Origin of the sequence: Bradyrhizobium centrosematis, assembly GCF_045571495.1 — a bacterium.
GTDB classification, from domain to species: Bacteria; Pseudomonadota; Alphaproteobacteria; order Rhizobiales; family Xanthobacteraceae; genus Bradyrhizobium; species Bradyrhizobium centrosematis.
Genome location: NZ_CP120703.1, coordinates 7330158 through 7386731, shown reverse-complemented (window position 1 = coordinate 7386731; position 56574 = coordinate 7330158). Strand labels below are relative to the sequence as shown.

Sequence of the window (56574 nt, the reverse complement as noted above, 5' to 3'; positions counted from 1 at the left end):
GCGGTGGCCTATGCGCTGCCCTATCAGAAGATCATCGATGCCGTGATGTTCGGCCTCGCCAACCCCATGTTCGGCGCGGCAAAGGACAAGCCGACCGAGGTCGCCTGGCCGCAGCCGCACAAATACAACACCGACATGGAGAAGGCGAGGGCGCTGCTGGCGGAAGCCGGCTACGCCGGCGGCTTCGAGACCACGATCTCATTCGATCTCAACTTCGCCGGCGTCAACGAGCCGCTCTGCGTGCTGGTGCAGGAGAGCCTCGCGCAGATCGGCATCAAGACCACTATCAACAAGGTGCCAGGCGCCAACTGGCGCACCGAATTGAACAAGAAGGAGATGCCGCTCTTCACCAACGTGTTCTCGGGCTGGCTCGATTACCCCGAGTATTTCTTCTACTGGTGCTATCACGGCAACAATTCCGTCTTCAACACCATGAGCTACAAGTCGGCGGAGATGGACAAGCTGATCGACGGCGCGCGCACCGCCGCCGCAACCGGCGACAAGGCAGCCTACGACGCCGACGTGAAGGGCTTTGTCGATCTCGCCTTCGCCGACATCCCGCGCATCCCGCTGTACCAGCCCTTCGTCAACGTCGCGATGCAGAAGAACGTCACCGGCTACCAATACTGGTTCCACCGCCGGCTGGACTATCGCGCGCTGGCGAAGGGGTGAGGTGTCATGCTGATCGTCGGCGACGCATCGGCATCTGGTGAGTGTTTCAACTTGAGTGAGGTGGGCAACGCCCTCTCATTCCCTCCCCCCTTGTGGGGGAGGGGCAGGGAGGGGGGTAGCCACGAACTCCGACCTCGCTTGGGGCCACCCCCCTCCCTAGCCCTCCCCCACAAGGGGGGAGGGAACGCAGCGAGGCGCGTCGCTGGCTGCACGGGCAACAGGCGCAGGAGCATCCCATGCTGACCATGATCGGCAAGCGCCTGATGTTCGCGATTCCGTCGCTGATCGGCGTCGTCATCGTCACCTTCCTGCTGACGCGCGCGCTGCCCGGCGATCCCGCCGCCTACTTTGCCGGCCCGGCCGCGACCAAGGAGGCGGTCGAGCAGATCCGCAAGAAGCTCGGCCTCGACAAGCCGCTGATCGAGCAGTTCTTCCGCTACACCAATAACCTCGCCCATGGCGATTTCGGCAACTCGCTCACGACAGGCCAGCCGGTCGCGACCGAGATCCGCAATCGCCTGCCGGCCTCCGCCGAGCTGACGCTGCTCGGACTCGTCGTGTCCATTGCGATCGCCATTCCGCTCGGCGTCTTGGCGGCGACGCGGCCGGGATCGTGGATCGATCACCTCTGCCGCGTCACGACGACGGCCGGGGTATCGCTGCCGGTGTTCTTCACCGGCCTGGTGCTGGTCTATGTCTTCTATTTCCGCCTGGGCTGGTCACCCGCGCCGCTCGGCCGGCTCGACGTGTTCTACAGCGCGCCGCCGACCGTGACCGGCTTCTATCTGATCGACACCCTGATCGCGCGTGACTTCGAAGCGTTTCGTTCGGCACTGAGCCAGCTCATCCTGCCCGCGACGACGCTTGCGATCTTTTCGCTGGCGCCGATCGCGCGCGTGACGCGCGCCTCGATGCTGGCGGTGCTCGCGTCCGAATTCGTCCGCACCGCGCGCGCCAGCGGCCTCTCGCCGTCGACCGTGATCGTCACCTATGCGTTCCGCAACGCGATGTTGCCCGTCATCACCACGCTCAGCATGGTGTTCTCGTTCCTGCTCGGCGCCAACGTGCTGGTCGAGAAAGTGTTCGCCTGGCCCGGCATCGGCTCCTACGCGGTGGAAGCACTGATCTCGTCGGATTTCGCGCCCGTGCAGGGCTTCGTGCTGACCATGGCCGTCATGTACGTGCTGCTCAACCTCGTGATCGACATTCTTTACGGTGTGATCGATCCGCGCGTGCGGTTGGAGGGCTAGATCATGAGCTCCGTTGCGCCTGCTGTTGAACCTGTCGGCCCCGCGCGGACCTCGGGGCTATCGGCGATCCTCGAACAGACGCGCTATGTCCTCAGCGAGAACAAGGTCACCGGCTTTGCCTTCGCATTGCTGGTCCTGATCCTCGCCGCCGCCATCTTCGGCCCCTATGTCGTGCCCTACGATCCGCTCGCCTCCGACACCGCCGCGGCGTTGAAACCGCCGTCGGCGGCGCACTGGTTCGGCACCGATCAGCTCGGCCGCGACATCTTCAGCCGCGTCGTCGTGGCGACGCGGCTCGACACCTTCATCGCGGTCGCCTCCGTTGCGCTGGTGTTCCTGATGGGCGGCCTCGCCGGCATCGCGGCCGGCTATTTCGGCGGCTGGACCGACCGCATCGTCGGCCGCGTCGCCGACACCATCATGGCCTTCCCGCTGTTCGTGCTCGCCATGGGCATCGTCGCCGCGCTTGGCAACACCGTGCAGAACATCATCCTCGCCACGGCGATCGTGAACTTCCCGCTCTATGCCCGCGTCGCGCGCGCCGAGGCCAATGTCCGCCGCAATGCTGGCTTCGTGCAGGCTGCGCGGCTGTCGGGCAACGGCGAATTCCGCATCCTGCTGGTGCAGATCCTGCCGAACATCATGCCGATCATGATCGTGCAGATGTCGCTGACCATGGGCTACGCCATCCTCAACGCCGCGGGCCTGTCCTTCATCGGCCTCGGCGTCCGTCCACCGACGGCCGAATGGGGCATCATGGTCGCCGAAGGCGCCGGCTTCATGGTGTCAGGGGAATGGTGGATCGCGCTCTTCCCCGGCCTTGCGCTGATGATCGCCGTGTTCTGCTTCAACCTCCTCGGCGATGGCCTGCGCGACATCGTCGACCCCCAGCGGAGGACGTGATGGTTCTCTCCACGCCCGCGGCTGCGCTGCCTCCCCCCTTGTGGGGGAGGGTTGGGGAGGGGGGTGGCCCCAGGCGAGGTCTGAGTTCGTGGCTACCCCCCTCCCTGCCCCTCCCCCACAAGGGGGGAGGGAATGAGAGAGCAGTACCCGTCTCACGCGCAAGTTTAGCGCAAAAATTCCTCAATGATTCCAAACCCATTTCTACTGTGCATGGGGTTGTTTTCGCAGTTTTGAGTGACGGCAGCTGTTCATGACCGCCCAGCCCCTGCTCGACGTCCAGGACCTCACCGTCGAATTCTCCACCCGCCGCGGCATCGTCAAGGCGGTGCAGCACGTCAACATCTCCGTCGCAAAGGGCGAGACGCTCGCCATCGTCGGCGAGTCCGGCTCGGGCAAATCGGTGACGTCCTACGCGGTGATGCGCATCCTCGACCGCGCCGGCAAGATCGCCGAGGGCTCGGTGATGTTCTCGGGCATCGACGTCAAGGCCGCGACCGAAGACCAGATGCGCGATCTGCGCGGCCGCGAAGTCTCGATGATCTTCCAGAACCCGCGCGCCGCGCTCAACCCGATCCGCAAAGTCGGCGACCAGATCGAGGACGTGCTGCGCACCCATGTGCAGCAGGCCCAGGTGGCCGATCATGGCGAGAAGGCGATCGAGGCGCTGGAGCAGGTCAAGATCGCCCGCCCGCGCGAGCGCTATCACGCCCATCCGTTCGAGCTTTCGGGGGGCATGTGTCAGCGCGTCGTCATCGCACTCGCGCTCGCCTGCAATCCGCAGCTCCTGATTGCGGACGAGCCGACCACCGGCCTCGACGTCACTACGCAGAAGGCGGTGATGGACCTGATCGTCGAACTGACGAAGCGCCGCGCGATGTCGACCATCCTGATCACCCACGACCTCGGCCTTGCGGCAGCTTATTGCGACCGCGTCGTGGTGATGGAGAAGGGCCGCGTCGTCGAGACCGCCAAGGCCGCCGACATCTTCGCCAGCCCGCAGCACCCCTACACCAAGAAGCTGATGCGCGCGACGCCGCGGCTCGGTGTGAGCTTGCGGGATCTGCTGCCGGAGGAGGACGGCTCAGCGCAGCCTTCGGCTGTCATGGCCGGGCTTGACCCGGCCATCCATCCCGCTTCGCAAGACACATCTCAGGCGATGGACCCCGGGGTCGAGCCCGGGGGTGACGGCAATCCGAAACCCCTCCTCCTCGTCGACAAGCTCGTCAAGGAATACCCCCGCCAGGGCGCGACCGCCGTGCTTGGAAAGCTGTTCGGCCGCAAGCCTCCGGTCGAGCCAGACGTGTTCCGCGCCGTCGACGGCATCAGCTTTGCGATCGGCCATGGCGAGAGCGTCGGCCTCGTCGGCGAATCCGGCTGCGGCAAATCGACCACGTCGATGATGGTGATGCGACTGCTCGACCAAACCGCCGGCCTGATCCGGTTCGACGGCGAGGACATCTCGGGCATCGCACCATCGGCCTTCGCCCGGATGCCGCAGCGCAGCCGCATCCAGATGGTGTTTCAGGATCCGACCGACAGCCTCAACCCGCGCTTCACCGCCGCGCGCGCCATCGCTGACCCGATCATGCAATTGGGCGATATCAAGGGCCGCGACGCGCTGCGCGCCCGCTGCGAGGAGCTGGCGACCATGGTCGGGCTGCCGCACAATCTGCTCGACCGCTTCCCGCACCAATTGTCCGGCGGTCAGAAGGCCCGCGTCGGCATCGCCCGCGCCATCGCCCTGCATCCGAAGCTCGTCATTCTGGACGAGCCTACGGCAGCGCTGGACGTATCGGTGCAGGCGGTCGTCCTGAACCTGCTTCAGGACCTGAAGGCGCGGCTAGGCATGAGCTATCTGTTCGTCTCGCATGATTTGAATGTGGTGCGCTTGTTGTGCGATCGTGTCATTGTGATGCGGACCGGTCGAATCGTCGAGGAAGGCTCTTCCGAGCAAGTCCTCAGCGATCCCCAGGACGACTACACCAAGGAACTGCTGACGGCGATCCCGCATCCGCCGTCGCCGACACACTGAGCGTGCACTGATTGTTTGGGAGCGTGATGGCCGAACCGCTGGACGACTATATCGACGCCGTATCGAAAGCGCTGGCGCTGCCGGTGGAAGAGGCCTGGAGGCCCGCGGTGCGCGCCAACCTCGAGGTCTCGCTGCGGCTTGGCCGCATGGTCGACGAATTCGCGCTGCCGGACGAGACCGAGCCGGCACCGATCTTCACCGCCTGACGCCGCCATGACCAGCAAGCCAGAGACGGCCGCCGACATCGCGAGCGCGGTTGTGGGCCGCAGGATGTCCGCCCTCGATGCCACCGAAGCTGCGCTCGCGCGCATCAAGCAGCACGACGGCGTCCTCAATTCCTTCACCGACGTTACCACCGACCGTGCCCGTGCCCGGGCGCGCGCCGTCGATGCGGACATCGCCGCCGGCAAATCGGTCGGTCCGCTCGCCGGCGTGCCCTTTGCGGTCAAGAACCTCTTCGACGTCGCCGGGCTGCCGACGCGCGCCGGCTCGAAGATCAACCGCGACCTCGCGCCTGCCAGGCGCGATGCGACCCTGATCGAGCGCATGGAGGTGGCCGGCGCCGTTCTCGTCGGCGCCCTCAACATGGGCGAATACGCCTATGACTTCACCGGCGAGAACGTCCATGACGGCCCCTCCCGCAATCCGCATGACACCACGCGGATGACCGGCGGCTCCTCAGGCGGCTCCGGCAGCGCCGTCGGCGGCGCGCTGGTGCCGATCGCGCTCGGCTCGGACACCAACGGTTCGATCCGCGTGCCGTCCTCGTTCTGCGGCATCTTCGGTCTGAAGCCGACCTATGGCCGGCTGTCGCGCGCGCGCTCGTTTCCGTTCGTCGCGAGTCTCGATCATCTCGGCCCGTTCGCACGCTCCGTCACCGATCTTGCGCTCGCCTATGACGTGATGCAGGGTCCGGACGCGGAGGACAGCGCCTGCACGACGCGTGGGCTGGAGCCGACGCTGCCCCTGCTCGCCAATCCGATCTCGGATCTGCGTATCGGCATCGCCGGCGGCCATTTCCAGAAGAACGTGTTTCCGGAAGCCGTCGAAGCCGTCAGCCGCGTCGCCAAGGCGCTTGGCGCAACGCAGGTCGTCGACGTGCCGGAGGCCTCGCGCGCCCGCGCGGCGGCCTACGTCATCACCACCACCGAAGGTGCTTCCCTCCATCTCGATCGCCTGCGCAAGCGTCCGAACGATTTCGATCCCGCCGTGCGCGACCGGCTGATCGCAGGCGCCATGGTGCCCGCGCCGCTGGTGGATCGCGCCCAGAAATTCCGCCGCTGGTATCGCGCCCAGCTCGCCGAGATCTTCAAGACCGTCGACGTGCTGCTGGCGCCGGCGACGCCCTGTACGGCGCCGAAGCTCGGCCAGGTCAACTTCCATCTCGATGGCGTCGAGCTGCCGGTGCGCGCCAATATCGGAATCCACACCCAGCCGATCTCCTTCATCGGCCTGCCCGTCGTTGCGGTGCCGGTTCCGCTCGAGCCGCTGCCGATCGGCGTGCAGATCATCGCCGCACCCTGGCGCGAGGACATCGCGCTCCGCGTTGCCCACACATTGGAAAAGATGGGCGTGGCCGCCGCGCCCGCGCCACGAGGACTTTGAGCGGGCTTTAAGAGGAATTTGAGATGGAGATCGATCTCCCCGAGGTGATCGCAGAAGTCAAAGCCGCGTTCGATCGCTATGAGCAGGCCCTCGTCAGCAACGACGTCGCCGTGCTCGGCGAGCTCTTCCGCAACGATCCCCGCACGCTGCGCTATGGCATCGGCGAGAACCTCTATGGCTATCAGGCGATCAGCGGCTTCCGCGCCGCGCGCTCGCCGGTCGGCCTCAACCGTCGCACCGCCAGGACGGTGATCTCGAGCTATGGCCGCGACACGGCCGTGGCTTCCACCCTGTTCTATCGCGACACGGCGCCCGGCAAGGTCGGCCGGCAGATGCAGACGTGGATTCGCTTTCCGGAGGGCTGGCGCGTCGTCGCCGCCCATGTCAGCATCATCGACGAGCCGAAAGAGACCTGATCGCATGACGCTTGACGATCTTCCCCTTGGGACGCTGCCGGTGGTGCCGCGGGTCGACCGGGCGCAGCCCAGCGTGCACAAGGTCACGCGCGCCGAGGAGCTACGGCTTCAGCTCGCCGACGAGATCGTGCGTGGGACCCTCGCCCCCGGGGCGCCGCTGGATGAGACCGACATTGCGCGGCGCTTCAGCGTGTCGCGGACCCCGGTGCGCGAAGCGCTGCGGCAATTGGTGGCGAGCGGTCTGGTCGAGGCGCGGCCCCATCGCGGTGCCGTGGTGGCGCAGCCGTCGATCGAGCGGCTCAAGAGCATGTTCGAGGCGATGGCCGAGCTCGAGGCGCTGTGCGCTGGGCTCGCTGCCGAGCGCATGGCAGCGAGCGAGCGACACGGTCTCGAAGCGATCCACGAAGAGCTGCGGGTGCTGAGCTATGCCGGCAACCCCGAGCGCTTCCACGAGGTCAATGAGCGCTTTCACAACGCGATCTATGCCGGTTCGCAGAATGGCTATATCGCCGAGATCACGCTGGCGACGCGCGTGCGCGTGCAGCCGTTCCGCCGTGCCCAGTTCCGCAACCTCGGCCGTCTGGCCAAGTCGCAGGCCGAGCACGACCGTGTCGTCGTCGCGATCATGCGCGGCGACAAGCAGGGCGCAGCGGCGGCGATGCGCGCGCATATCGAGCTGGTGCGCGGGGAGTACGAGATCTACGCGGTCTCGGTGTAGCCGCATACACGGTGCCGCGGGCAAAGGTGCAAAGCGCCATGCCCACGATCTTCTTCATGATGGACGGAATGGCGGGCACGCATCCGCCGTCGCTCTTCGAGCTATGGCGGACAAGTCGCTTTGCTCCCGCTACGAGATCTACGCTGTTGCGGCTTGCTTCATGAAGGCGCGCCAGCCGCCATACGCCGTGATATCCCGTGCCTCGCCGAGCACTTCCGGCTCGACGAGAAAGCCCTTGACGCTGCGACCATCGGCGAGGCGAACCGTGCCGATCGCCATCGGCGCGGGAATCGCGTCGACGAACTTGCCGAAGGCGGACGGCGACAGTGACCAGATCTCCAGCTCGATCGACGCGCCCTTGCCGGCCTCGACGCGCAGCATGCCCGGCTTCGGCGGTGTGGTCGTCAGCGCATAAAGCTTGTAGTCCGGCGCAGTCTTCGTCGCCTCGATCAGCTTTCCGCTCAGCGCCGTCAACTCACCGTTCAATGCCATGCCGGAGAGATGCGCACCGACGACCGCGATCGGAATCTCATCGCCCGTCTTTGCCGGCAGCGGCGCGAGCGGAGCTTGCGCTGCGACCTTTGCGCCAAGGCTGAGCTTGGTCTCCGCATGGAAGACCCGGCCGATGCTGGCAAGCATCGCATCGCGTCCCGCGGGCGCCAGCAGCGTGATCCCGAATGGAATGCCGTCGGCGCGCATCGACGCCGGCAGTGCCAGGCCGCAGAGGTCGAGCAGATTGACGAAATTGGTATAGGTGCCGAGCCGGCTGTTGAGCTCGATCGGATTGGCGAGCACCTGCGCGGTCGTATAGGCCGTCGGCGCGGTCGGCAGCACCAGCGCGTCGATATTGGCAAAGGTGCGCTCGGCGATCTTGCGCAGGCCCTGCAGGCGATAGAGTGCGGAGAAGGTGTCCGCTGCGGTCAGCCGCGCGCCGGCCGCGGTGATCTCGCGTGTCACGGGATGAATCGAATCGGGCGCCGACGCCAGCAGATCCTTGATCACGAGATAGCGCTCGGCGACCCACGGGCCCTCATAGAGCAGCCGCGCCGTCTCGTAGAACGGCTCGAGGTCGAACTCGATCAGCTTGGCGCCGAGCGCGGTCCAGCGCTTCAGTGCGTCGGCGTAGGCAGCTTCCGCCTTCTTGTCGCCGAAGAAGATCAGCTGTCCGTCGCGCGGCACGCCGAGGCGCAGATTTGCGGGAGTCTGCGCGAGCGGCTGAAGCGGCCGGTCGCGCGAGAACGGATCAGCCTGATCCGGCCCCGCCATCACGGACAGCGCCAGCGCGGCATCATCGACCGTCAGGGCGAAGACCGAGATGCAGTCGAGCGTGCGGCAGGCCGGCACGAGCCCTGCGGTCGAGATCATGCCGAGGCTCGGCTTCAGCCCGACGATGTTGTTGAGCATCGCCGGCACGCGGCCCGAGCCGGCCGTGTCGGTCCCCAGCGTCAGCGGCACGAGCCCCGCGCCGACGGCGACTGCGGAGCCCGAGCTCGATCCACCGGGAATGAGATCCTCGCGGATCGAATTTTTGGGGATGCCGTAGGGCGAGCGCACGCCGACGAGGCCGGTTGCAAACTGGTCGAGATTGGTCTTGCCGATGATGATGGCGCCGGCCGCACGCAGCCGCGCCACCGCAGTCGAGTCGTGCGTCGGATTGTAGGAGAAGGCCGGGCAGGCCGCCGTGGTCGGAAAGCCGAGCGCGTCGATATTGTCCTTCACCGCGACCGGCACGCCGTAGAGCGGCAGGCTGGCGGCGTCCGCACGCGCGGCAAGCTTTTCAGCCTCCGCGACCGCGTCCGTCTCGTCGCGCAGGCTGATGAAAATGGCGGGATCGTTGTGGTCGCGAATGCGCTGATAGGTCCGCGCGACCGTCTGTGCCGGCGTCAGCATGCCCGCGCGATGCGCGGCCACAATCGCGGCGATCGTTTCAGGCTGCTCAGCCCCCATTTCAGCCCTCATGGCGACAAACTCCGGCAATCGTCTTCGCTAGGAGTGAAGCAAGCGATGTGCCATTGTGTACATTATCCGGGCAGGGCGATTGCTGCGGATATTACCGCGTAATCAGTGGCTTGGAAGGTATTGCGACGAGCCGGCAGGCGATTATGTCGGCGCCCTGCGACGGGCATCTGCCCAAATCATGGGCAGCCGAGATCAGGTGAAGCCAGCCAGGATCCGGAGCAGCTGCGCCCGGTTGTCCTTGCCGATCTTCGCCTCGACATGCCGCTCATGCTCGGCGGCGAGCCGCTTGAACTTCGCCAGCGCCGTCTCGCCCTGCGTGGTGAGGTGGAGCGCATGCGAGCGCCTGTCCGCCTTCGACTTGACCCGCTTCACGAGCCTGCGCTGCTCGAGGCTGTCGAGCAGATGCACCAGCCGGGCGCGCTCGATGCCGAGGCGCTTCGCCACCGCCATCTGCGACAGGCCCGGATTGGCGCCGATCACCGTCAGCACCGAATATTGCGTCGGCTTGATGTCGACCTCGCCGAGCGTCTTGATGAAGTCCTGGAAAATCCAGATCTGGAAGCGCCGCACCGCGTAGCCGGCATGCCCGACCAGGACGTCGAGGCCGATCTCGTCGGCGAGATCGCGAGGCGCCGCGCCGTTGCCGGCACGCTTGCGTGGGCGAAGTTCGGCTCGGGTTGCGTTGGTCGTCACATCATATCTCCTGCTAGGGACCCTAGCGGCTCCCAAGCCTCGGTGGAAGATTGTTGTTGACGACAACAATTGCCGTGCCAACATTATCACCAAAGCAGCCCGCAGCGAGGTTGCAGCCGGTCGCGGAGCCGGGCGGAGGGAGGAAACACATGACAGTCGCCCCACGCGGTGACGTTGCAGGCCTGTTCGCAACGCCAAGGACCGTCGCGGAGCACCGCGCCGACGGCAGCATCGTGCTGCGCTCGCACGATCCACTGCGCGACGGCGCGCGCTGCGTCGGCGACTGGCTGGAGCAATGGGCGCGGCAAACGCCGGACGCGATCTTCCTTGCCGAACGCGGCAATGCCGACGCGCCGTGGACCACGGTCACCTATGCGCAGGCGCTGCGCCAGGTGCGCGCGGCGGCGTCCTGGATCCTGGCGCAGGGCCTCAGCGCCGAGCGGCCGCTCGCAATCCTTTCCGACAACAGCATCGACCACGCGCTGCTCGCGCTCGCTGCCCAGCATGTCGGCGTGCCCTCGGCCGCGATCTCGCCGGCCTATTCGCTGATGTCCCGGGATTTCGAGAAGCTCAGGAGCATGATCGCGCTGCTCGAGCCGGGCGCGATCTACGTCTCTGCGACCAGGCCCTTCGCGGCAGCGCTGGCGGCCATCGCGCCGCTGCACCGGGCACGGATCATCAGCGGCAATGCGGATGACGCCGGCGCGCTCGCTTTCGGCACGATCGCGGCAACGCCCGAGAGCAACGACGTCGCAAGGGCGTTCGCCGCGGTGACGCCGGACACGATCGCAAAGTTGCTGTTCACCTCGGGTTCGACCGGCACGCCGAAAGCGGTCATCAACACCCAGCGCATGCTGACCTCGAGCCAGCAGGCCAAGGCGCAGACCTGGACCTTCCTGCAGCCGGGCCGCGGCGATCTCGTCATTCTCGACTGGCTGCCCTGGAGTCACACCTTCGGCGCCAACCACAATTTCAACCTCGTGCTGCGCAACGGCGGCTCGCTCTATATCGATGGCGGCAAACCTGCGCCCGGTCTGTTTGCGACGTCGCTCGCCAATTTGAAAAGCGTGCTGCCGACGGTCTATTTCAACGTGCCGCGCGGCTTCGACATGTTGATCGCGGCGCTACGCGGCGACGAGGAATTGCGCCGCCGCTTCTTCAGCGAAGTGAAATTCGCTTTCTATGCCGGCGCGGCGCTGCCGCAGAATCTCTGGGACGCTATCGAGGAGCTCTCGATCAAGACCGTCGGCCGTGCACTGCCGATGGTGTCGGCCTGGGGGTCGACGGAGACCTCGCCGCTGGCGACCGACTGCCATTTTCTCGCCGAGCGCTCCGGCAATATCGGCGTGCCCATTCCCGGCACCGAATTGAAGCTCGTCGCCTCCGGCGACAAGCTGGAGGTGCGTGTGCGCGGTCCGAACGTCACGCCGGGCTATTGGAAGGCGCCGGAGCTGACCAGGCAGGCCTTCGACGAGGAGGGCTTCTATCGGATCGGCGATGCCGTCAAATTTGCTGACAGCGCGCGGCCGGAGCGTGGCCTGTTCTTCGACGGCCGCGTCGCCGAGGACTTCAAGCTCAATTCCGGCACCTGGGTCAGCGTCGGCACGCTGCGCGTTGCCGGCATCGCCGCGCTGGCGCCGCTGGCGCAGGACATCGTCGTGGCGGGACACGGCGGGGACGAGGTGCGCTTCCTCGTGTTTCCGAATATCGCGGCCTGCCGCGCTCACGCGGGGCTGCCCGAGACTGCCGATCTGAACGACGTGCTGGCACATGACAAGGTCAGGGGCACGGTCGCGCAGGGGCTGTCGAGGCTGAAACAGCAAAGCGGCAACTCCTCCGGCCATGCCACGCGCGCGCTGCTGCTCGCAGAGCCGCCGTCGGTCGACGGCGGCGAGATCACCGACAAGGGTTACGTCAACCAGCGCGCCGTGCTGACGCGTCGCGCAGAGGCGGTGGCGCGGCTGAATGATGATGCGTCGCGAGAGTGGATTGGAGTCTCGTCCCTGGGGTGACGAAGCTGCAGAAGTAAGCGCGTAGTTATCTCACCGTCGGGCGCGCGTCGTGCGAACCCGGAGTGACGCGCGAGGCAATTGCTGAACTGAATAGGCCAGCAGCTCTGTCGCAATATTTTGCCGATTCTTTTGTTGCCTAAGCAACTAATTTATGCGAACCGTTCCAGGGAGAGATGACGGCGGACAAACCGCTGCATCCGCTTATGGAGGAAACTATGCGCGGCAAAACGGGTGCCGTCGGCAAGCGCCGGCGCATGCCTGGACGTGACGGCTCGTGGCGCCTGAGGCACGACCCGTCAGGCTTCGATGCCGCCGGTGACCGCGCCGAGATTTTCGTGCAGGCGGCGCAGCAGGCCGATCAGCGCCTCCCGCTCGTCCTTGCTGAGGCAAGACAACAGCCGCCGCTCGCGTTCGAGCGCCGCAACGATCACCTTGTCATGAGTGGCGCGGCCCCTGGCGGTGAGCGCGATCGAATGGGTGCGGCCGTCATTCGGGTCGGTGCGGATCGAGACAAGTCCGCGCTTCTCGAGGCCCGCCAGCGTCCGGCTCACGGGCCCCTTGTCGAAGCCGATCACGTGGCAGATGCGCGAGGCCGGAATGCCCGGTTCGATCGCCAGCAGCGACATGATCCGCCACTCGGTGACGTTGACCCCGAACTCGCGCTGATAGAACGCGGTCGCGCTGTTCGAGAGCTTGTTGGCGATGAAGGTGATGAAGGCCGGGACGTAGCGATCGAGATCGAGCGTCGGCCCCGCCTCATTTGGCGTGGGCTTTTGGCGGGCTCTGGTCGAAGACGGCGGCATAGCGGGGTTCTGACTCGCGGCGGGCTCGAAGACCTAAGGGCATGCGCCGCTCTTTCACAAGATCAAAATGAGGGAGATCTGCCATGACCGCATCCGGCACCCCGGTGTCGACGGGCACCACGTCTGTCCCGCATCTCGACGTCGATCCCTTCGACATGAAGTTTTTTGCCGATCCTTATCCCGCGCATGAGCGGCTGCGGGAGGCGGGGCCGGTTGTCTATCTCGACAAATGGAATGTCTATGGCGTGGCGCGCTACGCCGAGGTCCATGCGGTGCTGAACGATCCCGCGACTTTCTGTTCCAGTCGCGGCGTCGGCCTGTCCGACTTCAAGAAGGAGACGCCCTGGCGGCCGCCGAGCCTGATCCTGGAGGCCGATCCGCCCGCGCATACCCGCACCCGCGCCGTGCTGTCGAAAGTGCTGTCGCCGACCGCGATGAAGCAGGTTCGCGACCGCTTTGCCGCCGCAGCGGAGCAACGGGTGGACGCGCTGATCGAGATGCGCAGTTTCGATGCGATCAGCGACCTCGCCGAAGCCTATCCGCTGTCGATCTTTCCGGATGCGCTGGGCTTGAAGCCCGAGGGCCGGGAACATCTGATCCCCTATGCGAGCGTCGTGTTCAACGCATTCGGGCCGCCGAACGAGCTGCGTCAGGAGGCGATCGCACGCTCGGCACCGCATCAGGCCTATGTCGCCGAGCAATGCCAGCGTGACAACCTCGCGCCCGGAGGCTTCGGTGCCTGCATCCACGCCCGCGTCGACGACGGCGAGATCACCGCCACCGAGGCGCCGCTGCTGGTGCGCTCGCTCCTGTCTGCCGGCCTCGATACGACGGTCAATGGCATCGGCGCTGCGGTCTATTGCCTCGCGCGCTTTCCCGACCAATGGCAGCACCTGCGCGATGATCCGACGCTCGCGCGCAACGCTTTCGAAGAGGCCGTTCGCTTCGAGAGCCCGGTGCAGACTTTCTTCCGCACCACCACGCGAGAGGTCGAGCTGTCAGGCGTAGGGATCGGCGAGGGCGAGAAAGTGCTGATGTTCCTCGCCGCCGCCAATCGCGATCCCAGACGCTGGGACACGCCCGACAGCTACGACATCACCCGCCGTACCTCCGGCCATGTCGGCTTCGGCTCCGGCATTCATATGTGCGTCGGCCAGCTCGTCGCCCGCCTGGAAGGCGAGGTGATGCTGACGGCGCTGGCACGCCGCATTGCGAAGATCGAGATCACGGGCGAACCGAAGCGCCGCTTCAACAACACGCTGCGCGGGCTCGACAGCCTGCCTGTCACGATCACCCCGGCCTGACGAGGAGTCTTGATGCCCGCCATCACCTTCATTCATCCCGACGGCAAGTCCGACCGCATCGAGACTTCGGACGGCGAGAGCGCCATGCAGGCGGCGACCCGTCACGGCCTCGACGGCATCCTGGCGGAATGCGGCGGTAACGCCATGTGCGCGACCTGCCACGTCTATGTCGACGAGAGCTGGCTCGCCCGCCTGCCGGTCATGGCCGACGACGAGGACGCGCTGCTCGACGGCACCGCCGCCGAGCGCCGACCGACCAGCCGGCTGTCCTGCCAGATCAAGGTCACGCCCGAGCTCGACGGGCTCATCGTGAAGCTGCCGGAGCGTCAGGTCTGACTTCAATATGCCGGCAGAGATCGGCGCCTAAAGATATCAATCAGGGGAGAGGATTATGAAACATCTGGGGTGGACGCTTGCGCTGGCCGCAAGCCTGGTCACCGGCGCGGCGAGCGCGGACATATCGGACAATGTCGTGCGTATCGGTGTGCTCAACGATATCTCCGGCATTTTCCAGGATACCAACGGCATGGGCTCGGTCGAGGCCGCGCGCATGGCGGCGGAGGACTTCAACGGCGGCGGCAAGAACATCAAGGTCGAGATCGTCTATGCCGACCATCAGAACAAGGCCGATGTCGGCAATGCCATCGCGCGCAAATGGCTTGATGTCGAAGGCGTCGATGCCATCGTCGACGTGCCGAACTCGGCGGTCGGTCTTTCCATCAACGCGCTGCTGCGCGATAGCCGCATGACGTTCCTGGCCTCCTCGACCGCAAGCTCGGATCTCACCGGCAAGGCTTGCTCGCCCAACACCATCCAGTGGGTCAACGACACCTGGGCAACCGGCAACACCACGGCAGCCGCGATGATGTCGCGTGGCGGCAAGGACTGGTATTTCCTGACGGTGGACTATGCTCTTGGCAAAGGTATCGAGGCGGAGGCGCAGAAATATATCGAAGGACATGGCGGCAAGGTGCTGGGCTCCTCCAAGCATCCGCTCGGCACCTCAGATTTCGCCTCCTTCCTGTTGCAGGCGCAGAGCTCGAAGGCGCAGGTGATCGGACTTGCCAATGCCGGCGGCGACACCATCAACGCGGTGAAGCAGGCCGCCGAGTTCGGCATCCAGCAGAACGGCCAGAAGCTCGTCGCCTTCCTGCTCTTCATCAATGATATCCACGGCATGGGCATCAAGGTCGCGCAGGGCTTGCAACTCATGGAAGCGTTCTATTGGGACATGAACGACGACACCCGCGCCTTTGCCAAGCGGTTCGCCGCGAGACCCGGCATGAACGGCAAGATGCCGAGCGGCAACCAGGCCGGCGTCTATGCCTCGACGCTCGCTTACCTCAACGCGGTCGCGGCGACCGGCAGCGACAATGCCAAGGACGCCGTGCCCGAGATGAAGAAGTTCAGAGGCAAGGACAGACTGTTCGGTGACACCACCATCCGCCAGGACGGCCGCGTCGTGCATCCGATGTATCTGTTCGAGGTGAAGAAGCCCGAGGACTCGAAGTATCCCTATGACTATTACAAGCTGGTCTCGACCATTCCGGCGGACCAGGCGTTCCGCCCGCTGACGGAAGGCGGGTGCGAGCTGGTGAAGTAGGCGGCTCTTCGCCTCTCCCCGCGCGCGGGGAGAGGTCGACGCGCGCAGCGCGGCGGGTGAGGGGACTCTCCGCAAGCTAAATGTCTGCGGGGACTGCGATCTCTCAACACGTCATTGCGAGCGCAGCGAACCAATCCAGAATCCCACCGCGGAGAGACTCTGGATTGCTTCGCTGCGCTCGCAATGACGATGGGGAAACAGTAACGGATCCAACTCTCACCGTCGCCGCGGCAACGCCCCCTCACCCCCAGGGCAATCGCATATGGATTTCGCGACGACCGCGGGCTTGCTCCGCCTCTCCCGCTTGCGGGAGAGGCCGACGCGCTCGCAGAGCGCGGCGGGTGAGGGTTTTCGCCACTCGCGGGCATCTTCCGCTATTTCTAGCAATCCCAATGCGGAGATAGCCCCCACCCCAGCCCTCCCCCGCAAGCGGGAGAGGGAGCCGACTGCCACTGCCGCCGCATCGTGCTCACCATATGCGATTGCCCTGCCCTCACCCCGACCCTCTCTCCCGCAAGCGGGGAGAGGGAGAAGCTACACCACCTTGCTACTCCCCTGCGTAATCAACCGCGCCGCGCGCTGGTCGCGCGCATAGATCCAGAGCCAGCTCAAGGCGACGCTGAGGCGGTGGCGGAGCCCGATCAGGAAGTAGATGTGGGCGATGCCCCAGATCCACCATGCGATGGCGCCGCGCAGCTTGAAGCGGCCGAAGTCGATGACCGCGAGCCGCTTGCCGATTTGGGCGAGGCTGCCGGCGTGCTTGTAGCGGAATGGGCCTGTCGCAGCTCCGCGCAGGCGGGCCTTGATGGTTGCGGCGACGTATTTCCCTTGCTGCTTCGCCGCGGGCGCAATGCCCGGCACCGGCTTGCCCTCCCAGGCGTTGATGCTGACGGTATCGCCGATCGCGAAGATCTCGGGATGGCCTGGAATGGTGAGGTCAGCCTCGACCTGCACGCGCCCGGCGCGGTCGCTCGGGGCACCCAGCCATTCGGCGGCGGGCGAGGCGCGGACGCCGGCGGCCCAGATTCGCGTCTTGGCTTCGAGCAGCTTGCCGCCGAACACCACGCCCTCGCGATTGATCTCGGTCACGGCCTGTCCCAGCACGACCTCCACCCCGATCTTTTCCAGCGAGGCCTGGGCATAGGCCGAGAGATCGTCCGGGAAGCCTGCGAGCACACGCGGACCCGCTTCGATCAACACGACGCGCGCCTTGTGAGTGTCGATGTTGCGGAAGTCGCCGGGCAAAGTGTGATGCGCCATCTCGGCGATGGTGCCGGCGAGCTCGACGCCGGTCGGACCGGCGCCGACAATGACGAAGGTCAGCCGCGCCGCGCGCCTTGCCGGATCGGTCTCGCGCTCGGCGCGCTCGAATGCCACCAGGATGTGCCGGCGCAAAGTGGTCGCATCCTCCAGCGTCTTCAGGCCCGGCGCCCATGTCTCCCATTCATCGTGACCGAAATAGGCGTGACGTGCGCCGGTCGCGAGCACCAACGTGTCGTAGGACACCTCGCTGCCGTCGTCGATCAGCACGCAGCGACGTGCCGCGTCGACCCCGTTGACCGTGGCAAACAGCGTCGTCACCTCGGGCCGGTCGCGCATGAGGTGGCGGATCGGCCAGGCGATCTCGCTGGTGGCGAGCGAGGCGGTCGCGACCTGGTAGAGCAGCGGCTGAAACAGATGGTGGTTGCGGCGGTCGATCAGCGTGATCTCGACCGGGGCGCCGGCGAGCCGGTAAGTCGTCTCCAGCCCGCCGAAGCCGGCGCCGACAATGACGACGCGATGGGGATGTGCGGCCATGATACGTCCTCGAATCTCGCTGCTGCTTTGTCCTCATTTAAGTGCGGATGGGGCGTCGCGGTCCAATAGAGGTCATCAATCGCGGCATAGAGCGGATGTATCGATCCGGCGCGAAAAAGCGCCGCAGCCTCGGTCGCAGCGAGTAGAATTATATTTCTTGCCATCCTCGACGGGGGCGAAATATGGTGCAGCGGCAGGCGCTGAGCCATTGGCGGCTCGACAGATTTTGCGTTCAATAGTGACTGGCCTGGAGCGGCGATCACCCCGTTTCCGGGACCAATAATAAGGAGGGGAGTGGTTATGAGGACGGCATTCTGGCTGGCGGGCGCAGCGGCGCTGGTGCTGGCGGGTCCGGCATCCGCCGGCGACACCATCAAGATCGGTTTCGTTTCGACCTTCAGCGGCCCGACCGCCGTGATCGGCAACGACATGCGCAACTCCTTTGAGCTCGCGCTGGATCACATGGGCCGGAAGATGGAAGGCAAGCCGGTCGAGGTCATCTACGAGGATGACGGGCAGAAGCCCGATGTCGGCAAGCAGAAGACCGAAAAGCTGGTGCAGTCGGACAAGGTCGATTTCATCGTCGGCTACATCTGGTCGAACGTGCTCCTGGCCTCGCTGAAGACGGCCGTGGACTCGCAGACCTTCCTGATCTCCGCCAATGCCGGCCCGTCGCAGCTCGCCGGCGAGCTCTGCTCACCTTACGTGTTCTCGACCTCCTGGCAGAATGACCAGACGCCCGCGGCGATGGGCCTCTACATGAACCAGAAGGGCGTCAAGAGCGTGTTCCTGATTGGCCCGAACTATGCTGCCGGCAAGGACATGCTGGCGGGCCTCAAGAGCACGTTCAAGGGCGAGATCAAGGGCGAGGAATACACGGTGTGGCCAAGCCAGCTCGACTTCTCCGCCGAACTCTCCAAGGCGCGCGCCTCGGGCGCGGAGTCGATCTTCGTGTTCTATCCGGGCGCTGCCGGCGTGCAGTTCCTCAATCAATATGCGCAGGCGGGGCTGAAGAGCACGATGCCGCTCTACACCGCCTTCACGGTCGACGAGCTGTCGCTGCCGCTGCAGAAGGAGAATGCGCTCGGCGTTCCCGGCGCGCAGGAGTGGGTGAACGACCTGCCCAACGAGCAGAACAAGCGCTTCGTCGCCGATTACCGCAAGAAATATCCCGGCCTGCGCCCGACCTATTACGGCGCGCAATCCTATGACGCGGCTCAGCTCATCAACAGTGCGGTGGCCGCCGTGAAGGGCGACACCAGCAAGAAGGACGCGATGAAGGCCGAGATGGAGAGGGCCAATTTCAAGTCGCTGCGCGGCGCGTTCAAATATGGCAACAACCATATCCCGGTGCAGAGCTTCTATCTCCAGGACGTGGTCAAGGACGCCGAAGGCCAGCTCGCCCTGAATACCGTCGCCACCATCGTCGAGAACGACCAGGATCGCTTCCACGACAAGTGCAAGATGAAGTGAGGCTGATGCTCTTCCCTCTCCCCGCTTGCGGGGAGAGGGTCAGGGGTGAGGGGGAGTCTCCGCGGAGGCGGTAGACGTTGAGTTCGCAACTACTCACCAGATCGTCATTGCGAGCTGCGCTCGCAATGACGTGTTGAGGGAGCGTTGCTCCCGATTGCGATGCGACTCGCGGAGACTCCGCCGCGCTGCGCGCGTCGGCGCTCTCCCCGTATCCGCCCTCGCTAAAACTTCGGCGGACAAGCGCGGGGAGAGGGAAGAAAGCTACACCCTTGGCATGCTCGCGGGGCGCACCTCGCGGGCCTGGGCGGCCAGCCTGATGCCGGCATTGGCCGCCCCAAATCCCTGATAGTTCCTGCGCTCGACGATCTCGAAGAAAAAGCGCTCGTCGAAGATGTGGGTGTAGACCTGGAAGAACTCGCCGTCGCCCTCGCGGTCGTAAAGGATGTGGTTGGCGCGCAGCTGCGCCATCAGCTCGGGCGCGAGGTCGTATTTGGCTTCGATGTCGTCGTAATAATTGGCGGGGATATCGAGGAAATCCGCGCCGCGCTTGCGCATCTCCGCGACCGTCGCGAAGATGTCGCGGCAAGAGAACGCGACGTGCTGCACGCCCGAGCCGAAAAACTCCGAGATGAAGCGTGCCGGCAGCGTGCGGTTGGCCGAGGAGCCGTTGAGCACGAAGCGCAGGCTGCGGTCGGCGTTGATGACGGCCTGGCTCTGCACGAGACCCCTGGGATCGGCGATCTCCATCTGCGGCAGCCGCGTCAGATCCAGGATGCCGGTGTAGAACAGCAGCCACGACAGCATCTCGTCATAAGGCATCGACTGCGCGATGTGGTCGACGGCGAGCAGCGCGTCCGCGCCACTGTCGCTCGCAACCGGCGCGAAATCGGTGTCCCAGTTCTTGCCGGCCTGATCCAGGAAATAGAGCAGGCTGCCGCCGACGCCGTGAATCGCTGGAATTTCGAGCTCGCCCGGCCCGACCGGCTGGTAGAAGGTGCGCGCCTTGAGCGCCTCGGCGCGCTGCATCGCAAGGCCGGCATTGTCGACATCGAGCGCGATCGCGCAAACGCCGGGGCCGTGCGTGACATAGTGGGAATGGGCGAAGCCGTCGGTCTCGCTGTTGATGACGAGCTCGACCTTGCCCTGCGACCAGCGCTCCACCGCCTTGCTGCGATGCGCGCCGGTCTTGCGGAAGCCGAGCTGCGAAAACAGCCGGGCGAGATCGCCGGCCTTGCTCTCGTTGACCGCAAACTCGACGAAGCCGGTGCCCCGGCTCTTCGCTTTCGGTGCCAGCGGCTCGGCCGCGAAGCGTGGCCAGTCCGGCGCAAGCTGGTCCTCCAGCAGGATCAGCGAGCGCAGGCCGTCGAGCGCGGTTTGCGCGGCCGAGCCGGCGCGGAACTGGTCGTTGAAGATCTCCAGCGACAGCGGCCCGGCATAGCCGGTCGCCGCGACCGCCGTCATGAACTCACCGACCGGAAGGTCGCCCTGGCCGGGGAAGGAACGGAAGTGCCGGCTCCAGGACAGGATGTCGAGCTCGAGCTTCGGCGCGTCCGCGAGCTGCACCAGAAAGATCTTGTCGCCGGGGATCGAGGCGATCGCGCGCGTCGGAAAGCCCGGCGCCAGCGCGTGAAAGCTGTCGAGGATGATGCCGATCGCAGGGTGATCGGCACGCCGCACGATCTCCCAGGCGTCGCGATAGTCGTTGACATGACGGCCCCAGGCCAGCGCCTCGTAGCCGACGCGCAAGCCGCGCCCGGCTGCGCGCTCGCCGAGCTCACGAAAATCGTCGGCGGCGCGATCGATGCCGCCGAGCGAGGCCGGCGAGACGTTGGAGCAGATCAGAAGCAGGTCCGTGCCGAGCTCCTGCATCAGGTCGAACTTGCGCATGGCGCGGGAAAAATTGCGCGCGCGCTGCGGCTCCGGCATGCCCTCGAAGTCGCGGAACGGCTGGAACGCGCAGATCTTCAGGTTGAGATCGCCGCAGAGCTTGGCGATGTCGCGCGGGCCTGCGCCGAACGATAGCAGGTCGTTCTCGAAGATCTCGACCTCGTCGAAGCCGGCGGCCGCGATGGCACGGAGCTTTTCGTCCAGCGCCCCCGAGAGAGAGACGGTCGCGATCGAGCGCTTGTTCATTCTGCCTGCTCCATGATCCGCCCCGGTGAGATCGTCTGGCCCGTGCGCGCGGCCTTGCTGACGGCTTCGACGACGGCGAGCGTACCCATCGCGTCCCTGGCCGTGATCAACGGCTGTTCGTGGCCCCTGATGACCGCGCAGAAATGCCGGAGCTGCTCGACCAGCGGGTCGAAAGCGGGCGGCAGAGCGGTCGCGCGCGACAGCGGTGCGTACCAGCCGGGCTCTCGCGCATAGGACCACAGCTCCATATTCGGCACGGACAACGATCCCTTGGTGCCGGCCAGGATGTAGCAGGGCTGATCCTGCTTGGGATAAGCAGGGTTCTCGCCCGAGGAGAGCTCCCAGCTCCACGGTGCCGGCGTCGCATCCGACACGGTCACCGTCCCCAGCGCGCCACTCGCAAAGCGCAGCAGCAGCGCCGCAGTGTCCTCGACGGTGAAGCCACGCACCTTGTTCGAGGTCAGCGCCTGCACCTCGATGATCTCGCCGCAGATGAAGCGCAGGTTGTCGATGTCGTGGATGGAGTTGATGAGCAGCGGCCCACCGCCGTGCTCGCGCCGCCACTCTACCTCGAAATAGTCGTCGGGCTTTTTCAGCAGCCACAGCCCGACCACGGCGGTGAGCTGGCCGAGCCTGCCGGTCGCGACGGCCTCGCGTGCGGCTTTGATGATCGGATTGTGCCGGCGGTGATGGCCGACCAGCATCGGCACGCCGGTGCGCTTGACCGCAGCGCAGAGGCGCTGCGCGGCAGCAACGGTCTCCGTCACCGGCTTTTCGATCAGCGCCGGCACGCCGGCGGCCGCGCAATCGAGCGCCATCGGCAAATGCAGTGTGTTGGGCGAAGCGATGACGAGGCCGTCGGGCTTGTCCTGCTCCAGCAGCGCGCGATGGTCCGCATGCCACGGCACATCGTATCCCTCCGCGAGATCCTTCGCGGCAGGCGAGGGATCGGCAATGCCGGCGAGCTCGCAGTCCTCTGATGCCGAAATCAACTCGATATGGCGGCGGCCGATCAGGCCGGCGCCAGCCACGGCGATCCGCATCTTTGCGCTCATGCCGCGGTTTCCTCCATCGCGCCGCCGAGGAAGAGCTGGCCGATGCGGGGATCGCCCAGGATGCGTTTCGCGTCGTCGACCATGCGGGTCTGGCCGAGCTCAAGCACGATGCCGATGTCGGAGATCTCCAGCGCCGAGCGCGCGTTCTGCTCGATCATCAGGATGGTGACGCCGCGGTCGCGCAAGGATTTCAGGATGTCGAAGGTCTGCTGCACCATCAGCGGCGACAGGCCGATCGAGGGTTCGTCGATCAGAACCAGCTTCGGTTCGAGCAGCAGCGAGCGCGCGATCTCGAGCTGCTTCTGCTCGCCGCCCGAGAGCGTGGAGGCCTGCTGCGCGGATTTGCGCCGCAGCGCCGGAAACAGGTCGAGCGCCGCCTCGATCCGTTTGGGCAGGTCGAGGCCCTTCTCGGCGGCGACGCCGCCGAGCTCGATGTTGTGGCGCACCGACAGCTCGGGAAAGATGTTGCGGCCCTGCGGCACGTAGCAGATGCCGGCACTGAGCAGCGCGCGCTGGCTCAAATTGGTGACGTCGCGGCCGGCAAAGCTGATCTTGCCCTCGCGCAGCTTGAGCAGCCCGAAGATCGCCTTGAACACGGTGGACTTGCCGGCGCCGTTCGGGCCGATGATGGTGGTGATCGTGGCTGGAGGAACGGCAAAGGTGGTGCCGTTCAGGATCGTCATCTTGCCGTAGCCGCCGACGAGGTTGTGAACCGAGAGAATCGGGTCGCTCATGATCGCTCCTCAATGTCCGAGATAGGCTTCGATCACGGCGGGGTTCTTGCGCACCTCGTCGGGGCGCCCCATCGCCAGCACCTTGCCCTCCGCCATCACCATCACGCGCGAGCACAGCGACATCACGAACTCCATATTGTGCTCGATCACGACGAAGGTCGCGTTCTTCTCGCGGTTGATCGCGACCAGGCGGTCCTTGAGGTCCGCCAGCATCGACGGATTGACGCCGCCGGCGGGCTCGTCGAGCAGCACGAGGCGCGGTCCGCCCATGAAGGCCATGGCGGCGTCGAGTAGCTTCTGCTGGCCATAGGAGAGGCCGCCGGCGGGCTCGTCGGCAAGATGGTCGAGCTTGAAGAAGCCGATCATCTGGTTGGCGGCGTCGGTCAGTCCTGCGTCGGAGCGCCCGACCAGGCGCGAGGCCATGTTGCCCCGGTGCTCTTGACCGGCGAGGATCAGGTTCTCCCGCACCGAAAGCTTCGGGAACACCTGCAGCAGCTGGAAGGTGCGGCTGACCCCGAGCTTGTTGAGCTCGGACGGACGCAGGCCCGTGACCACCTGCCCGTCGAGCCTGACCTCGCCGCCTGACGGCGTGAGCTGGCCGAGGATGCAGTTGAACAGCGTCGACTTGCCGCAGCCGTTCGGGCCGATCAGGCCGAGGATCTCGCCCTCGCGCACGTCGAACGAGACGCCGTCGACGGCGCTGATGCCGCCGAAGTTTTTCTTGATATTGGTGACTTCGAGGACCGCGCTCATTGCACCGTCTCCAGACGCGACTTGGCGACGGCGCGCAGCGCCGAGGCCGCCTTGGTCCGCCGCGCGGCCATGTAACGATCGAGAATGCCGAGAATGCCCGTCGGCGACCAGATCAGCAGCAGCATCACCGCCACCGCGTACAGCATCAGATAATAGCCCTCGGTGAAACGCAGCCATTCCGGCAGCAGCACCGCGATCATGGCCCCCAAGAAGGGGCCGAAATAGAACCCGGCGCCGCCGACGATCACCATCATCAGGAGGTCGAGCGAGAGCGACAGGTTGAAGGGAACGGGATCGATATATTGCGTTAGCGGCGCATATAGCGCGCCGGCGACGCCGCCGAGCGCTGAGCCGATCGCGAACGCCATCAGCGTGTAGCGGCGGGTGTCGATGCCGAGCGATTGCGCGCGCAACGGGTTCTCGCGCAGCGCCATGAAGGCGCGGCCCCAGGGCGAGCGGATCAGCCACCACACCGCCAGCGACACGATGGCGAGCGAACCGACGCAGACATAGTAGAACGGCAGCGGCTTGTTGGTCGCGATGCCGAAGATGTGCGGGCGCGGAATGTTGGAGATGCCGTAGATGCCGCCGGTGAGCCAGCTCTCGTTGCGGAACACCAGGAAGGCGAGGGTGGAGAAGGCCAGCGTGACGAAGGCGAGGTAATGGTGCTGCACGCGCAGGGCGGGATAGCCGAGCACCCAGCCGACCGCGAAGCTGAGCACGATCGCAACCAGGATCGCCGCCGGCAGCGGCCAGCCATGGGTGGTCATGATCGCCGCGGCATAGGCGCCGATGCCGACGAAGGCGCCCTGCGCCAGCGAGACCTGGCCGGCATAGCCCAGCGTGAGGTTGAGCCCCATCGCGGCGATGCTCATCACCGCCCATTGGCTGAGGATGAAGAGGCCGTAGCGGTTGAAGTTCATGGGAACGATGATCAGTGCGGCGATGACGGCAAGGCCGAGCACGATCTTCAACGGTTTGGTAAAGCCGCTCATACCGTGCGCTCCTCGGTGCGGCCGAGCAGTCCTTGCGGTCGGAACAGGATGACAGCGATCAGGAAGATCATCGGCACGGCGGCACGATATTGCGTCGAGACATAGGCAGCCGCGAGATTGTCGAGCACGCCGATCAGGAGACCGCCGGCGATCGCGCCGCGCACCTGGTTGAAGCCGCCGACGATCGCGGCGATGAAGGCGGCCTGGCCCAGCACCTCGCCGGACGAGAACTTTGCAAGGTAGATCGGCGTGATCAGCAGCGAGGCCAGCGCGACCAGGAAGGCGTTGATCACGAAGGTCAGGAGGATCATGCGCTCGACCGGCACGCCGATGATGCGCGCCACGGTCGGGTTCTGCGCCGCAGCCTGCATCTGGTGGCCGAGCGAGGTGCGATTGAGCAGCGTCGTCAGCCCGAGCACGGCGAGGATGGCGACGGCGAGCACGCCGATGCTCTGCAGCGAGACGGCGTGGCCGAGGATGGAGACGTCGCCGGTCGGCACGATCGAGGGGAAGGGCGACGCCTCGGCGCTGAAGAACTGCTTCACGGCTTCCTTGATACCGATCGCAAGCGCCATCGTCGCGATCGCCAGCGGCAGCACGCCGTGGCGCATCATCGGGTCGACCAGCAGCATCTTGAAGGCGAGGCCGAGCAGGATCATCGAGAGCAGGATGCCGAGAATGATCGCGAGCCAGAACGGCGCGCCCGCATGCATCGCCGCCAGCATCAGGAACGCCGGCAGCATCACGAACTCGCCTTGCGCAAAATTGATGGTCTGCGAGGTCTGCCACAGCAACGTGAAGCCGACCGCGACCAGCGCATAGATCGCACCGGTGGCGAGCCCCGCAACCAGAAGATCGAATAGGTTGGACATATTCCCCTCTTTCAGTCCCGCTTTTCGCCTGCGGCAAGCAACCGCTCTCGCGACAGCGTCCTCGTGACGTATCCTTCGAGACGCCCGCCTTTGGCGGGCCCTCAGGATGAGGGCGGAGCGCGCGGCTGCAGGACCATGCGCTCCGCAGCGAGTTCAGCTTCATCCTGAGGAGACCGCTGAAAGCGGTCGTCTCGAAGGACGAGGCGCTTGCTCTTCTCTATCTCACTTCACCTTCGGCAGCACCTGCTTCACCACCTGCTTGCCTTCGACCACCTCGACCAGGAAGCTCTGGCGGTCGATGTCGCCGGTGTCGCTGAAGGTGACGTCCATCAAAATGCCCGGCTCGTCCGCGGCCTTGATGGTGAGGCCGTGCAGCGTGTCGGCGAACTTCTTCGGGTCGACCTTGCCCATCTTCTCGGTGGTGGCTTTCACCATGTAGACGGCGAGGTAGCCCTTCAGGCCGTTATGATCAGGGACGTAATTGTACTTCTTGGAAAATTTTTCGCGGAACGCCTTTATCAGGTCGACCGGCGCATCCGTGGTGAGGCCGACATGGCCGCGCGCGCCGTTGGCGGCATCGCCGGCGAGCTCGATCACCTTCTGGCCGATCAGCGTGGTCTCGCCCATCAGCGGCGCGGTGACGCCCTGGCGCTTCAGCTCTTTCAGGATGCGCGCGCTCTCTTCCTCGTTGAGGTAGACGAACACGGCGTCGGGATTGGCAGCCTTGATCTTGCCGACGTCGGCGGCGAAATCGGCTTGTCCTGCTTCGGTGGAGAGATCAGCGACGACCTTGGAGCCGAGCCGGTCAAGCTCCTTGACGATGACGTCGCGTCCGCCGCGGCCGAAGTCGTTGTTGACCCAGACCACCGCGACGGTCTTCGCCTTCATCTCGTCGTGGATGTATTTGGCGACCTTCGGCATCGAGGATTGCTGGCCGAAGGAGGTGCGGAACAGGAATTTGTTTCCTGCCTGCGTCAGCTCGGCGGCTTCGCCGCCCATGATCTGCGCGATGCCGGCTTCGGCGGCGAGAGGGGCGGTGACCTTCACCGAGCCGGAATAGCCGGGTCCGAGCAGCACATAGGGCTCGGCATCGAGCGCCTTCTGCACCTGGGCGCGGGCAACGCCGGGGTTGGACTGTGAGTCCGCATGGGTCACTTCCAGCTTGCGACCGAGCACGCCGCCCTTGGCGTTGATCTCCTCGATCGCGAGGTCGATGCCGTTCTTCCAGTTGGTGCCGACGGTGGCGCCGCCGCCCGAGAGCTCGGCGACGTCGGCGAGCTTGATCGCCTGGGCGTGGACACTTGTTGCAGTCGCGAAGGCAAGCAGGGCGCCTGCCAGCAGGGTCGTTTTCATGGTTCTCCTCCCGTTTTGTCGTCGATGTCTTCGGCGGCCTTATGTGTGGCCGCTTCGGTCAGGCTGCGTGATAGGCCGAGCTTCGTGCCGCCATCGCCTCGTCGAATGCCTCTCCCATGACCTCGATCGATGGGGCAAGGCCCGTGAACAGTTCGAAAGCGTCGGCGGCCTGGTAGATCGCGAGCTCCCGCCCAGTCATGATCTTCGCGCCGCGCTCCCGTGCCGCCGCCAGCAACGGTGTGATCAGCGGTGTATAGACGGCATCAGCAACCCAGAGTCTCTCATGCAGCAGCGCGGCGGGCACGGGCATGCCGCGGTTCGGCAGCATGCCGACCGGCGTGCCGTTGACGAGGCCGGTAGCGCCATCAAGCGCGTCCTCGACGCTTGCTGCTACTCTGGCGCCGGCCTGCCTGGCAAGCAGCGCAGCGAGCTTCTCGGCGCGCGCCGGCTCGCTGTCGAAAATGCGGATGTCCGTGACATCAAGGCTCGCCAGTGCAAAAGCGATCGCCTTGCCGACGCCGCCGGCGCCGATCAGGGCGATCGCGTTGCCTGATGGCGCCAGCAGCGGCGCCACCGCGCGCGCAAAGCCCGTGGTGTCGGTGTTGTGGCCGGTCAGGCGGCCGTCCTTGACCACGACGGTGTTGACTGCGCCCATGCTGGCGGCGCCCGGCGCCAGTGCGTCGAGCAGCGGGACGATTGCTTCCTTGTAGGGGTAGGTGACATTGACGCCGGCGAAGCCGAGCCGCCGCACGCCCTCGAGCATCATGCTGAGCCCGGTCGCATCGGCACCGGCGACCTCGATCAGCTGGTAATGGCCGCGCAGGCCGAGCGCCTCGGCAGCGCGTTCATGCATGGCAGGGGACGCGGAATGCGCGATCGGCGCGCCGATCAGGCCGGTGAGAAGCTTCTTGCTGGCGGCGTATCCGCGCGTGGACATGGTTTGCTGTCGTCTCGTTGGGAGCCTTCGGTCCCGGTCATTAACGGAGAAACCTTCGCAATTCCAAGCGCGACGATAGCCTTTCCCTCGCCTAACACAATTACCCTTTTATCCGACAAACCTAACATCATGTTATTTCTTCCGACCGCGTCCCGAAACGGCCTTGCCGGTGCCGCGGGACGGCTCCACCGCGCGCATCTCGGCCCGCAGGGCCTCGATGAAGTATTCGACATGGAGCGACAGCGGCGCGCCGCGCTTGACCGCGATAAAGGTGTCGAACCGCGTCGGCTCGGCGATCTTCAAGAGCTCGATGCCGGGATAGCCGCCATGGGCCACCGTGAACTGGTCGATGATGGCGATGCCAAGGCCCGCCTTCACCAGCGCGCAGACCGTGGTGCCGAAGCGCGCGCGGATGGTGATGTTGTAATCGAGCCGGTTGCGGGCGAAGATCTCGGCCATGATCCGACCGTAGGGATCGTTGGGGTCGATGCCGATCAGCGGATAGCGGGTGATCTCGGCGGCGGAGACCTGCTTGCGGCCGGAGAGCTCGTGGCCCGGCGGCACGATGCAATAGAGCTCGCCCGAGGCGAGCGGCATGAAATCGAGCCCCGAATGCTCCAGCCGATAGCTCATCGCCACGCACTCGCCGCGCCCGAGCATCAAATAGTCGATGGCCTCCTCGAGCTTGAGGATGTTGATGTCGATGCCGAGGTCCGGATAGCGGCGGCGGACGCGTTCGATCGCGCGCGGCACCATCACCTGCGAGATGCTCGGCACCGAGCCGATGCGCAATTCCGAGAGGCCGCCGCGGCCGATCTTGGAAATGATCTCGGAGAGGTCGTCGACCTTCTTGTAGACGCCGTTGATCTGCTCGAAAATGTTCTCGGCTTCCGGCGTCGGGAAATAGCGCCCGTTCTGGCGCTGGAAGAAGCGTATGCCGAGCGAGCGCTCGGTGTATTTGACGAGGCGACTGATTCCCGGCGCCGAGACGTTGAGCAGCTTCGCCGCACCGCCGATGGTGCCCGTCACCATCACGGCGCGGATCACTTCAACCTGGCGCAGCGTCATCATGTCATGGGCATCCGGAAAATGATCGTAGCAGCTATCATCTCACGAGAGCCGCAATGTCATCCAGCGCCAAGTGGCTGACAATGCACGCACGGGAGTGCTTACCCTCCCCTGGAGGGCGGGGCTGTCGCATATGGCTTTGTGGCGGGGCCCGAGCAAGCGCCTCTCCTTCGAGACGCCCGCTTCGCGGTCTCCTCAGGATGAGGCTGAACTGTATCGGTGTCCGTTGAAAGCGCCGCCGCGCACTCCGTCCTCATCCTGAGGGCCCGCCAAGGGCGGGCGTCTCGAAGGATGCGCCACAGGCAACCCCACTCATATGCGATAGCCATGCCCTCCAGGGGAGCGTCGATCGCGTATCGTCCTTTGCGCGAGCTGAGCGCGCGCCTCGTCCTTCGAGACGACCACTTCGCGGTCTCCTCAGGATGAGGCTAATGGGCGCCAGCGCCCGTTGAAACTGCAGCCACGTACTCAGTCCTCATCCTGAGGAGCCCGCCTAAAGCGGGCGTCTCGAAGGATGGCCGCAGGAGAAAGCTCTCAAATGCGATAGCCCAGCCCTCCAGGGGAGGGTAAGAGCGCACCTGACACCTGGCTGTTGATGGCGGAGTAACCTCCAGAATGTCTCGACTAAAGTCGGCGCGTTCGAATGGAAGGGCGTCGTCGCGCGATCTGTTGCTTCGGCGTCGTCTGTTGCAACGCGTTCTAGCTCGTCGGCCCTTCCGGCGACGCGCTCTCGGCCAGCTCCGCGCGCTCGTCTTGCAGCACCTCGCGCGCGAACTCGATGATCTTCTGCTTGTTTGCCGTTTCGCGGACGGCGAAAAACACGCGGTTCAATTCCAGGCCGAGCACGCTGTTGAGGGCGATGTCCTCGTCTTCCATCGTGGGGTTCCCGCTTCAAACGCGCTGAGGTGTATCGTGAGGTCAATTCTGCCACAAGTAGTTTAATTCTTCAGGCCAGATCGGCACCGGTAAACTACGGTCGCAGCGCGTTTGAGACAGCGCCCGAATACGTGTTATACGGGCCGGCGTGGGTCAGGAAATGCACCGATGTCCGCCGTAGATTATGGCCGGGAGGCGCTCGACTTCATCGAAGGGCTTGGAGCCTATACCAAGGTTCCAGACGCCATGGACGCACTCGAAACGGCGTTCGGTCGCTTCGGCTTCGAGACCATCATTGTGACGGGATTGCCGAATCCCGAGCAGCGGTTCGCACAGATGGTGCTTGCCAAGCGCTGGCCGGCCGGATGGTTCAGCCTCTACACCCAGAACAATTACGACCGAGTCGATCCCGTCGTGCGGCTGTGCCGGCAATCGGTCAATCCGTTCGAATGGTCGGAAGCGCCCTACGACGCCGAGCTCGAGCCGAACGCGGCCGAGGTGATGAATCGTGCCAGCGAGTTTCGCATGTCGCGCGGCTTCATCGTGCCGATCCACGGGCTGACCGGCTATGAAGCTGCGGTGTCGCTCGGCGGCGTCCATCTCGATCTCAATGCGCGCAGCAAGCCGGCGCTGCATCTGATGGCGATGTATGGCTTCGACCACATTCGCCGTCTGCTCGAGCCGACGCCTTGTTCCTCGACGCGCCTCACCGCGCGCGAGCGCGAGGTGATCTCCTGGGCCTCGCAGGGCAAGTCGGCCTGGGAAATCGGCGAGATCCTGCACATCACGCAGCGCACGGCCGAAGAGCATCTTGCAACTGCCGCGCGCAAGCTTGGTGCCGTCAACCGCACGCATGCAGTGGCACTGGCGATTCGGAACAAGATCATCGCCCCTTAAGCGCCGTACTGGGAAATTTCCCAATATCGAACCTGCGTCTTTTCGCAGATTCTTCTCCCATTGAGGATGAATGGGGGATTTCATGATTCACGCAATTTCCGCGGTAAATCGCCACCTTTATGAAGACGTGATCGAGCAGCACTTCCGGCTGCGTCACGACATCTTCGTCGAGGAGCGTTGCTGGGAAACCTTACGCAGGTCCGACGGCCGCGAGATCGATTCCTATGACGACGAAGACACCGTCTATCTGCTGGCGCTCGAGGGGCGCCGCGTCATCGGCGGCCACCGGCTCTACCCGACCACCAAGCCCACGATGATGAGCGAGGTGTTCCCGCATCTGGCGTCGGTCCGGGGCTGCCCTGCGGATCCCCTGACGTGGGAATGGTCGCGCTACTTCGTCGTGCGCGATCGCCGCGACGGCGCGCTCAACCTGCAGCTCATGGCGGCGGTGCAGGAGTTCTGCCTCGATCAGGGGATCGCGCAGGTCAGCGCGATCATGGAAACCTGGTGGCTGCCGCGCTTCCACGAGGCCGGCTTCGTCGTGACGCCGCTCGGCCTGCCGGCGCTGGTGGAGAATGCATGGACCATGGCGGCGACCATCGACATTCGACGCGAGACGCTCGATGTCCTGCATGACCGCATCGGCATGACTTCGGTCGTGCGCCAGGACGGCCCGCATCTGGATGCCGTCGCCCGTGCTAACCTCTGCGGCGCTGCCGCCGCGCAACGAAAGAGTGCCTGAGATGTCGAACATGATGCGTGATAGCCAGATCATGGCGCAGACCAGGGACGAGGATCTCGGCTACATGTCCGACATGGCGCTCGAGCTGGCGCAGATGGCGGAAGACACCGGATTGGCGACGCTCGCCTATCTGTTTCGGATGGCGGCGCTGGAGGCCTCGACGGTCGATGTGCTCGCCGAACCGGATGGCCTTTCCCAGCAGATGACGTCGCACTAGACGCATCCCCTCGACTTCACGGATGTCACACCCTCCCCCCGGCAAACGGGGGGAGGGCGATCGTTTGGGTGCGGCAGGTTGCCCCAGTCGGCACGGCAGCTTTCTTGCAAGTCATTTTGATCGCATGCACCGGCATGCAACAAAGTGCATGTTTGGTGTCGAATCGCTCTTGCCTCGGAACGATACTGCCATTACCCATTTTTCGGCCTTGAAGAGGCAGGGGGAGCTCTTTCACTGATGGCGACATTGTTCGAACATCGGCGCGACGCCGCGTGCGCCTGAAAGAGTTTTGATGCTGCTCGTCGTCGAACAGTTCTTGAACGGATTGCAGTTCGGCCTGCTGCTCTTCCTGCTCGCCGCCGGCCTGACGCTGGTGTTCGGGATCATGGATCTCGTCAACCTCGCGCACGGCTCGCTCTACATGATGGGCGCCTATTTCGCCGCGACCTTCGCGGCCTGGACCGGCAGCTTCTTAGCTGGCACGCTGATGGCGCTCGGGGCCACGCTGGTGCTCGGTATCGTGCTGGAAGTGACGGCGCTGCGGCATCTCTACGGCCGCGACCATCTCGACCATGTGCTCGCGACCTTCGGGCTGATCCTGTTCTTCAACGAGGCGGTGCGGCTGATCTGGGGCCCCGCGGGCCTGGCGCTGCCGCTGCCGGCCTGGCTCACTGTGCCGGTTCCGATCCTGCCCGGCATTCACTATCCTGCCTATCGCCTCGCCATCATCATCGTGGCGTTGCTGGTCGCGCTCCTGCTCTATCTCGGCGTGATGCGGACCCGCATCGGCATGCTGATCCGCGCCGGTGCCTCCAACCGCGAGATGATCGGCGCGCTCGGCATCAACATCAAGCTGCTCTACACGCTGGTGTTCGGCCTGGGCGCCGCGCTCGCGGGCCTTGCCGGGCTGATGCAGGCGCCGATCCTCACCGTGCAGATCGGCATGGGCGAGAACATCCTGATCCTCGCCTTCGTCATCATCGTGATCGGCGGTATCGGCTCGATCCGCGGCGCGTTCCTCGCCGCGATCTTCGTCGGCATGATCGACACGCTCGGCCGCGCCTTCCTGCCGAACCTGCTCCGCCAGGTGCTGAGCGGCGCCGCCGCATCCACCGCCGCACCCGCGCTGTCCTCCATGCTGATCTACCTGCTGATGGCGATCGTGCTGGTGGTGCGGCCGGAGGGGCTGTTTCCGGCCAATCGTCGATGAAGAGTCTCACCGTGAGCAAGGCCGTCACGGCCCTGATGCTGGCCGGCCTCGTGCTGCTGCCGCTCTATTCGCACCTGACCGGCAACATCTTCATCCTGACGCTGTTCACCCGCATCATCATCCTGGCGCTGGCCGCGGCGAGCCTCAACCTCATCATGGGCTTTGGTGGCATGATGAGCTTCGGCCACGCCGCCTATCTCGGCATCGGCGGCTATGCCGTGGGCATGCTGGCGCAGGAAGGGGTAGGCTCCGGCTTCATCCAGTTTCCGGTCGCGCTCGCCGCCTCCGCGGCCTACGCGCTGGTGATCGGCGCGCTCTCCCTGCGCACCCGCGGCGTCTATTTCATCATGATCACGCTCGCCTTCGCCCAGATGGCCTATTACGTCGCTTCGGGACTGGCGCGTTACGGCGGCGATGACGGCCTCACCATCTACAAGCGCAGCGACTTCGCCGGGCTGATCGATCTCGGCAACCGCACGCAGTTCTACTATCTCTGCCTCGCCTGCCTGCTCGGCATGGTGTTCCTGATCTGGCGCATCGTCAATTCGCGCTTCGGCCTCGTCGTGCAGGGCCTGCGCTCCAACGAGCAGCGCATGCAGGCGATCGGCTTTCCCGCAAAACGCTACCAGCTGGTCTGCTTCGTCATCTCAGGCACCATGTGCGGCCTTGCCGGCGCGCTGCTCGCCAACAACACCGATTTCGTCAGCCCGGCCGTGATGTACTGGACGCGTTCCGGCGATCTCATGGTGATGGTGATCTTAGGCGGCATGGGCACGCTGTTCGGCCCGATCATGGGGGCCGTGGTGTTCCTGCTGCTCGAAGAGTTCCTGTCGCAGATCACCGAATATTGGGCGCTGATCATGGGCCCGTTGCTGCTGCTGATCGTGCTGTTCGGCCGCGGCGGCATCATGGGTTTGCTCGGGAGGGCTGGCCGTGGCTGAACCCTTGCTCCGCGTCGAGAAGCTGGTGCGCCGCTTCGGCGGCATCCTCGCCACCGACAACGTCTCGCTCGACGTTGCCAGCGGCGAGCTGCACGCCATCATCGGCCCCAACGGCGCCGGCAAGACCACGCTGATCAGCCAGCTCACCGGGCATCTCGAGCCGCATTCCGGCAGCATCTCGCTGGCGGGGCGCGACATCACATACTTGCCGGCCTATCGCCGCTGCGCGCTGGGACTTGCACGTTCGTTCCAGATCACCTCGCTGCTGCTCGACTTCACCGCCGCCGACAATGTCGCCCTGGCGGCGCAGGCGCATGCCGGAACCTCGTTCCGCTTCTTCGCCGATGCGCGCAAGGAGCGACCCTTGCGCGATGCCGCACACGCCGCGCTCGATCGTGTCGGCCTGTCGCATCGGGCCGATGTCGTGGTGAACAGGCTCAGCCATGGCGAACGCCGCGAGCTCGAGCTCGCGGTTGCGCTCGCGAGCAAGCCGAAATTGCTGCTGCTGGACGAACCGATGGCAGGCCTCGGCGTGACTGAATCGCAGCGCATGGTGAAGCTGCTCCAGGAGCTGCGCAAAGAGGTCTCGATCGTGCTGGTCGAGCACGACATGCCCGCGGTGTTCGCGCTCGCCGACCGCATCTCGGTGCTGGTCTATGGCCGCGTCATCGCCTCCGGCGATCCGGCCGCGATCCGGGCCAACGAAGATGTCAAGCGCGCCTATCTCGGCGACCAGCACGTGGTGACGCATCATGGCTGATACGCTGCTCGACGTCGACGGCATCGAGACCTGCTATGGTCTCTCCCAGGTGCTGTTCGGCATGTCGCTGTCGATCAAGCCGGGCGAGATGGTCTCGCTGATGGGCCGTAACGGCATGGGCAAGACCACGACGATTCGCTCCATCATGGGGCTGACGCCCGCACGCGCAGGCGCGATCCGGTTTGCGGGCGCGGATGTGCGTCAGCTTCCATCCTACAGGATCGCGAAGCTCGGCATCGGGCTCGTTCCCGAGGGACGCCAGATCTTCCCAAACCTCACCGTGCGCGAAAACCTGGTTGCGGCCGCTGCCGATCGCTTCGGCAGCCCCAATCCCTGGACACTGGCGGCGATTTACGTGCTGTTCCCGCGTCTCGCCGAGCGCGCCACCAATATGGGCAACCAGCTCTCCGGCGGCGAGCAGCAGATGCTCGCGATCGGCCGCGCGTTGATGACCAATCCGAAGCTGCTGATTCTGGACGAAGCGACCGAGGGTCTCGCGCCGCTGATCCGCGAAGAAATCTGGAGCTGCCTGTCGCTGCTCAAGAACCGGGGCCAGTCGATCCTGGTCGTCGACAAGAACGTCGATCACCTCGCCCGCATCTGCGACCGCCACTACATCATCGAGCGCGGCAAGACGGTGTGGAGCGGCACCTCCGACGAGCTGATGGCCGAGCCGGATCTACAGCATAAATATCTCGGGATTTGAACTCCCGCTCTCTCCTCGTCATTGCGAGGAGCCTTTGCGACGAAGCAATCCGGAGTCTTTCCGCGGAGGGAGTCTGGATTGCTTCGCTGCGCTCGCAATGACGGAGGAGAGAGCGCGTCGCAGTCACCGGAGCGACGTCGACGCCGCTCAAAACACTTCGAAATATTCGCGGTGCTCCCAATCGGTCACCTCCGAGAGGAAGCGATCGATCTCGGCGTTCTTGATGTGGGTGTAGTAGTCGACGAACTCCGCACCTAGCTTCTCGCGGAAGAACGGATCGTCCTTGAGCGCTGAGACCGCATCGCGCAAGCTCTTCGGCAGCAGCGGCGCCTTGGTCTCATAGGGCGTGTCGGCCGAGGGTCCGGGATCGAGCTTGCGATCGACGCCGTCGAGGCCGGAGAGGATTTGCGAGGCCATGTAGAGATAGGGATTGGCGGCGGGCTCACCGATGCGGTTCTCAAGGCGCGTGGCGGCATCACCCGCGCCGCCGAGCACGCGGATCATCACGCCGCGATTGTCGCGGCCCCAGATCGCGCGATCCGGCGCCAGCGAGTAGGACCGATAGCGCTTGTAGCCGTTGATGGTCGGGGTGGTGAACACAGTGGAGGCGCGGGCGTGGTCGAGCAGGCCGGCGAGATACGCTTTGCCGAACGCGCTGAGCGGCTCGCCGACGTCCTTCGCCGTTTCCTTGGCCATGAACAAATTGTCGCCGCTCGTGCGCGAGACGATCGACTGATGCAGATGCCAGCCGCTTGCGAACACGTTCGGCAGTTTCGGCCGGCACATGAAGGTGGCGTGATAGCCGTGGCGGCGCGCGATCTGCTTCACCGCGGAGCGGAACAGCACCATGTTGTCGGCAGGCTCGAGCCCCTTCCGTGGTGCAAAGGTGAATTCGCACTGGCTCGGACCGAACTCGACCTCGACCGAGCGCAGGGGCAGTCCGAGCGCGACGATGTCGCGGCGCAGGATCTCCAGCACCGGCTCCATTTGATCGAAGCGCTGCTCGGTCAGGTATTGATAGCCGTGGCTGAGCAGGCTCACCGACGGCGGCGTGCCGGGCTGGCCGGCATCCTCCGCACGCATATGCGGATCGTCGAGCCTGAAGATGTGGAATTCGACCTCGAGGCCGGCGACGAAATCGTGGCCGCGCCCCGCGAGCTCGTCAAGCACCTTGCGATAGAGCGAGCGCGTTGCGAACGGCACCGGGCGGCCGTCGTTGAAATAGAGGTCGCACAGCACCCAGCCCGTCGAGGGCGCCCAAGGCAGCACGCGGAACGTGGTGGGGTCGGCGACCATCAGCACGTCGGCCGCGCCCTCCATCTCCTTCATGCCGAAGCCGCCGCCCGCGGTGAACACCGGAAACACCGTGCGGTGCGAGGTGTCCTTGGCAAGCATGGTGGTGGTGATGGAGCAACCGCTCTCCAGCGACGCGATCGCTTCGGAGGCGACGATGGTCTTGCCGCGCAGGATGCCGTGCTGGTCGGGGAAGGCGAGGCGGATGACCTCGAGGTTCTTCTCCTCGGTGATGCGGCGCATGCGCTCGGCTGCGTCTCTCTGCTCATCCGACCACAGCGCATGACGCGCGACGAAAGTCACTTGGCTACTCCCCGATAACTGTCGTTCCGGGATGGTCCGAAGGACCAGACCCGGAACCTCGAGATTCCGGGTTCGATGCTATCGCATCGCCCCGGAATGACGATGCTACAAAAATCACTCCGCCGCCGTCAGCTTATGTACGTTGTCCGCGATCTCCTTCGGCACCGGCGCGGTCCAAGGTGCGCCGCGGCGGCGCTTGACGTCGACTTCCATCCAGTAGGTCTCCCAGCCCCGGGTCGGGCCGATGCCGTCCATGGTCGCCGGTCCCTGGATCGAACGCGCATTGGCTTCGTCCAAGAACAGCATCGGCTTGTCGCCGCCGGAGACCTTCTCGATCTCCTGCCGCAGCAGACGGCGATATTGCACGATCGCCTTGTCGCTCGAACCGAGATGCTCCTTGGTGCGGTCCTGGATCGCGCCCATCGATTCCACCGCCCACTGGTCGTGGACGTTGATGTCGTTGCCCATGCCGGTATAGGTCGCGGTCTGTTGCTCGTGCGGATCGAAACCGTAATCGTTGGCTCGGTTCTTGCGCGACTTGTAGTCGGGCAGCTCATAGAGCTCGAGCCGCTGGTCGCGCATCTTCTGCTTGTCGACCGGGCTCGTGTAACTGGTGAAGATCGCGTACCAGTAGCAGTTCTCGTCGTCGACCGGCACGTGCCACTGCGTGATCGTCATCTCAGTGCTCATGGGGATGACGAAGCCGTGCGGGAACAGCTGGTTAGTGACGCGCACATGGGTGCGCTCCTCGTCGATCTCGCGCAGCGCGATCAGGCGCAGGCCGTATTCGGTGTGCTCGACATTGATGATCGGGCGGTCGTATTCGCGCAGGATCTTCGTCATCGGCAGGTCGCTTCCCGCCGAAGCGCCGCGAAACTGCTTGCCGTAAGCCGTGGACGTGTCCTCGTCCTCGAAGAAGCGGTGCAGATAGGACGCGTGCGCGGGATCGATACCGACCTCGAGCGCCTGCAGCCAGTTGCAGGCCATGTGGCCCTTGAAGGCAAAGGTGTGGGTACCGGGCGCGACGAAGCAGTCGATCTCCGGGAAGGCGGGCGGGGTGCCTTCGCCGAGATAAGCCCAGAGGATGCCGCTCTTCTCCACCACGGGATAGGAGCGCTGGCGGATGTTCTGGCAGAGCTTTGAATCCTTCGGCTCGGCTGGAGTCTCGATGCACTGGCCCGTCGCGTCGAACAGCCAGCCGTGGAAGGCGCAGCGCAGGCCGCCATGTTCCAGCCGGCCGAAGGCGAGGTCGGCGCCGCGATGGGCGCAGTGGCGGTCGATCAGGCCGTAGCGTCCTCGCTCATCGCGGAATAGCACCAGGTTCTCGCCGAGCAGTTTGACCGGACGGATGGGGCGGCCGCCCTCCAGCTCATCCACCAGCGCCGCCGGCTGCCAGTAGCTCCGCATCAGCTTCCCGCACGGATCCTTCGGCCCGGTACGGGTGATCAGGTCGTTCTGCTCCTGGCTCATCATGGCGTGTGCATCCTTGTGGAGTTCGCCTATTGAACGAATGGGCGAATTATGACATGCCTTGGAGCGGCAGCAAGCACTATTTTGCAGGATTGGCCCGTCACCATGCCCAAGCTGAAGCGGAGCGAGAGCGAGGAGCGCGCGACGGATTTCGTCGAGGCGCTGGATCGCGGCCTGCGCCTGCTGCAATGCTTCGGCACCAATGCAGGCCCGATGACGCTGAGCGATCTCGCCCGCGCCGCCGATCTGCCGCGCGCCACCGCCCGCCGCATGCTGTTCACGCTGCAGCGCGGCGGCTACGTCGCGGGCGACGGCAAGCTGTTCTCGCTGACGCCGCACGTGCTGACGCTGGCAGCGTCTTACTTGCGCTCCAGCCAGCTCGTGGCGGTGCTTCAGCCCGTGCTGGATCGCGTCGCAACCGCGGCAAACGAAATCTCCTCGCTCGCGGTGCTCGATGGCGATGATGTCGTGTTCGTCGCACGCAGCAGCCCGGCGCGGATGTTCTCGGGCGGCCTCGAGATCGGCTACCGCCTCCCGGCCTTTTGCACCTCGGTCGGCCGCGCCATGCTGGGCCAGCTCGACGGCACCGATCTCGCCGCGCGCCTGAAGACGATGAAGCGCGAGGCGCTGACGCCGCAGACGATGACCGATCCGAAGGCGCTGCTCGCACGCATCGCCGCCGACCGCGCGCAAGGCTATTCACTGGTCGATCGCGAGGCCGAGCCGCATTTCCGCTCGATCTCGGTTCCCGTGCGCCGCTATGACGGCGTCATCGCCGCCGCCATCAACATGGGCGCGCATGTCGACCGCGTGCCGACGCAGGAATTGATCGACCGCTTCCTGCCGCTGCTGCGCGAAGGCGCGGAGGCGGTGCGATCACAGCTCCTGTAGCCGAGGTGGGCCAACGGGTCGGCGCGAAGCGCCGCCCGATGACAGGCTCCGGGATATCGGGGGAAGCATCGCAAGACCCCGGATGTCGCTTCGCTCATTCGGGCTACGGGACTATAATGCGCGCAGCAAAAGAACCCAGGGAGCACGCCATGCAACACGCTATGGTTCCCAGTGATCGCGTGCAGCACGTCGCCGTCTATGGCTGTGACGGCAAGAAGCTCGGCACGATCGAGCGGTTGATGCTCGACAAGGTGAGCGGAACGGTCGCCTACGCCGTGATCAAGACCGGCAGCCTGCTCGGCACCCATCACCATTGTCCGGTGCAGTGGAGCGCACTGAAATATGATCCGGCCCGTCAGGCCTTCCAGGTCGACATGACGCCGGAGCAATTGAGCAGCGGCCCTTGCGAGCTCGATGGCGAGGCGTTCGATTGGGGCGACCGTTCGCGGCCCTACCAGCATCCGAACTATTGGTCGATCTAGCCGGGACTAGGGGCTACTGCCCCGTTCAGCAGCGTCACGGCCGGTTGCGCATCCAGTCGGCAAGGCCGGATATTGCCTTGTCGAGATCCTGCCGCGCGGCACTATCCGTGATCGTCTCCTCCATCGCGCCGCGCATGCAGAGCATCCACGCATCGCGCTCGGCATCACCGATGGCAAAGCCGATGTGTCGTTGGCGCAGCCGCGGATGGCCCTTCTCTGGCGTATAGAGGCGTGGGCCGCCGGTCCATTCGGTGAGATAGCGCTTCAGCACGTCCCTGATCAGGCCGAGGTCGTTCGCATGCATGGCGCGGATGACCTTCGCCTCCGGCAGCGTGTCCATGCGTTCGTAGAAGCGGTCGACCAAACGCTCGATCGTGGCGCTCCCGCCGATCCGCTCGAACATGGAGGTGGTGACGGTGCCGTCGGCCATTTCTAAAGCGCTACGCTGCGCAGCCCGAAGCTGCGGGCCTCGTTCTGCAGCACCGGGCGGACCGCATCGATCAGCCGTGCGGCCGCCGCATCGACGGAAAGCCCGGCCGTGTCCACCACCGCGGTCGCGCGCGAATACAGCGGCTCGCGGCTCAGCAAGATGTTGCGCAGCTCCGCCATTGCGGAGCGATCGTCGGCCATCGGACGCAGATCGCCCTGGCGGCGCACGCGGGCCATGTGCTCCTCGGGCTCGGCCTTCAGCCAGATCGTGTAGAACGAGGTCAGGATCTGGTCGAAGGTGAGCGGCTCGGAGACGATGCCGCCGCCGGTTGCCAGCACCATCAGCTCGTTGCGCGCCAGCAGCTTCTGCAGCGCCGCCTGCTCCATGCGGCGAAAGCCTTCCTGGCCGTACAGCGCAATGATCTCGGCGACCGAGAGGCCGTTCTGCTGCTCGACCTCCTTGTTGAGCTCGACGAAGCTCCAGCCGATCTTCTTCGCGAGCATCCGCCCGAGCGTGGATTTGCCGGCGCCGCGCAGACCGATCAGCGCAATGCCGCAGAACGGCGCGCGGCGCGGCGCGGTTGCGCTGCCGCCGGTGAGCAGATCCTTGGCTTGCGCGATCTGCGCCGGTGTCGCCTTGCGCAGGAGGTCGCGGAACATCGGCCAGTCCGGCGCCGGCTCGTCCGAGGGAAGCAGATGCTCCAAATGCGCGCCCATCGCATCGGAGACACGGCGGAGCAGCACGATGGAGACGTTGCCCTTGCCGCTTTCGAGCTGCGCGATGTAGCGCTCCGAGATCCCTGACACCTTGGCGAGCACCTTGCGCGACATGCCGCGCAGCGCGCGCATAGTGCGCACGCGTTGGCCGAGCTGTTCGAGAAAGCGGGATTCGGCGTCGGGACTGTCGGTCATGAGCCTTCTTTACAGATGCCCTCTTGAAGGAGGTCCTGCGGCGCGTTTTAATGAAACATAGTGCCTGCTGGCATTGACAGCAAGCCGCCGCGGTGTCTTTCTATGAATTATAATTCTAAAATTCGGGGGAGAAGTCCGTGAGCGAGGGATCCTACAACGCGGTGACCTGGCTGCTCGACCGTAACGTCGAGGAGGGCCGAGGCAGCAAGCTCGCCTTCGACGACACCGTCTCGCGGCTCACCTATGGCGAGCTGCAGCAACAGACCCGCCGCGCCGCCAACATGCTGCGCCGATTCGGCGTCCGCCGCGAGGAGCGCGTGGCGATGATCATGCTCGACACGGTCGACTTTCCGGTCGTGTTCCTCGGCGCGATCCGCGCCGGCATCGTGCCGGTGCCGCTGAACACGCTGCTGACCGCGGACCAATACGCCTACATTCTCGCCGACTGCCGCGCCCGCGTGCTGTTCGTTTCCGAGGCGCTCTACCCTGTCATCAAGGATGTCGTCGGCCGCATGCCGGATCTCGAGCATGTCGTGGTCTCCGGCGCCAAGCAGAACGGACACAAGCAGCTCACTGAAGAGCTCGCCGGCGAGAGCGATCAGTTCACCACCGCGGCGACGCATCCGGACGAGCCGGCGTTCTGGCTCTATTCGTCGGGGTCAACGGGCATGCCGAAGGGCGTGCGCCACATCCATTCCAATTTGCAGGCGACCGCCGACACCTACGCCAAGCAGGTGCTCGGTATCCGCGAGAGCGATGTGTGCCTCTCCGCCGCAAAATTGTTCTTCGCTTATGGTCTCGGCAATGCGCTGACCTTCCCGATGTCGGTCGGCGCCAGCGTGATCCTGAACAGCGAGCGCCCGACGCCGGCGCGCATGTTCGACCTGATGAACCGCTACAATCCCTCGATCTTCTACGGCGTGCCGACCCTGTTCGCCGCGATGCTCAACGACGAGACCATGAAGGCCGAGCGCGGCGGCAAGAATTTGCGCATCTGCACCTCCGCCGGCGAAGCGCTGCCGGAAACGGTCGGCAACAGCTGGAAGGCGCGCTTCGGCGTCGACATTCTCGACGGCGTCGGCTCGACCGAGCTCTTGCACATTTTTCTCTCGAACGCGCCCGGCGACATCAAATACGGCTCGTCCGGCAAGCCGGTGCCGGGCTATGCGGTGCGGCTCGTCAACGAAGCCGGGCAGGATGTCGCCGATGGCGAGGTCGGCGAACTGCTGGTCGACGCGCCCTCCGCCGGCGAAGGCTACTGGAATCAGCGCCACAAGAGCCGCCGCACCTTCGAAGGACCGTGGACCCGCACCGGCGACAAATATGTTCGTGACGCGGATGGCCGCTACACTTTCTGCGGCCGTGCCGACGACATGTTCAAGGTTTCCGGCATCTGGGTCTCGCCGTTCGAAGTGGAGAGCGCGCTGATCACGCATCCGGCCGTGCTGGAAGCCGCCGTGGTGCCCGAGGCCGATCCGGAAGGATTGCTGAAGCCGAAGGCCTTCGTGGTGCTGCGTCCCGGCGCGACGACGACGGAGTTGCAGGAGGCGCTCAAGGAGCACGTCAAGCAGAAGATCGGCCCGTGGAAATACCCGCGCTGGATCGACGTGGTGGACTCGCTGCCGAAGACGGCGACGGGCAAGATCCAGCGTTTCAAGCTGCGGGAAGGCGCGCATTGAGTGGCTCCGTCATTCCGGGGCGCGCGAAGCGCGAACCCGGAATCTCGAGCTATGGACTGCAATCTCGAGATTCCGGATCAACTCGCTGTGCGAGTCGTCCGGAATGACGGAATGAATGGAAACGACAGCATGACCAACCTCACCCCCACCGGCTTCCTCGACATCGGCACCGCCAGCCTCGAATACAAATGGCTCGCGCCGCAAGTTGCGGATGCACCTGCCATCGTCATGCTGCACGAAGGCCTCGGCTCGGTCGGCCTCTGGGGCGATTTCCCCGAGAAGCTGCAGCAGGCCACTGGCGCCGGCGTCTTCGTCTATTCGCGCGCCGGCTACGGCCAGTCGAGCCCGGTCGCCTTGCCGCGGCCGCTCGACTACATGCATCGCGAGGCGCTGGACGTGCTGCCGAAGCTGCTCGACACGATCGGCTTCAAGCGCGGCCTCCTGCTCGGCCATTCCGACGGCGCCTCGATCGCGGCGATCTACGCGGGAGCGCATCAGGATCATCGCCTGAGCGGCCTTGTGCTGATTGCGCCGCATTTCATCGTCGAGGACATCTCGGTGAAATCGATCGCGGAGATCAAGACGACGTTCGAGACCACCGACCTCAAGACAAAGCTGGCGCGCTGGCACAAGGACGTCGACAACGCCTTCTACGGCTGGAACGGCGCCTGGCTCGACCCGAAGTTCCGCGATTGGGACATCTCCGACTACCTCGCCTATATCCGCGTCCCTGTGATGATCGTGCAGGGCGTGGACGACCAATACGGGACGCTGCGCCAGGCGGAGATCGCACAAGAGGAATGTTACTGCCCGGTCGACCTGAAGATCATTGCCGGCGCAGCGCATTCCCCGCATCGCGAGGCCCCGGGGCCCACGCTCGAGGCTATCACGCAGTTTGCAACAGCCGCCCTAAGGGACGATCCCGGGCTTGAGGCCGCATGAGACGTATGCGCGCCGATATGAAGCAAAGTGCATGCGAGGCTTAGGCCTGGGCTAGACTTACCCGGCAAGATGCATTATTGTGCATCTAACGCTACGGCAAAGACGCATAATCAAGCTCAGGGATGACCCATGGCCGGGGAAGATCGGCGCCTCGCAGGCGGCGCGACATTCATTGATTTCCAGACCGAACCGTCCCGCTACAAGCACTGGAAGCTCGCAGTCGACGGCGACGTGGCGACGCTGACCATGGACGTCGACGAGAATGGCGGCCTGTTCGAAGGCTATCTGCTCAAGCTCAATTCCTATGACCTCGGCGTCGACATCGAGCTCGCCGATGCGGTCCAGCGGCTGCGCTTCGAGCATCCGGAAGTGAAGGTCGTGGTGATGCGCTCGGCCAAGAACCGCGTGTTCTGCGCCGGCGCCAACATCCGCATGCTCGCCGGCTCCACCCATGCCCACAAGGTGAACTTCTGCAAGTTCACCAACGAGACCCGCAATGGCATGGAGGATTCGTCCGAGAATTCCGGCCAACGCTTCATTACCGTGGTGAACGGCTCGGCGGCCGGCGGTGGCTATGAGCTGGCGCTCGCGACCGACCACATCATTCTTGCCGACGACGGCTCCTCCGCCGTCGCACTGCCCGAGGTGCCGCTGCTTGCGGTGTTGCCCGGCACCGGCGGGCTGACCCGCGTCGTCGACAAGCGCAAGGTGCGGCGCGACCATGCCGACTTCTTCTGCACCATCGAGGAGGGCGTGAAGGGCAAGCGCGCCGTGCAGTGGCGTCTCGTCGACGAGATCGCGCCGAACTCCAAACTCGAGGCCAGGATCGCCGAGCGCGCCAAGGAATTCGCAGGCCAATCGAAGCGCAACGGCACCGGCAAAGGCATCGCGTTGACGCCGCTCAAGCGCCTCATCGACGACACCAGCATCCGCTACGGTTTCGTCACGGTCGACATCGATCGCGCGGCGCGCATCGCCACCATCTCGATCAAGGCGCCGGAGACCGCGCCGCCCGCCGACATTGACGGCATGATGGCGCAAGGCGCGTCGTTCTGGCCGTTGCAAGTGGCGCGCGAACTCGACGACGCCATCCTGCACCTGCGTATCAACGAGCTCGAGATCGCCATGCTGGTGTTCAAGAGCCACGGCGACCGTGCCCATGTGCTCGCGGCCGACGCCTTCCTCGAAGCCAACAAGACGCATTGGCTGGTCAACGAGATCCGCCATTACTGGAAGCGCGTCCTGAAGCGCATCGACGTCACCTCGCGCACGCTGGTGACGCTGGTCGAGCCCGGCTCCTGCTTTGCCGGCACGCTCGCCGAACTCGTCTTCGCCGCCGACCGCTCCTACATGCTGATCGGCACGCGCCAGGGCGACAACCGCCCGCCGCCGTCGATCGAATTGTCGGCCATGAACTTCGGTCCCTATCCGATGAGCCATGGCCTGACGCGGCTGCAATCGCGCTTCCAGGCCGATCCCTCGGACGTCGAGCGTGCGGAAGCCACGCTCGGCACCGCGCTCGACGCCGAGCAGGCGGAGGAGCTTGGTCTCGTGACCTTCGCGCTCGACGACATCGACTGGGACGACGAGGTTCGCGTGTTTCTCGAGGAGCGCGCCAGCTTCTCGCCCGACAGCCTCACCGGCATGGAGGCGAGCCTGCGCTTCGTCGGACCGGAGACGATGGAATCAAAGATCTTCGCACGCCTGACGGCATGGCAGAACTGGATCTTCCAGCGCCCCAACGCGGTCGGCGAGGAAGGCGCGCTGCGCCGCTACGGCAGCGGCCAGAAGCCGAAATTCGATATGACGAGAGTTTAAGGAGCGCACGGCCATGAACATGAACATCATGAACGTCGACTACTCGACCAAGATTCCCAACAACGTCAATCTCGCCGAAGACCGCCAGGTGCTCAAAGCGCTGGAAGGCTGGCACCCCGGCTACATGGACTGGTGGAGCGACATGGGGCCGGAAGGTTTCCAGGAATCGCTGGTCTATCTGCGCACCGCCTATTCGGTCGATCCGCGCGGCTGGGCCAAGTTCGACTACGTGCGCATGCCCGAATATCGCTGGGGCATTCTCCTTGCCCCGCAGGAGGAGAATCGCGTCGTGCCGTTCGGCGAGCATTATGGCGAGCCGGCCTGGCAGGAAGTCCCGGGCGAGCACCGCGCCATGCTGCGCCGCCTGATCGTGATCCAGGGCGACACCGAGCCGGCCTCGGTGGAGCAGCAGCGCCATCTCGGCAAGACCGCGCCCTCGCTCTACGACATGCGCAATCTGTTCCAGGTCAACGTCGAGGAAGGCCGTCACCTCTGGGCGATGGTCTATCTGCTGCAGAAATATTTCGGCCGCGACGGCCGTGAGGAGGCCGACGAATTGCTGCGCCGGCGCTCCGGCGATGCCGATGCGCCGCGCATGCTGGGCGCCTTCAACGAGGCGACGCCGGACTGGTTGTCCTTCTTCATGTTCACCTATTTCACCGACCGCGACGGCAAGATGCAGCTGCACTCGCTGGCGCAATCCGGCTTCGATCCGCTGTCGCGCACCTGCCGCTTCATGCTGACCGAAGAAGCGCACCACATGTTCGTCGGCGAGACCGGCATCACCCGCGTCGTGCAGCGCACCTGCGATGCGATGCGCGCGGCCGGCATCACCGATCCCACCGACATCGCGAAGGTCCGCGCGCTCGGCGTGATCGACCTGCCCACGATCCAGAAAAAGCTGAACCTGCACTACACGCTGTCGCTTGACCTGTTCGGCTCCGAGGTCTCGACCAACGCGGCCAACGCCTTCAATGCCGGCATCAAGGGCCGCTATCACGAGACCCAGATCGAAGACGACCACCAGCTCAAGAACTCCACCTATCCGGTGCTCAAGCTGATCAACGGCGAGATCAAGCTGGTCGACGAGCCGGCGCTGACCGCGCTCAACATGCGCCTGCGCGATGATTACAGCCAGGATTGCGTCAAGGGCATGCTGCGCTGGAATAAGGTGATCTCGACCGCCGGCTATGATTTCAGGCTGACCTTGCCCAACGTCGCCTTCCACCGCCATATCGGCGAGTTCAAGGACGTGCACGCGACCCCGGACGGGATCCTGATCGACGAGGCGACCTGGGCCAAGCGCAAGGACGAATGGCTGCCGTCAGCGAGCGACGGCGACTTCATCACCTCCTTGATGCAGCCCGTCACCGAAATCGGCCAGTTCGCTTCCTGGATCTCGCCGCCGAAGGTCGGCATCGACAACAAGCCGGGTGACTTCGAGTACGTGAAGATCGAGTCGTAAGCGTCAGGGGCGGGTGCTCGCGCAACACAAATGGTGTCATCACCCGCGAAAGCGGGTGATCCAGTATTCCAGAGGCGCTTGTGGTCCTGCCGTGAAGCCGCGGCGTACTGGATGCCCCGGGCCAACCGGGGCTTGACCGCGAACTGTGAGGCGCGGCCTTTGCCAAACCTCGCCGCCTACCCCGCGATCTCTAGCCCGGCATTCGCATACACCACGCCGCCGTCGACCGCGATGGTGTTGCCAATCACGTAATCACCCGCGCGCGAGGCGAGATAGATCGCCACCCCCGCCATGTCCTCGTCGGTGCCGATCCGCCGCGCCGGGATGCGCTGTGCGACCTCGTCCGCGTGGTCGCGCGCGGCGCGGTTCATGTCGGACTTGAATGCGCCCGGTGCGATCGCGGTGACGTTGATGTTGTCCTTGATCAGCCTGGTCGCCATGCGCCGCGTCAGATGGATCAGCCCGGCCTTGCTCGCGGCGTAGGAATAGGTCTCCATCGGATTGACGAAGATGCCGTCGATCGAGGCGATATTGATCACCTTCGCAGACCGCTCTGCGCTCGCCGCCGCGCGCAAGGGACCGGCCAGCGCTTTTGTCAGGAAGAACGGCGCCTTGACGTTGAGGTTCATCACCTTGTCCCAGCCGCTTTCGGGGAATTCGTCGAACTCCGCGCCCCAGGCTGCGCCGGCATTGTTGACGAGGATGTCGAGCTTCGGCTCCAGCTTGATGATCTCGGAAGCCAGCTGGTCACAACCTTCGACGGTAGAGATGTCGATCGGCAGCGCGATGCATTCGCCGTCATATTGCGCGGTGAGCTCCTTGGCGGTCGCCTCGCACGGCCCGGCCTTGCGCGCGGTGATGTAGACCTTTGCGGCGCCGGCGCTGAGAAATCCCGCCGCGATCATCTTGCCGATGCCGCGCGAGCCGCCGGTGACCAGCGCGACGCGGCCTTTGAGCGAGAACAGGTCGTTGAACATGAATGCCTCCCTTGGTTGGCGCCCGTTGTGAGCGGGCCGGGCAGGGGAGTCAACTCAGCTAGTCGTCCCGGACAGCGTAGCGAAGCGGAGCGCCGATCCGGCACCCATAACCACAGGAATTCGTTTTGCGAAGACTCGTGGTTGCCTGCTCGTGCAGCAATTTCTCGCTGGGGTATGGGTCCCGAATCGGCGCGCGCTTGGGGCGCGCTCGTCCGGGACGACGGCGGCATTTGCGGCCTACGCCGCCGCGATCCGGCGGAAACCGTTCCACATCGCGGTCGCGGCGCCCGAGGTCAAGACCGGCAGGATTCGTGCGTCCTGGTAGTTGCCGTTGAGCGAGACGCGCGGCAGCGCCGTCATCTGGCCGGCATTCTCCGCGAACAGCATGCCGGGCCGCGTCGTCACTGCGGTCTTGAAGCCCGCCGTCGCAGCCAGGCCGAATTCGCGTGTTCCCGCGGCGTCGCGGTCGCCATAGGGATAAGCGAGGTGCAGCACGGGGCGCTGCAGCGCCTGCTCGATCCGCGCGCGGCTCATGGCCAGCTCCTGCGCGGCGACGTCTTCCGCCAGCTTGGCAAGGTTGCAGTGGCTGACGCTATGCGCCCCGATGGTGACCAGCGGATCGGCGGCAAAGGACTTCAACTCAGCCCAGGACAGGCAGAGGCTGCGGCACAGCGCGGCTAAGTCGACGTCGCCCGTCGTGCAGAGCGCCTCGATCTCCCGCTTGAGGTCGTGCTCGCCCGGCAGTCCGCGCAGCCAGTCGTGCAGGCGGTCGAACGCCGCCTGCTTGGCGGCGGGCGTCGTCGCATCGAGCCGCAGCGCGGAATGGCCAATCTTGATCTCGATCTGCGCGGCCTTGGCGATCACCGCCTCCAGCGCCGCCCACCACAGCCGTCCGGTACCTTCGGCAAAATCGCTGGCGACATAGACGGTCAGCGGCGCGTCAAATTCGCGCAGAACCGGCAGCGCATGGTCCAGATTGTCGCGATAGCCGTCGTCGAAGGTGAAGGCGGCGAAGCGGCGGTCGAAGCGGCCCTGCACCAGCCGCTCATGCAGCTCGTCCATGGTGACGATGTCGATGTCGCGCGAGCGCAAATGGCACAGCGTGGCGCGGAGGAATTCGGGGGTGACCTCGAGATGCCGGTTCGGCTGGAACGCGGCCTCTCGGGCCGGCCGCACATGGTGCAGCATGAAAATGGCACCGACGCCCGACAGAAGCGGGCGCAGCAAATGGTGTGCCCCGCTGAAATAGAGTGCTCCCAGCCCGGCGCGGATGACGTTGTTACGCAGTTGTTTCATGACCGGCCGGCGGACTCTGGCATTCCGTCTTCAACTTACGGAAGAACCCTTGAAGAAAAAGTTATTCGGATTGTCCAGGCGGTGCCTTCGGAAGGGCGCCATTTCCGGTTTGACAGCCTGCCAAGGGTTTGTTTTGTCTCCGGTTCCAGAGTTCGGGTCGTCGAATGCAGAAGCTTTTCAGGTGGGCCAGCAAATGGTGGCCGGGGCTGATTCCCCTGGCCGTCATGTGGGGATTTGCGGCCTGGAATAATACCTTACCGGTCGAAGCCGACCTGTCGGCCCGCAGCTCGGCCGCGTTGAAGGGGACCGTCCTGGACAAGACCCGGATCGCGGTCGACGGCCGCGACGTCAGCCTGGCCGCGGACGCCTTCTCCGAGGAGGGGCGCCGCGACGCCGTGATGGCGGTCGAGACCGTGCCCGGCGTGCGCCTGATCGACGACCGAACCCGCCTTGTTCCCGAGGCCAAGCCCTTCGTCTGGAATGCCGAGCGCGACGTCGTGCGGGTGACCCTGTCGGGCTCCGCGCCCCTGCCGTCCATTAAGGCGCGCCTGACCGAGGCGGCCCGCAAGGAGGTCGGCGGCGTCGAGGTGGCCGACCAGATGGGCCTGGCGCGCGGTGCGCCGCCGCGCTTCGAGGCGGCCGCGACGCTGCTGTTGGATCAGATCGGCAAGCTGAAGGACGGCAAGATCACGATCACGGATACCAAGGTCAATTTGTCGGGCATGGCGCGCGAGCTCGGCGGCCGCGAGGCGATTGCGGCGGCGCTGAAGAACCTGCCCGAGGGCTTTTCGATCGCCGCCAACGACATCAAGGCGCCGCCCTATATCTTCCAGGCCTACAAGGATCCGGTCGCGGCGACCGTGACGCTGACCGGCTACGTGCCCGACAACAATGTGCACGCGGCGATCGCAACCAGTGCCGCGCGAAAATTCTTCACCGAGAAAGTCGTCGACAATCTCAAGGCCAGCATCGGCGCCCCGGGCTCCTTCAACGCGGCCGTGATCGCAGCGCTCGGCGCGCTGTCGCGACTGTCGACCGGCACGCTCGTTGTCTCGGACCGCGAGGTGAAGCTGTCGGGCGATGCGCTCTACGAGGGCGCCGCCAACGACATCCGCGCCGGTCTCGGCAAGGACTTCCCGAAAAACTGGCAGTACAAGCCGGAGATCACCGTGAAGCCTGCGGCAGGTCCGGTCGACGGCACCGTGTGCCAGCAATTGTTCACGGACCTCCTGGCCAAGGGCAATATCCGCTTTGTCGCCAAGCGCGCCGATATCGATCCGGACTCGGCCGCCATCCTCGATCATTTGATCGAGACGGCGCTGCGCTGCCCCACCACCAATATCGAGATCGCCGGGCACACCGATGCCGACGGCGAGGACGGGTTCAACCGGGCCCTCTCCGAGAAGCGTGCGCAGGCGGTGATCGACTATCTGGTCAAGGCCGGCCTGCCCGCCGGCCGCTTCACCGCGGTCGGTCATGGCAGCACCCAGCCCGTCGCCGGCAATGACACCGACGAAGGCAAGGCGCAGAACCGCCGCATCGAATTTCTGGTGAGGTGACGATGCCCTATCTCGTCTCGTTCCATCTGGGGTGGCTGATCGGCTCGGTGCTGCTGGGCTTCTGCATGGGCTGGATTTCGGTGGTCCAGCGCGGCAACGGCACCTCGAAGGTGACAGCGCGCTGGCTTGCCGCGCTGGCCGCCGGCCTGGTCGCGGCCTCGCTCGCTCATGTGGTCCCCGGTCGCTTCGGCTACTGGCTCGACCTCGGCCTGGTCATGTTCGCCTGCTACCTTGTCGGCTGCACCATCGGCGCCTGGCTGCGCGACCGCGTCGTCTCGCGGAGCCAGCCTGCGGCCTGAGCCTTCGGCCCGCCTTTCGGCTCCCCGACCATCAGGCGCATCGGACAAGCCGTGAACGACGCCCGGGATTTGCCCCTTTTTCAGCAGGCGGGGCCGCCCCATAGATTGACGTCCGCTTAAGGCGTGACGGAACATTGTGCGGCTGAAATCATCAAAACTTCATGGCGCCTGCGCAGGATTGCCAAGGAGATTCGCGTCACGTCCTGCCGCCGAAGACGCCAAACCGTGCATCGGGAGCCTGCAATCTGCCTAAAACATTGAATGCACGCGTTTTTGTTCCATTTGGCGAATTCCACTCCGCCCGAAAACGCGCTAGTGGAGAGACAGGGGGCATGCGCGATGCCGGATCCGGCGGCGAGGGTTCGTTGAGTGCCTGTGCGTCGTCTGCCTGTCCGCCGGCCGCTCTGGCCGCTGAAGCGTTGTTTGAGGTCTAGATGCTGGAAGCCATCCGCAGGGCGATGACGTTTCTGCGCCAGAAGCAAATCCTGCATAAGCTCGGAGTTGTGATCAGCATCGCGGTCATCGGCATCGCTTGCTATGTGCTCTACCACATGCTGCGCGGCATCGATGTCAACGAGGTTCTCGAGGCGATCAAGAGCACCGAGCCGAGCCAGATTGCGATGGCGGCGCTGTTCGTCGCCGCGGGCTATTTCACGCTCACCTTCTACGACCTGTTCGCCACGCGCGCGATCGGCCATGCTCATGTGCCCTATCGCATCAATGCGCTCGCCGCCTTCACCAGCTATTCGATCGGCCACAATGTCGGCGCATCCGTCTTCACCGGCGGCGCGGTGCGCTACCGCATCTATTCGGCCTACGGGCTGAACGCGATCGACGTCGCCAAGATCTGCTTCCTTGCCGGCCTGACCTTCTGGCTCGGCAATGCCGCCGTGCTGGGCCTCGGCATCTCCTATCATCCCGAGGCCGCCGCCGCGATCGACCAGCTTCCGCCCTGGCTGAACCGGGCGCTGGCGCTGGCGATCATCGCAGGCCTGGTCGCCTACGTGGTCTGGGTCTGGACCCAGCCGCGCGTGGTCGGCCGCGGGCCCTGGACCGTGGTGCTGCCGGGCGGCCCGCTGACGCTGCTCCAGATCGCGATCGGCATCATCGATCTCGGCTTCTGCGCGCTCGCGATGTACGTCCTGGTCCCGGACGAGCCCAATCTCGGCTTCGTGGTGGTCGCGGTGATCTTCGTCTCGGCCACGTTGCTCGGGTTCGCCAGCCACTCGCCCGGCGGCCTCGGTGTGTTCGACGCCGCCATGCTGGTCGGCCTCTGGCAGATGGACCGCGAGGAGCTTCTGGGCGGCATGCTGCTGTTCCGCGTCCTCTATTATCTGTCGCCCTTTGTCATATCTGTAATCTTGCTGACGTTTCGCGAAGTTATCATCGGCGCACGATCGAAGCGCTTGCAGCAGGCGGCGCTCAAGCTCGACCCCGGTCCGGCGCGTGAAGCCGCCTATGTGAGAGAGCGTAGCGACAGCGGTGTCTGATGGCGCCAGGCCTTCAGACGAGACAAGCCCCAGGAGAAGTCCGCCCCGATGGCGATCGACGCCCCATCTTCTCCCCCCGCCCAGCCCTGGTCCGACCGGCTGCGGCACTCGACCATCATCCTGATCGCTGCGGCGCTGGCGCTGTCCGTCATCGTCTCGCTCGGCGAATTGTCGGCGCTGCATGCCGCGATCGTGTTCCTCTGCATCGCGGCCGCTGCATTGATCCCGTGGCGGCTGCATGACCCCGCCGCCTCGCGCGACGACGTCAGGCGCATCAACCCGGTTGAGAGCGCGGCGGTGGCCGCGGTCGTCGCCGGCATGCCTGACCCGGCGGTGCTGCTCGACCGCGCCGGCCGCGTCATCCACCTCAACGCCGCCGCCGCCCAGCTCGCGCCGGCGCTGCGCAAGAACGAGCTCGCCCAGTTCGCGCTGCGCTCGCCGGAGATCATCACGGCGCTGCGCGAGGCGATCGCGACCAGCGAGCCGCGGCGCGCAAGCTATCTCGATCACGTCCCGGTCGATCGCTGGATGGAGCTCATGATCACGCCGGTACCGGTGCCGACCAGCTTCGGCGGCGCCGACAAATGCATGCTGATGACCTTCCACGACCAGACGCCGCTGCGCCGGGTCGAGGAGATGCGCGCCGACTTCGTCGCCAATGCCAGCCACGAGCTGCGCACGCCGCTCGCCGCGCTATCGGGCTTCATCGACACGCTGCAGGGCCAGGCCAAGGACGATCCCAAGGCGCGCGAGCGCTTCCTCGGCATCATGCACAACCAGGCCACGCGCATGGCGCGGCTGATCGACGATCTCTTGTCATTGTCGCGGGTCGAGCTGTCGGCCCATGTCCGGCCCGACACCCTGGTCGACCTGCTGCCGATCATCCGCCAGGTTGCCGACGGGCTGGAGCCGCTCGCACGCGAGCGCCAGGTCGAGGTCGAGATCCATTTACCGGAAGGGCCGGTGATGATTGCGGGCGATCGCGAGGAGCTGCTCCGCCTGTTCGAAAATCTGATCGAGAACGCGCTCAAATACGGCGCCTCCGGCGGACGCGTCATCGTGTCGCTGACCTCGGCCGCGGCCCCTGACGGAACTCAGGAAGTCCGGATCATGGTGCGCGATTTCGGTCCCGGCATCGCACCCGAGCACCTGCCGCGGCTGACCGAGCGGTTCTACCGGGTGGACGTCGGCGACAGCCGTTCGCAAGGCGGCACCGGGCTCGGATTATCGCTGGTGAAACATATTCTTAACCGCCATCGCGGCCGGCTTTTGATCGAAAGCGTGCCCAAGCAGGGGGCGACTTTCACCGCCTGTTTTCCCCAAGGCAAGGCCCCGGCGGCGGCCTGAAATCCAAGTGATTTCAAGTGGTTGACACTGTCATCCGACTGTCACGAAACCTTCGTAAAAGCACAGCCGACCGCTCCTAAAGGGGCGGCGCGGGGAGCGCGATCGGGCGCGGATGGCGCTTCGTTCCCCTGTATGGAGACCAGCATGAATTTCCTCAAGACGATGGTCGTTGCCGGCTTGGTCGCCGCATCGACGACGGCAGCCTTTGCGGCCGACATCACGGGAGCCGGCGCGACCTTCCCGTTCCCGATCTATTCCAAATGGGCTGACGCCTACAAGAAGGAGACCGGCAACGGCCTGAACTACCAGTCGATCGGTTCGGGCGGCGGCATCAAGCAGATCCAGGCCAAGACCGTGACCTTCGGCGCCAGTGACGCGCCGCTCAAGGCCGAGCAGCTCGAGAAGGACGGCCTTGTCCAGTGGCCGATGGTGATGGGTGCCATCGTTCCCGTGGTCAACATCGAGGGCGTGAAGCCGGGCGAACTGGTGTTCGACGGCGAGACCCTGGCCAACATCTATCTCGGCAAGATCACCAAGTGGGACGACGCCGCGATCAAGAAGCTCAATCCAAACGCGAAGCTGCCCGCGGAAGCCATCACCGTGGTCCGTCGCTCGGACGGTTCGGGCACCACCTTCAACTTCACCAACTACCTCTCCAAGGCCAGCGCGGACTGGAAGAGCAAGGTCGGTGAGGGCACCGCGGTCGAGTGGCCGGTCGGCGTCGGCGCCAAGGGCAACGAAGGCGTGTCGGGCAACATCAGCCAGACCAAGAACTCGATCGGCTACGTCGAGTACGCCTATGCCAAGCAGAACAAGCTGACCTACACCGGTCTCGTCAACAAGGCCGGCAAGCCCGTCCAGCCGACCGTTGAGGCGTTCCAGGCGGCGGCCTCCAACGCCGACTGGGCCAAGGCGCCCGGCTATTACGTCATCCTGACCGATCAGCCCGGCGACAAGTCCTGGCCGATCACGGCGGCGACCTTCATCCTCATGCACAAGGATGCCACCGACAAGGCGGCCTCGCAGGAGGCCATCAAGTTCTTCCGCTGGGCCTTCAAGAACGGCGGCAAGGCGGCTGAAGAGCTCGACTACATCCCGATGCCGGACAGCGTCGTCAAGCTGATCGAGAAGACCTGGGCCGCCGAGATCAAGAGCTAACGCTCCTGTCCCGGACATCGCGCCGGGAGCTCGAAAAACCTCCGCTCCGGATCGGCCTTGCGCCGTGTCCGGAGCGCAAGACCACAACAACCGGCAACAAGCGTATATAATGGGTACAGGGGATTGGCGTGGCTGAGATGGCCGTTCAGAGCGATGTAATCGACGACGCCGGACCGTACGACCGCGCCAAGGCCTTGAGCGCGTTCAAGCTCGGCGACGTGACCTTCTACTGGATCACGCGATTGTCCGCGATCTCGGTGCTGCTGATCCTCGGCGGCATCATCGTCTCGCTGATCGTCGGGGCCTTTCCGGCGATGAAGGAATACGGCATCTCCTTCCTGTGGACGCAGCGCTGGGCGCCGTCGGCGGATCCGCCCGTGCTCGGTGCGCTCGGGCCGATGTACGGCACGCTCGTCACCTCCTTCATCGCGATGCTGATCGCCATTCCCGTCGGTCTCGGCATTGCGATCTTTCTCACCGAGCTGTGCCCGCAATGGCTGCGCCGCCCGATCGGCATGGCGGTCGAGCTGCTCGCCGGCATTCCCTCGATCATCTACGGCATGTGGGGCTTCTTCGTGTTGGGTCCGTTCCTCGCCAACACGTTCCAGCCCTTCATGATCAGGGTGTTCGACGGCGTCCCCGTGCTGGGCGCGATCTTCGCCGGGCCTCCGTCCTATCTCAGCCTGTTCAACGCCGCGCTGATCCTCGCCATCATGGTGCTGCCCTTCATCACCTCGATCTCGGTCGACGTGTTCAAGACGGTGCCGCCGGTCCTGAAGGAAGCCGCCTACGGCGTCGGCTGCACCACCTGGGAAGTCGTCCGCAGTGTGGTCATCCCCTATACCCGCGTCGGCATCATCGGCGGTGTCATGTTGGCGCTGGGCCGCGCGCTCGGCGAGACCATGGCGGTGACCTTCATCATCGGCAACTCGTTCCGGATCTCCTCGTCGATCTTCGCGCCGGGCACCACGATCTCGGCGGCGATCGCATCCGAGTTCGCCGAGAGCGACGGCCTGCACCAATCCGGCCTGATCCTGCTCGGCTTGCTTCTGTTCGTGCTGACGTTCTTCGTGCTCGCGGCCGCGCGGCTGATGCTGCTGCGTCTCGAAAAGAAGGCGGGGAAGTGAGATGAACCCGATCTACGTACGTCGCCGCCGCAAGGACATCGTGGTCCGCGGGCTCTGCGTCGCCGCCGCCGCCTTCGGCGTCACCTGGCTCGCGCTGATCCTGGTGACGCTGCTCTACAACGGCCTGGCCGGCCTCAACCTGCAGATC

Annotated in this window: 53 protein-coding genes (2 of these 53 running past the window's edge); 33 read left to right on the top strand and 20 right to left on the bottom strand. The window is 65.1% G+C overall.

Translation table 11 applies throughout. The features are described from left to right. The 8 genes from P6U31_RS34865 to P6U31_RS34830 all read left to right on the top strand — a co-directional run. On the top strand, positions 1–672 hold the 3' end of the coding sequence (locus tag P6U31_RS34865; protein WP_407186119.1) for an ABC transporter substrate-binding protein. Its footprint begins 951 nt before the window's first position; 672 of the gene's 1623 nt are visible here — the last part of the coding sequence; its start codon lies beyond the left edge, outside the window; the stop codon is at positions 670–672. Positions 673–908: 236 nt separating this feature from the next. After that, on the top strand, positions 909–1922 hold the full coding sequence (locus tag P6U31_RS34860) for an ABC transporter permease (RefSeq protein ID WP_407186118.1): 1014 nt from the start codon (positions 909–911) through the stop codon (positions 1920–1922). 3 nt (positions 1923–1925) lie between these two features. After that, positions 1926–2825, top strand: coding sequence for an ABC transporter permease (locus P6U31_RS34855; protein WP_407186117.1), 900 nt, complete (start codon positions 1926–1928; stop codon positions 2823–2825). A 250-nt stretch (positions 2826–3075) separates the two neighbouring features. Continuing rightward, positions 3076–4857: a dipeptide ABC transporter ATP-binding protein gene (locus tag P6U31_RS34850; RefSeq protein WP_407186116.1), complete on the top strand. Its 1782-nt coding sequence runs from the start codon at positions 3076–3078 to the stop codon at positions 4855–4857. Positions 4858–4883: 26 nt separating this feature from the next. Next, positions 4884–5063, top strand: coding sequence for a DUF4089 domain-containing protein (locus P6U31_RS34845; RefSeq protein WP_164718544.1), 180 nt, complete (start codon positions 4884–4886; stop codon positions 5061–5063). Between the two features lie 7 nt (positions 5064–5070). After that, the gene (locus tag P6U31_RS34840; RefSeq protein ID WP_407186115.1) at positions 5071–6462 is read left to right on the top strand and encodes an AtzE family amidohydrolase; all 1392 of its coding nucleotides are present in this window, start codon (positions 5071–5073) and stop codon (positions 6460–6462) included. Positions 6463–6485: 23 nt separating this feature from the next. Continuing rightward, a complete protein-coding gene (hpxZ, locus tag P6U31_RS34835; RefSeq protein WP_407186114.1) occupies positions 6486–6878 on the top strand; it encodes an oxalurate catabolism protein HpxZ in 393 nt (130 codons plus the stop codon). Positions 6879–6882: 4 nt separating this feature from the next. Beyond that, entirely contained in the window at positions 6883–7596 is a 714-nt protein-coding gene (locus P6U31_RS34830) for a GntR family transcriptional regulator (protein WP_407186113.1), read from the top strand. 138 nt (positions 7597–7734) lie between these two features. On the opposite strand, the gene atzF is transcribed toward P6U31_RS34830, so the two are convergent. Both atzF and P6U31_RS34820 read right to left on the bottom strand, forming a co-directional pair. Then, complete coding sequence (gene atzF, locus P6U31_RS34825; RefSeq protein ID WP_407186112.1) at positions 7735–9555, bottom strand: allophanate hydrolase; 1821 nt, start codon at positions 9553–9555, stop codon at positions 7735–7737. A 192-nt stretch (positions 9556–9747) separates the two neighbouring features. Continuing rightward, on the bottom strand, positions 9748–10248 hold the full coding sequence (locus P6U31_RS34820; RefSeq protein WP_407186111.1) for a MarR family winged helix-turn-helix transcriptional regulator: 501 nt from the start codon (positions 10246–10248) through the stop codon (positions 9748–9750). Between the two features lie 149 nt (positions 10249–10397). Here P6U31_RS34820 and P6U31_RS34815 point away from each other — a divergent pair, with 149 nt between their 5' ends. Then, positions 10398–12260 carry a feruloyl-CoA synthase gene (locus P6U31_RS34815; protein WP_407186110.1) on the top strand — a complete coding sequence of 621 codons (1863 nt, stop codon included), beginning with the start codon at positions 10398–10400 and terminating at the stop codon, positions 12258–12260. A gap of 296 nt (positions 12261–12556) precedes the next feature. Here P6U31_RS34815 and P6U31_RS34810 read toward each other — a convergent pair whose 3' ends face one another. Continuing rightward, a complete protein-coding gene (locus P6U31_RS34810; protein WP_407186109.1) occupies positions 12557–13063 on the bottom strand; it encodes a MarR family winged helix-turn-helix transcriptional regulator in 507 nt (168 codons plus the stop codon). A gap of 83 nt (positions 13064–13146) precedes the next feature. Between P6U31_RS34810 and P6U31_RS34805 the strand changes: the two genes are divergently transcribed. Genes P6U31_RS34805 through P6U31_RS34795 form a run of 3 tightly spaced genes read left to right on the top strand, consistent with a single transcriptional unit; the run spans position 13147 to position 15970 of the window. Then, a complete protein-coding gene (locus P6U31_RS34805; protein ID WP_407186108.1) occupies positions 13147–14367 on the top strand; it encodes a cytochrome P450 in 1221 nt (406 codons plus the stop codon). Between the two features lie 12 nt (positions 14368–14379). Next, the gene (locus tag P6U31_RS34800) at positions 14380–14703 is read left to right on the top strand and encodes a 2Fe-2S iron-sulfur cluster-binding protein (RefSeq protein ID WP_407186107.1); all 324 of its coding nucleotides are present in this window, start codon (positions 14380–14382) and stop codon (positions 14701–14703) included. A gap of 55 nt (positions 14704–14758) precedes the next feature. Then, the gene (locus P6U31_RS34795) at positions 14759–15970 is read left to right on the top strand and encodes an ABC transporter substrate-binding protein (protein WP_407186106.1); all 1212 of its coding nucleotides are present in this window, start codon (positions 14759–14761) and stop codon (positions 15968–15970) included. Between the two features lie 534 nt (positions 15971–16504). Here P6U31_RS34795 and P6U31_RS34790 read toward each other — a convergent pair. Then, positions 16505–17767, bottom strand: coding sequence for an NAD(P)/FAD-dependent oxidoreductase (locus tag P6U31_RS34790; protein ID WP_407186105.1), 1263 nt, complete (start codon positions 17765–17767; stop codon positions 16505–16507). A 300-nt stretch (positions 17768–18067) separates the two neighbouring features. Between P6U31_RS34790 and P6U31_RS34785 the strand changes: the two genes are divergently transcribed. Next, the gene (locus P6U31_RS34785) at positions 18068–19240 is read left to right on the top strand and encodes an ABC transporter substrate-binding protein (RefSeq protein ID WP_407186104.1); all 1173 of its coding nucleotides are present in this window, start codon (positions 18068–18070) and stop codon (positions 19238–19240) included. A 261-nt stretch (positions 19241–19501) separates the two neighbouring features. Here P6U31_RS34785 and P6U31_RS34780 read toward each other — a convergent pair whose 3' ends face one another. The 10 genes from P6U31_RS34780 to P6U31_RS34735 all read right to left on the bottom strand — a co-directional run bounded on the left by P6U31_RS34780 (position 19502) and on the right by P6U31_RS34735 (position 30016). Beyond that, the gene (locus P6U31_RS34780) at positions 19502–21373 is read right to left on the bottom strand and encodes a bifunctional sugar phosphate isomerase/epimerase/4-hydroxyphenylpyruvate dioxygenase family protein (RefSeq protein ID WP_407186103.1); all 1872 of its coding nucleotides are present in this window, start codon (positions 21371–21373) and stop codon (positions 19502–19504) included. Then, positions 21370–22428, bottom strand: coding sequence for a Gfo/Idh/MocA family protein (locus tag P6U31_RS34775; protein WP_407186102.1), 1059 nt, complete (start codon positions 22426–22428; stop codon positions 21370–21372). Before P6U31_RS34775 ends, P6U31_RS34780 begins: the two co-directional genes overlap by 4 nt. Further along, on the bottom strand, positions 22425–23162 hold the full coding sequence (locus P6U31_RS34770; protein WP_407186101.1) for an ABC transporter ATP-binding protein: 738 nt from the start codon (positions 23160–23162) through the stop codon (positions 22425–22427). The genes P6U31_RS34775 and P6U31_RS34770 overlap by 4 nt, the downstream gene beginning before the upstream one ends. A gap of 9 nt (positions 23163–23171) precedes the next feature. Continuing rightward, positions 23172–23915 carry an ABC transporter ATP-binding protein gene (locus P6U31_RS34765; RefSeq protein ID WP_407186100.1) on the bottom strand — a complete coding sequence of 248 codons (744 nt, stop codon included), beginning with the start codon at positions 23913–23915 and terminating at the stop codon, positions 23172–23174. Beyond that, positions 23912–24910: a branched-chain amino acid ABC transporter permease gene (locus P6U31_RS34760; RefSeq protein ID WP_407186099.1), complete on the bottom strand. Its 999-nt coding sequence runs from the start codon at positions 24908–24910 to the stop codon at positions 23912–23914. The genes P6U31_RS34765 and P6U31_RS34760 overlap by 4 nt, the downstream gene beginning before the upstream one ends. After that, the gene (locus tag P6U31_RS34755) at positions 24907–25782 is read right to left on the bottom strand and encodes a branched-chain amino acid ABC transporter permease (protein ID WP_407186098.1); all 876 of its coding nucleotides are present in this window, start codon (positions 25780–25782) and stop codon (positions 24907–24909) included. Before P6U31_RS34755 ends, P6U31_RS34760 begins: the two co-directional genes overlap by 4 nt. A 222-nt stretch (positions 25783–26004) precedes the next feature. Further along, entirely contained in the window at positions 26005–27135 is a 1131-nt protein-coding gene (locus tag P6U31_RS34750; RefSeq protein WP_407186097.1) for an ABC transporter substrate-binding protein, read from the bottom strand. A gap of 58 nt (positions 27136–27193) precedes the next feature. Next, entirely contained in the window at positions 27194–28072 is an 879-nt protein-coding gene (locus P6U31_RS34745) for a shikimate dehydrogenase (protein WP_407186096.1), read from the bottom strand. Positions 28073–28204: 132 nt separating this feature from the next. After that, positions 28205–29143 carry a LysR family transcriptional regulator gene (locus P6U31_RS34740; protein WP_407186095.1) on the bottom strand — a complete coding sequence of 313 codons (939 nt, stop codon included), beginning with the start codon at positions 29141–29143 and terminating at the stop codon, positions 28205–28207. 696 nt (positions 29144–29839) lie between these two features. Further along, on the bottom strand, positions 29840–30016 hold the full coding sequence (locus P6U31_RS34735) for a hypothetical protein (protein WP_407186094.1): 177 nt from the start codon (positions 30014–30016) through the stop codon (positions 29840–29842). 168 nt (positions 30017–30184) lie between these two features. On the opposite strand from P6U31_RS34735, the gene P6U31_RS34730 reads away from it, so the two are divergent. The 7 genes from P6U31_RS34730 (at position 30185) to P6U31_RS34700 (ending at position 35489) form a co-directional block, all read left to right on the top strand. Further along, positions 30185–30913: an autoinducer binding domain-containing protein gene (locus P6U31_RS34730; RefSeq protein WP_407186093.1), complete on the top strand. Its 729-nt coding sequence runs from the start codon at positions 30185–30187 to the stop codon at positions 30911–30913. Between the two features lie 82 nt (positions 30914–30995). Next, positions 30996–31655: an acyl-homoserine-lactone synthase gene (locus P6U31_RS34725; RefSeq protein ID WP_407186092.1), complete on the top strand. Its 660-nt coding sequence runs from the start codon at positions 30996–30998 to the stop codon at positions 31653–31655. A gap of 1 nt (position 31656) precedes the next feature. Further along, a complete protein-coding gene (locus tag P6U31_RS34720) occupies positions 31657–31872 on the top strand; it encodes a hypothetical protein (RefSeq protein WP_407186091.1) in 216 nt (71 codons plus the stop codon). A 292-nt stretch (positions 31873–32164) separates the two neighbouring features. Continuing rightward, a complete protein-coding gene (locus tag P6U31_RS34715; protein WP_407186090.1) occupies positions 32165–33082 on the top strand; it encodes a branched-chain amino acid ABC transporter permease in 918 nt (305 codons plus the stop codon). Continuing rightward, complete coding sequence (locus P6U31_RS34710) at positions 33079–34023, top strand: branched-chain amino acid ABC transporter permease (RefSeq protein ID WP_407186089.1); 945 nt, start codon at positions 33079–33081, stop codon at positions 34021–34023. Before P6U31_RS34715 ends, P6U31_RS34710 begins: the two co-directional genes overlap by 4 nt. Continuing rightward, the gene (locus tag P6U31_RS34705) at positions 34016–34783 is read left to right on the top strand and encodes an ABC transporter ATP-binding protein (RefSeq protein ID WP_407186088.1); all 768 of its coding nucleotides are present in this window, start codon (positions 34016–34018) and stop codon (positions 34781–34783) included. The genes P6U31_RS34710 and P6U31_RS34705 overlap by 8 nt, the downstream gene beginning before the upstream one ends. After that, complete coding sequence (locus P6U31_RS34700; protein WP_407186087.1) at positions 34776–35489, top strand: ABC transporter ATP-binding protein; 714 nt, start codon at positions 34776–34778, stop codon at positions 35487–35489. Before P6U31_RS34705 ends, P6U31_RS34700 begins: the two co-directional genes overlap by 8 nt. Positions 35490–35636: 147 nt before the next feature. Here P6U31_RS34700 and P6U31_RS34695 read toward each other — a convergent pair whose 3' ends face one another. Continuing rightward, the gene (locus tag P6U31_RS34695; protein ID WP_407186086.1) at positions 35637–37085 is read right to left on the bottom strand and encodes a glutamine synthetase family protein; all 1449 of its coding nucleotides are present in this window, start codon (positions 37083–37085) and stop codon (positions 35637–35639) included. 114 nt (positions 37086–37199) lie between these two features. Beyond that, positions 37200–38558 carry a Rieske 2Fe-2S domain-containing protein gene (locus tag P6U31_RS34690; protein WP_407186085.1) on the bottom strand — a complete coding sequence of 453 codons (1359 nt, stop codon included), beginning with the start codon at positions 38556–38558 and terminating at the stop codon, positions 37200–37202. 102 nt (positions 38559–38660) lie between these two features. Here P6U31_RS34690 and P6U31_RS34685 point away from each other — a divergent pair, with 102 nt between their 5' ends. Both P6U31_RS34685 and P6U31_RS34680 read left to right on the top strand, forming a co-directional pair. Continuing rightward, a complete protein-coding gene (locus P6U31_RS34685) occupies positions 38661–39446 on the top strand; it encodes an IclR family transcriptional regulator C-terminal domain-containing protein (RefSeq protein WP_407186084.1) in 786 nt (261 codons plus the stop codon). A gap of 149 nt (positions 39447–39595) precedes the next feature. Then, positions 39596–39928 carry a PRC-barrel domain-containing protein gene (locus tag P6U31_RS34680; RefSeq protein ID WP_407186083.1) on the top strand — a complete coding sequence of 111 codons (333 nt, stop codon included), beginning with the start codon at positions 39596–39598 and terminating at the stop codon, positions 39926–39928. A gap of 34 nt (positions 39929–39962) precedes the next feature. On the opposite strand, the gene P6U31_RS34675 is transcribed toward P6U31_RS34680, so the two are convergent. Beyond that, positions 39963–40358: a group II truncated hemoglobin gene (locus P6U31_RS34675; protein WP_407186082.1), complete on the bottom strand. Its 396-nt coding sequence runs from the start codon at positions 40356–40358 to the stop codon at positions 39963–39965. Between the two features lie 2 nt (positions 40359–40360). Then, positions 40361–41269 (bottom strand): helix-turn-helix transcriptional regulator, encoded by a 909-nt coding sequence (locus P6U31_RS34670; protein ID WP_407186081.1) that lies wholly within the window; start codon positions 41267–41269, stop codon positions 40361–40363. 137 nt (positions 41270–41406) lie between these two features. On the opposite strand from P6U31_RS34670, the gene P6U31_RS34665 reads away from it, so the two are divergent. The 4 genes from P6U31_RS34665 to boxB all read left to right on the top strand — a co-directional run bounded on the left by P6U31_RS34665 (position 41407) and on the right by boxB (position 47173). Next, complete coding sequence (locus tag P6U31_RS34665; protein ID WP_407186080.1) at positions 41407–42948, top strand: benzoate-CoA ligase family protein; 1542 nt, start codon at positions 41407–41409, stop codon at positions 42946–42948. Positions 42949–43077: 129 nt separating this feature from the next. Beyond that, positions 43078–43890 carry an alpha/beta fold hydrolase gene (locus tag P6U31_RS34660; protein WP_407186079.1) on the top strand — a complete coding sequence of 271 codons (813 nt, stop codon included), beginning with the start codon at positions 43078–43080 and terminating at the stop codon, positions 43888–43890. Between the two features lie 129 nt (positions 43891–44019). After that, positions 44020–45708: a 2,3-epoxybenzoyl-CoA dihydrolase gene (gene boxC / locus P6U31_RS34655; RefSeq protein ID WP_407186078.1), complete on the top strand. Its 1689-nt coding sequence runs from the start codon at positions 44020–44022 to the stop codon at positions 45706–45708. A 13-nt stretch (positions 45709–45721) separates the two neighbouring features. Beyond that, positions 45722–47173 carry a benzoyl-CoA 2,3-epoxidase subunit BoxB gene (boxB, locus tag P6U31_RS34650; RefSeq protein WP_407186077.1) on the top strand — a complete coding sequence of 484 codons (1452 nt, stop codon included), beginning with the start codon at positions 45722–45724 and terminating at the stop codon, positions 47171–47173. 176 nt (positions 47174–47349) lie between these two features. On the opposite strand, the gene P6U31_RS34645 is transcribed toward boxB, so the two are convergent. Continuing rightward, positions 47350–48150, bottom strand: a complete 801-nt coding sequence (locus tag P6U31_RS34645) for an SDR family NAD(P)-dependent oxidoreductase (RefSeq protein ID WP_407186076.1) — start codon at positions 48148–48150, stop codon at positions 47350–47352. Positions 48151–48387: 237 nt separating this feature from the next. Continuing rightward, the gene (locus P6U31_RS34640; protein ID WP_407186075.1) at positions 48388–49446 is read right to left on the bottom strand and encodes a polysaccharide deacetylase family protein; all 1059 of its coding nucleotides are present in this window, start codon (positions 49444–49446) and stop codon (positions 48388–48390) included. 164 nt (positions 49447–49610) lie between these two features. On the opposite strand from P6U31_RS34640, the gene P6U31_RS34635 reads away from it, so the two are divergent. The 7 genes from P6U31_RS34635 to pstA form a co-directional block, all read left to right on the top strand. Next, entirely contained in the window at positions 49611–51005 is a 1395-nt protein-coding gene (locus tag P6U31_RS34635; RefSeq protein WP_407186074.1) for an OmpA family protein, read from the top strand. Between the two features lie 2 nt (positions 51006–51007). Next, the gene (locus P6U31_RS34630) at positions 51008–51304 is read left to right on the top strand and encodes a hypothetical protein (RefSeq protein ID WP_407186073.1); all 297 of its coding nucleotides are present in this window, start codon (positions 51008–51010) and stop codon (positions 51302–51304) included. Positions 51305–51738: 434 nt separating this feature from the next. Then, positions 51739–52794, top strand: a complete 1056-nt coding sequence (locus P6U31_RS34625) for a UPF0104 family protein (protein WP_407186072.1) — start codon at positions 51739–51741, stop codon at positions 52792–52794. A gap of 48 nt (positions 52795–52842) precedes the next feature. Further along, positions 52843–54141, top strand: a complete 1299-nt coding sequence (locus P6U31_RS34620; protein ID WP_407186071.1) for an ATP-binding protein — start codon at positions 52843–52845, stop codon at positions 54139–54141. Between the two features lie 144 nt (positions 54142–54285). Continuing rightward, complete coding sequence (gene pstS, locus P6U31_RS34615; protein ID WP_407186070.1) at positions 54286–55299, top strand: phosphate ABC transporter substrate-binding protein PstS; 1014 nt, start codon at positions 54286–54288, stop codon at positions 55297–55299. A gap of 137 nt (positions 55300–55436) precedes the next feature. Next, a complete protein-coding gene (pstC, locus tag P6U31_RS34610) occupies positions 55437–56426 on the top strand; it encodes a phosphate ABC transporter permease subunit PstC (protein ID WP_407190042.1) in 990 nt (329 codons plus the stop codon). A 1-nt stretch (position 56427) separates the two neighbouring features. Beyond that, positions 56428–56574: the 5' portion of a phosphate ABC transporter permease PstA gene (pstA, locus tag P6U31_RS34605; protein WP_407186069.1), read on the top strand. It continues 699 nt past the right edge of the window; only the first 147 of its 846 coding nucleotides appear in the window; the start codon lies at positions 56428–56430; its stop codon lies beyond the right edge, outside the window.

Excerpts from the sequence above, each read along its gene's own strand:
- P6U31_RS34860 (WP_407186118.1), top strand. The coding sequence starts at position 909 with ATGCTGACCATGATCGGCAAGCGCCTGATGTTCGCGATTCCGTCGCTG.
- P6U31_RS34855 (WP_407186117.1), top strand. The coding sequence starts at position 1,926 with ATGAGCTCCGTTGCGCCTGCTGTTGAACCTGTCGGCCCCGCGCGGACC.
- P6U31_RS34850 (WP_407186116.1), top strand. The coding sequence starts at position 3,076 with ATGACCGCCCAGCCCCTGCTCGACGTCCAGGACCTCACCGTCGAATTC.
- P6U31_RS34845 (WP_164718544.1), top strand. The coding sequence starts at position 4,884 with ATGGCCGAACCGCTGGACGACTATATCGACGCCGTATCGAAAGCGCTG.
- P6U31_RS34840 (WP_407186115.1), top strand. The coding sequence starts at position 5,071 with ATGACCAGCAAGCCAGAGACGGCCGCCGACATCGCGAGCGCGGTTGTG.
- hpxZ (WP_407186114.1), top strand. The coding sequence starts at position 6,486 with ATGGAGATCGATCTCCCCGAGGTGATCGCAGAAGTCAAAGCCGCGTTC.
- P6U31_RS34830 (WP_407186113.1), top strand. The coding sequence starts at position 6,883 with ATGACGCTTGACGATCTTCCCCTTGGGACGCTGCCGGTGGTGCCGCGG.
- atzF (WP_407186112.1), bottom strand. The coding sequence starts at position 9,555 with ATGAGGGCTGAAATGGGGGCTGAGCAGCCTGAAACGATCGCCGCGATT.
- P6U31_RS34815 (WP_407186110.1), top strand. The coding sequence starts at position 10,398 with ATGACAGTCGCCCCACGCGGTGACGTTGCAGGCCTGTTCGCAACGCCA.
- P6U31_RS34810 (WP_407186109.1), bottom strand. The coding sequence starts at position 13,063 with ATGCCGCCGTCTTCGACCAGAGCCCGCCAAAAGCCCACGCCAAATGAG.
- P6U31_RS34805 (WP_407186108.1), top strand. The coding sequence starts at position 13,147 with ATGACCGCATCCGGCACCCCGGTGTCGACGGGCACCACGTCTGTCCCG.
- P6U31_RS34800 (WP_407186107.1), top strand. The coding sequence starts at position 14,380 with ATGCCCGCCATCACCTTCATTCATCCCGACGGCAAGTCCGACCGCATC.
- P6U31_RS34795 (WP_407186106.1), top strand. The coding sequence starts at position 14,759 with ATGAAACATCTGGGGTGGACGCTTGCGCTGGCCGCAAGCCTGGTCACC.
- P6U31_RS34790 (WP_407186105.1), bottom strand. The coding sequence starts at position 17,767 with ATGGCCGCACATCCCCATCGCGTCGTCATTGTCGGCGCCGGCTTCGGC.
- P6U31_RS34785 (WP_407186104.1), top strand. The coding sequence starts at position 18,068 with ATGAGGACGGCATTCTGGCTGGCGGGCGCAGCGGCGCTGGTGCTGGCG.
- P6U31_RS34780 (WP_407186103.1), bottom strand. The coding sequence starts at position 21,373 with ATGAACAAGCGCTCGATCGCGACCGTCTCTCTCTCGGGGGCGCTGGAC.
- P6U31_RS34775 (WP_407186102.1), bottom strand. The coding sequence starts at position 22,428 with ATGAGCGCAAAGATGCGGATCGCCGTGGCTGGCGCCGGCCTGATCGGC.
- P6U31_RS34770 (WP_407186101.1), bottom strand. The coding sequence starts at position 23,162 with ATGAGCGACCCGATTCTCTCGGTTCACAACCTCGTCGGCGGCTACGGC.
- P6U31_RS34765 (WP_407186100.1), bottom strand. The coding sequence starts at position 23,915 with ATGAGCGCGGTCCTCGAAGTCACCAATATCAAGAAAAACTTCGGCGGC.
- P6U31_RS34760 (WP_407186099.1), bottom strand. The coding sequence starts at position 24,910 with ATGAGCGGCTTTACCAAACCGTTGAAGATCGTGCTCGGCCTTGCCGTC.
- P6U31_RS34755 (WP_407186098.1), bottom strand. The coding sequence starts at position 25,782 with ATGTCCAACCTATTCGATCTTCTGGTTGCGGGGCTCGCCACCGGTGCG.
- P6U31_RS34750 (WP_407186097.1), bottom strand. The coding sequence starts at position 27,135 with ATGAAAACGACCCTGCTGGCAGGCGCCCTGCTTGCCTTCGCGACTGCA.
- P6U31_RS34745 (WP_407186096.1), bottom strand. The coding sequence starts at position 28,072 with ATGTCCACGCGCGGATACGCCGCCAGCAAGAAGCTTCTCACCGGCCTG.
- P6U31_RS34740 (WP_407186095.1), bottom strand. The coding sequence starts at position 29,143 with ATGATGACGCTGCGCCAGGTTGAAGTGATCCGCGCCGTGATGGTGACG.
- P6U31_RS34735 (WP_407186094.1), bottom strand. The coding sequence starts at position 30,016 with ATGGAAGACGAGGACATCGCCCTCAACAGCGTGCTCGGCCTGGAATTG.
- P6U31_RS34730 (WP_407186093.1), top strand. The coding sequence starts at position 30,185 with ATGTCCGCCGTAGATTATGGCCGGGAGGCGCTCGACTTCATCGAAGGG.
- P6U31_RS34725 (WP_407186092.1), top strand. The coding sequence starts at position 30,996 with ATGATTCACGCAATTTCCGCGGTAAATCGCCACCTTTATGAAGACGTG.
- P6U31_RS34720 (WP_407186091.1), top strand. The coding sequence starts at position 31,657 with ATGTCGAACATGATGCGTGATAGCCAGATCATGGCGCAGACCAGGGAC.
- P6U31_RS34715 (WP_407186090.1), top strand. The coding sequence starts at position 32,165 with ATGCTGCTCGTCGTCGAACAGTTCTTGAACGGATTGCAGTTCGGCCTG.
- P6U31_RS34710 (WP_407186089.1), top strand. The coding sequence starts at position 33,079 with ATGAAGAGTCTCACCGTGAGCAAGGCCGTCACGGCCCTGATGCTGGCC.
- P6U31_RS34700 (WP_407186087.1), top strand. The coding sequence starts at position 34,776 with ATGGCTGATACGCTGCTCGACGTCGACGGCATCGAGACCTGCTATGGT.
- P6U31_RS34690 (WP_407186085.1), bottom strand. The coding sequence starts at position 38,558 with ATGATGAGCCAGGAGCAGAACGACCTGATCACCCGTACCGGGCCGAAG.
- P6U31_RS34685 (WP_407186084.1), top strand. The coding sequence starts at position 38,661 with ATGCCCAAGCTGAAGCGGAGCGAGAGCGAGGAGCGCGCGACGGATTTC.
- P6U31_RS34680 (WP_407186083.1), top strand. The coding sequence starts at position 39,596 with ATGCAACACGCTATGGTTCCCAGTGATCGCGTGCAGCACGTCGCCGTC.
- P6U31_RS34675 (WP_407186082.1), bottom strand. The coding sequence starts at position 40,358 with ATGGCCGACGGCACCGTCACCACCTCCATGTTCGAGCGGATCGGCGGG.
- P6U31_RS34670 (WP_407186081.1), bottom strand. The coding sequence starts at position 41,269 with ATGACCGACAGTCCCGACGCCGAATCCCGCTTTCTCGAACAGCTCGGC.
- P6U31_RS34660 (WP_407186079.1), top strand. The coding sequence starts at position 43,078 with ATGACCAACCTCACCCCCACCGGCTTCCTCGACATCGGCACCGCCAGC.
- boxC (WP_407186078.1), top strand. The coding sequence starts at position 44,020 with ATGGCCGGGGAAGATCGGCGCCTCGCAGGCGGCGCGACATTCATTGAT.
- boxB (WP_407186077.1), top strand. The coding sequence starts at position 45,722 with ATGAACATGAACATCATGAACGTCGACTACTCGACCAAGATTCCCAAC.
- P6U31_RS34645 (WP_407186076.1), bottom strand. The coding sequence starts at position 48,150 with ATGTTCAACGACCTGTTCTCGCTCAAAGGCCGCGTCGCGCTGGTCACC.
- P6U31_RS34640 (WP_407186075.1), bottom strand. The coding sequence starts at position 49,446 with ATGAAACAACTGCGTAACAACGTCATCCGCGCCGGGCTGGGAGCACTC.
- P6U31_RS34635 (WP_407186074.1), top strand. The coding sequence starts at position 49,611 with ATGCAGAAGCTTTTCAGGTGGGCCAGCAAATGGTGGCCGGGGCTGATT.
- P6U31_RS34630 (WP_407186073.1), top strand. The coding sequence starts at position 51,008 with ATGCCCTATCTCGTCTCGTTCCATCTGGGGTGGCTGATCGGCTCGGTG.
- P6U31_RS34625 (WP_407186072.1), top strand. The coding sequence starts at position 51,739 with ATGCTGGAAGCCATCCGCAGGGCGATGACGTTTCTGCGCCAGAAGCAA.
- P6U31_RS34620 (WP_407186071.1), top strand. The coding sequence starts at position 52,843 with ATGGCGATCGACGCCCCATCTTCTCCCCCCGCCCAGCCCTGGTCCGAC.
- pstS (WP_407186070.1), top strand. The coding sequence starts at position 54,286 with ATGAATTTCCTCAAGACGATGGTCGTTGCCGGCTTGGTCGCCGCATCG.
- pstC (WP_407190042.1), top strand. The coding sequence starts at position 55,437 with ATGGCCGTTCAGAGCGATGTAATCGACGACGCCGGACCGTACGACCGC.